General features: G+C 44.2%; 47 protein-coding genes (2 of these 47 only partly in view). 26 read left to right on the top strand and 21 right to left on the bottom strand.

Going from position 1 to position 57,671, the window contains the following annotated elements:
- The 7 genes from DK188_RS01880 to DK188_RS01915 all read left to right on the top strand — a co-directional run.
- Positions 1 to 185 carry the 3' end of a hypothetical protein gene (locus DK188_RS01880; RefSeq protein ID WP_111669082.1) on the top strand. 382 nt of this gene lie to the left of the window's left edge, so only the last 185 of its 567 coding nucleotides appear in the window; its start codon lies off the left edge, out of view; the stop codon is at positions 183 to 185.
- Between the two features lie 250 nt (positions 186 to 435).
- Positions 436 to 1,377 (top strand): lytic transglycosylase domain-containing protein, encoded by a 942-nt coding sequence (locus tag DK188_RS01890; protein ID WP_111669084.1) that lies wholly within the window; start codon positions 436 to 438, stop codon positions 1,375 to 1,377.
- 37 nt (positions 1,378 to 1,414) lie between these two features.
- The gene (locus DK188_RS01895; RefSeq protein WP_232825636.1) at positions 1,415 to 2,689 is read left to right on the top strand and encodes a M24 family metallopeptidase; all 1,275 of its coding nucleotides are present in this window, start codon (positions 1,415 to 1,417) and stop codon (positions 2,687 to 2,689) included.
- A 110-nt stretch (positions 2,690 to 2,799) separates the two neighbouring features.
- Positions 2,800 to 5,631 carry an excinuclease ABC subunit UvrA gene (gene uvrA / locus DK188_RS01900; RefSeq protein WP_111669086.1) on the top strand — a complete coding sequence of 944 codons (2,832 nt, stop codon included), beginning with the start codon at positions 2,800 to 2,802 and terminating at the stop codon, positions 5,629 to 5,631.
- An 83-nt stretch (positions 5,632 to 5,714) separates the two neighbouring features.
- Complete coding sequence (locus DK188_RS01905) at positions 5,715 to 6,767, top strand: sensor histidine kinase (RefSeq protein ID WP_111669087.1); 1,053 nt, start codon at positions 5,715 to 5,717, stop codon at positions 6,765 to 6,767.
- A 14-nt stretch (positions 6,768 to 6,781) separates the two neighbouring features.
- Positions 6,782 to 7,516 (top strand): LytR/AlgR family response regulator transcription factor, encoded by a 735-nt coding sequence (locus DK188_RS01910; protein ID WP_111669088.1) that lies wholly within the window; start codon positions 6,782 to 6,784, stop codon positions 7,514 to 7,516.
- 123 nt (positions 7,517 to 7,639) lie between these two features.
- Positions 7,640 to 8,395, top strand: a complete 756-nt coding sequence (locus DK188_RS01915; RefSeq protein WP_111669089.1) for a LytR/AlgR family response regulator transcription factor — start codon at positions 7,640 to 7,642, stop codon at positions 8,393 to 8,395.
- A 319-nt stretch (positions 8,396 to 8,714) separates the two neighbouring features.
- Here DK188_RS01915 and DK188_RS01920 read toward each other — a convergent pair whose 3' ends face one another.
- The 15 genes from DK188_RS01920 to DK188_RS01990 form a co-directional block, all read right to left on the bottom strand.
- Positions 8,715 to 8,945 (bottom strand): hypothetical protein, encoded by a 231-nt coding sequence (locus tag DK188_RS01920; RefSeq protein ID WP_157963143.1) that lies wholly within the window; start codon positions 8,943 to 8,945, stop codon positions 8,715 to 8,717.
- 256 nt (positions 8,946 to 9,201) lie between these two features.
- Complete coding sequence (locus tag DK188_RS01925; protein WP_111669091.1) at positions 9,202 to 10,551, bottom strand: PhoH family protein; 1,350 nt, start codon at positions 10,549 to 10,551, stop codon at positions 9,202 to 9,204.
- A gap of 257 nt (positions 10,552 to 10,808) precedes the next feature.
- Entirely contained in the window at positions 10,809 to 12,533 is a 1,725-nt protein-coding gene (locus DK188_RS01930) for a HAMP domain-containing sensor histidine kinase (RefSeq protein ID WP_111669092.1), read from the bottom strand.
- Complete coding sequence (locus DK188_RS01935) at positions 12,534 to 13,658, bottom strand: universal stress protein (RefSeq protein WP_111669093.1); 1,125 nt, start codon at positions 13,656 to 13,658, stop codon at positions 12,534 to 12,536.
- A 56-nt stretch (positions 13,659 to 13,714) separates the two neighbouring features.
- Positions 13,715 to 14,800 (bottom strand): porin, encoded by a 1,086-nt coding sequence (locus DK188_RS01940; RefSeq protein ID WP_111669094.1) that lies wholly within the window; start codon positions 14,798 to 14,800, stop codon positions 13,715 to 13,717.
- Positions 14,801 to 14,880: 80 nt separating this feature from the next.
- Positions 14,881 to 15,447, bottom strand: a complete 567-nt coding sequence (locus DK188_RS01945) for a K(+)-transporting ATPase subunit C (protein ID WP_111669095.1) — start codon at positions 15,445 to 15,447, stop codon at positions 14,881 to 14,883.
- Between the two features lie 76 nt (positions 15,448 to 15,523).
- Positions 15,524 to 17,536, bottom strand: a complete 2,013-nt coding sequence (gene kdpB / locus DK188_RS01950; RefSeq protein ID WP_111669096.1) for a potassium-transporting ATPase subunit KdpB — start codon at positions 17,534 to 17,536, stop codon at positions 15,524 to 15,526.
- A 19-nt stretch (positions 17,537 to 17,555) separates the two neighbouring features.
- A complete protein-coding gene (gene kdpA / locus DK188_RS01955) occupies positions 17,556 to 19,256 on the bottom strand; it encodes a potassium-transporting ATPase subunit KdpA (RefSeq protein WP_111669097.1) in 1,701 nt (566 codons plus the stop codon).
- A 135-nt stretch (positions 19,257 to 19,391) separates the two neighbouring features.
- Positions 19,392 to 19,469, bottom strand: a complete 78-nt coding sequence (gene kdpF, locus DK188_RS01960) for a K(+)-transporting ATPase subunit F (protein WP_111669374.1) — start codon at positions 19,467 to 19,469, stop codon at positions 19,392 to 19,394.
- 3 nt (positions 19,470 to 19,472) lie between these two features.
- Complete coding sequence (locus tag DK188_RS01965) at positions 19,473 to 19,802, bottom strand: DUF7674 family protein (protein ID WP_111669098.1); 330 nt, start codon at positions 19,800 to 19,802, stop codon at positions 19,473 to 19,475.
- A 271-nt stretch (positions 19,803 to 20,073) separates the two neighbouring features.
- Positions 20,074 to 21,405: a sigma-54-dependent transcriptional regulator gene (locus tag DK188_RS01970; RefSeq protein ID WP_111669099.1), complete on the bottom strand. Its 1,332-nt coding sequence runs from the start codon at positions 21,403 to 21,405 to the stop codon at positions 20,074 to 20,076.
- Between the two features lie 34 nt (positions 21,406 to 21,439).
- A complete protein-coding gene (locus DK188_RS01975) occupies positions 21,440 to 24,376 on the bottom strand; it encodes a DEAD/DEAH box helicase (protein WP_111669100.1) in 2,937 nt (978 codons plus the stop codon).
- Between the two features lie 205 nt (positions 24,377 to 24,581).
- Positions 24,582 to 25,202, bottom strand: coding sequence for a lipoprotein signal peptidase (locus DK188_RS01980; protein WP_111669101.1), 621 nt, complete (start codon positions 25,200 to 25,202; stop codon positions 24,582 to 24,584).
- Between the two features lie 11 nt (positions 25,203 to 25,213).
- Entirely contained in the window at positions 25,214 to 28,585 is a 3,372-nt protein-coding gene (gene ileS, locus DK188_RS01985; RefSeq protein WP_111669102.1) for an isoleucine--tRNA ligase, read from the bottom strand.
- A gap of 626 nt (positions 28,586 to 29,211) precedes the next feature.
- Positions 29,212 to 29,622, bottom strand: a complete 411-nt coding sequence (locus tag DK188_RS01990; protein ID WP_111669103.1) for a hypothetical protein — start codon at positions 29,620 to 29,622, stop codon at positions 29,212 to 29,214.
- A gap of 258 nt (positions 29,623 to 29,880) precedes the next feature.
- Between DK188_RS01990 and DK188_RS01995 the strand changes: the two genes are divergently transcribed.
- Positions 29,881 to 31,002, top strand: coding sequence for a DUF4221 family protein (locus DK188_RS01995; protein ID WP_111669104.1), 1,122 nt, complete (start codon positions 29,881 to 29,883; stop codon positions 31,000 to 31,002).
- A 130-nt stretch (positions 31,003 to 31,132) separates the two neighbouring features.
- Positions 31,133 to 31,486: a hypothetical protein gene (locus DK188_RS02000; protein WP_111669105.1), complete on the top strand. Its 354-nt coding sequence runs from the start codon at positions 31,133 to 31,135 to the stop codon at positions 31,484 to 31,486.
- Positions 31,487 to 31,878: 392 nt separating this feature from the next.
- On the opposite strand, the gene DK188_RS02005 is transcribed toward DK188_RS02000, so the two are convergent.
- Positions 31,879 to 32,292 carry a helix-turn-helix domain-containing protein gene (locus DK188_RS02005; protein WP_111669375.1) on the bottom strand — a complete coding sequence of 138 codons (414 nt, stop codon included), beginning with the start codon at positions 32,290 to 32,292 and terminating at the stop codon, positions 31,879 to 31,881.
- 449 nt (positions 32,293 to 32,741) lie between these two features.
- On the opposite strand from DK188_RS02005, the gene DK188_RS21420 reads away from it, so the two are divergent.
- From DK188_RS21420 to DK188_RS02020, 3 genes are all read left to right on the top strand, one after another.
- The gene (locus tag DK188_RS21420) at positions 32,742 to 32,999 is read left to right on the top strand and encodes a hypothetical protein (protein WP_157963144.1); all 258 of its coding nucleotides are present in this window, start codon (positions 32,742 to 32,744) and stop codon (positions 32,997 to 32,999) included.
- 7 nt (positions 33,000 to 33,006) lie between these two features.
- Positions 33,007 to 33,252, top strand: coding sequence for a hypothetical protein (locus DK188_RS02015; protein ID WP_111669107.1), 246 nt, complete (start codon positions 33,007 to 33,009; stop codon positions 33,250 to 33,252).
- A 203-nt stretch (positions 33,253 to 33,455) separates the two neighbouring features.
- Complete coding sequence (locus DK188_RS02020) at positions 33,456 to 34,100, top strand: hypothetical protein (protein ID WP_111669108.1); 645 nt, start codon at positions 33,456 to 33,458, stop codon at positions 34,098 to 34,100.
- A gap of 1,098 nt (positions 34,101 to 35,198) precedes the next feature.
- Here DK188_RS02020 and DK188_RS02025 read toward each other — a convergent pair.
- Complete coding sequence (locus DK188_RS02025) at positions 35,199 to 36,248, bottom strand: hypothetical protein (protein WP_111669109.1); 1,050 nt, start codon at positions 36,246 to 36,248, stop codon at positions 35,199 to 35,201.
- 387 nt (positions 36,249 to 36,635) lie between these two features.
- Complete coding sequence (locus DK188_RS02030; RefSeq protein ID WP_111669110.1) at positions 36,636 to 38,342, bottom strand: sulfatase-like hydrolase/transferase; 1,707 nt, start codon at positions 38,340 to 38,342, stop codon at positions 36,636 to 36,638.
- A 333-nt stretch (positions 38,343 to 38,675) separates the two neighbouring features.
- Here DK188_RS02030 and DK188_RS02035 point away from each other — a divergent pair, with 333 nt between their 5' ends.
- The 3 genes from DK188_RS02035 (at position 38,676) to DK188_RS02045 (ending at position 42,052) form a co-directional block, all read left to right on the top strand.
- Entirely contained in the window at positions 38,676 to 39,239 is a 564-nt protein-coding gene (locus DK188_RS02035; protein ID WP_111669111.1) for a TetR/AcrR family transcriptional regulator, read from the top strand.
- Positions 39,240 to 39,399: 160 nt separating this feature from the next.
- Positions 39,400 to 41,148, top strand: a complete 1,749-nt coding sequence (locus tag DK188_RS02040; protein WP_111669376.1) for a TrkH family potassium uptake protein — start codon at positions 39,400 to 39,402, stop codon at positions 41,146 to 41,148.
- Between the two features lie 214 nt (positions 41,149 to 41,362).
- The gene (locus DK188_RS02045; protein ID WP_111669112.1) at positions 41,363 to 42,052 is read left to right on the top strand and encodes a potassium channel family protein; all 690 of its coding nucleotides are present in this window, start codon (positions 41,363 to 41,365) and stop codon (positions 42,050 to 42,052) included.
- Positions 42,053 to 42,234: 182 nt separating this feature from the next.
- Here the strand turns inward: DK188_RS02045 and DK188_RS02050 are convergent, their stop codons facing one another.
- Positions 42,235 to 44,328 (bottom strand): IPT/TIG domain-containing protein, encoded by a 2,094-nt coding sequence (locus DK188_RS02050; protein ID WP_111669113.1) that lies wholly within the window; start codon positions 44,326 to 44,328, stop codon positions 42,235 to 42,237.
- 240 nt (positions 44,329 to 44,568) lie between these two features.
- On the opposite strand from DK188_RS02050, the gene DK188_RS02055 reads away from it, so the two are divergent.
- The 9 genes from DK188_RS02055 (at position 44,569) to DK188_RS02090 (ending at position 53,975) form a co-directional block, all read left to right on the top strand.
- On the top strand, positions 44,569 to 44,838 hold the full coding sequence (locus DK188_RS02055) for a hypothetical protein (RefSeq protein WP_111669114.1): 270 nt from the start codon (positions 44,569 to 44,571) through the stop codon (positions 44,836 to 44,838).
- A 465-nt stretch (positions 44,839 to 45,303) separates the two neighbouring features.
- Positions 45,304 to 45,480, top strand: a complete 177-nt coding sequence (locus tag DK188_RS21610) for a hypothetical protein (RefSeq protein WP_198672952.1) — start codon at positions 45,304 to 45,306, stop codon at positions 45,478 to 45,480.
- Between the two features lie 10 nt (positions 45,481 to 45,490).
- Positions 45,491 to 46,126, top strand: a complete 636-nt coding sequence (locus DK188_RS02060; RefSeq protein ID WP_111669377.1) for a pseudouridine synthase — start codon at positions 45,491 to 45,493, stop codon at positions 46,124 to 46,126.
- Between the two features lie 116 nt (positions 46,127 to 46,242).
- On the top strand, positions 46,243 to 47,214 hold the full coding sequence (locus tag DK188_RS02065; protein WP_111669115.1) for an AAA family ATPase: 972 nt from the start codon (positions 46,243 to 46,245) through the stop codon (positions 47,212 to 47,214).
- Between the two features lie 185 nt (positions 47,215 to 47,399).
- On the top strand, positions 47,400 to 48,929 hold the full coding sequence (locus DK188_RS02070; protein ID WP_111669116.1) for an autotransporter outer membrane beta-barrel domain-containing protein: 1,530 nt from the start codon (positions 47,400 to 47,402) through the stop codon (positions 48,927 to 48,929).
- Positions 48,930 to 49,033: 104 nt separating this feature from the next.
- Positions 49,034 to 51,913, top strand: a complete 2,880-nt coding sequence (locus DK188_RS02075; RefSeq protein ID WP_111669117.1) for a TonB-dependent receptor — start codon at positions 49,034 to 49,036, stop codon at positions 51,911 to 51,913.
- Between the two features lie 98 nt (positions 51,914 to 52,011).
- The gene (locus DK188_RS02080; RefSeq protein WP_111669378.1) at positions 52,012 to 52,575 is read left to right on the top strand and encodes a hypothetical protein; all 564 of its coding nucleotides are present in this window, start codon (positions 52,012 to 52,014) and stop codon (positions 52,573 to 52,575) included.
- 34 nt (positions 52,576 to 52,609) lie between these two features.
- On the top strand, positions 52,610 to 53,503 hold the full coding sequence (locus tag DK188_RS02085) for a cation diffusion facilitator family transporter (RefSeq protein WP_111669118.1): 894 nt from the start codon (positions 52,610 to 52,612) through the stop codon (positions 53,501 to 53,503).
- Positions 53,504 to 53,537: 34 nt separating this feature from the next.
- Entirely contained in the window at positions 53,538 to 53,975 is a 438-nt protein-coding gene (locus tag DK188_RS02090) for a DinB family protein (protein WP_111669119.1), read from the top strand.
- 3 nt (positions 53,976 to 53,978) lie between these two features.
- Here DK188_RS02090 and DK188_RS02095 read toward each other — a convergent pair whose 3' ends face one another.
- Both DK188_RS02095 and wecB read right to left on the bottom strand, forming a co-directional pair.
- A complete protein-coding gene (locus DK188_RS02095; protein WP_111669120.1) occupies positions 53,979 to 54,467 on the bottom strand; it encodes a cupin domain-containing protein in 489 nt (162 codons plus the stop codon).
- Positions 54,464 to 55,558, bottom strand: coding sequence for a non-hydrolyzing UDP-N-acetylglucosamine 2-epimerase (gene wecB, locus DK188_RS02100; RefSeq protein WP_111669121.1), 1,095 nt, complete (start codon positions 55,556 to 55,558; stop codon positions 54,464 to 54,466). The genes DK188_RS02095 and wecB overlap by 4 nt, the downstream gene beginning before the upstream one ends.
- A gap of 133 nt (positions 55,559 to 55,691) precedes the next feature.
- Between wecB and DK188_RS02105 the strand changes: the two genes are divergently transcribed.
- Positions 55,692 to 56,357, top strand: coding sequence for a hypothetical protein (locus tag DK188_RS02105; protein ID WP_111669122.1), 666 nt, complete (start codon positions 55,692 to 55,694; stop codon positions 56,355 to 56,357).
- A 3-nt stretch (positions 56,358 to 56,360) separates the two neighbouring features.
- Positions 56,361 to 57,671, top strand: partial view of a capsule assembly Wzi family protein gene (locus DK188_RS02110; RefSeq protein WP_232825637.1) — the 5' portion only. Its footprint extends 393 nt past the window's final position; 1,311 of the gene's 1,704 nt are visible here — the first part of the coding sequence; its start codon is at positions 56,361 to 56,363; its stop codon lies beyond the right edge, outside the window.

Raw genomic sequence — 57,671 nt, forward strand, 5'->3', positions numbered from 1 at the left:
TAGCAGAGACCGGGAAATCTGCCCCACCAATAGCCCCGGGGAAATCTGCCATTGTAGAATTTCAGAAAAGTGATTTTTGTGCCCAAGTTCAAAAAGCTGTTTCCAGCACTTATGCCACTCAGACATTAAGTTATGTACAGGCAAAAGTCAGTCTGGTTGAAGAAATCAACTTTGGGTTGAAGTAAGTTGGCTTCTTCTTAATTTCGATCCCTCAATTTTCTTCAGATCCTGTTGCAGAGCGATCTTGAGCCTATTTTTTTGCTGGGAAAGTAGCAAGAACTCAAGCTTTGTTTTTTGTCTAAAACAAAATTCAGGGTGGTTGAATTCGGAAAGAAATTTGCTTGACCGAGTGAGCAGAAAATTGATCTTCGAGCTAATTTTTGACCGTTTACAAAACACCTTAGGAATCCATGTGAACTGGTTTTATCTTGAACCATGAGTAGAATTCACCTCTTTTTGATTTATTTTCTCTTGATAGTCTCCATTGCTTTGGGAGCTTGGGCTATCTTGAAAACTCCAAATTCGCCTTCTGGGCAGGTAGTTCAGATGGACGAAAGATCCTATCCAGTTCAGGCATTTACCGTGACTCGGGATTCGATCCGACTTTTTGACCTTCCTAAGAATCTGGACTTTGCAGGTGAGAAAGTTCCACTGGAAAGAGGGGATATTTATGAGCGGCTGGAGCGTGAGATCTATGTCAATGCGTATTGGGAATCCAACATGATTTTGCTGTTGAAGCGCTCAGCCAAATACCTCCCTGCCATCGAGGCCATGCTAAAGGAAAATGGGATTCCGGATGATTTCAAATACTTGGCAATCGCTGAAAGTGCCCTGATGAATGTGGGTTCTCCTGCAGGCGCGAGAGGATTCTGGCAAATCCTGGAAAGCACGGGAAAAGAATATGGGCTAGAAATATCCAAAGACGTCGATGAGCGGTATCATTTTGAAAAATCCACACTAGCCGCCACCAAATACCTTAAAAAAGCGCATGCCAAGTTTGGCGATTGGACAGCGGTCGCAGCAAGCTACAACATGGGTCAGGCCGGATTTAGCCGTCGGCAGGAGGAGCAACTTCATGACAACTATTACGAACTCTACCTTAATGATGAGACGAGTCGCTATCTGTTTCGGATTCTTGCGTTCAAAGTGATTTTCGAAAATCCGGGAGCGTTTGGTTACCATTTTAAGGAAAGTGACTTTTACAAAAACCCCACTTTCCGCACAGTCCGAGTAGATGAAGATATCAAAGATCTACCAAGCTGGGCTAAAGCTCAGGGAAGTTCCTATAAAGATCTCAAGCTGTACAACCCTTGGCTGAGAGACCGGAATCTCAAGGTGAAAAGAGGAAAAATCTACGAAATAATCCTACCTGAATAAGGAAATAATTAAGAGAAAACCACCAACAAAAATCAAAATGAAACGAAGGAATTTTATGCAAATGGCAGCTTTGGGAGCAGGAACATCCCTTTTTGCAGGCAGCTCCACTTTTGCAGCTGCTAAATCATCTACGCTGGAGGCTCAGCTTGAGGGATTGACATCGCGTGTCGCTGATGTGGTTCCGATTACCTTAGAAGAGCGCAAAGCAAGAATCGCAAAAGCACAACGTTTGATGGATAAAAATGGCTTTGCAGCCATCGTCCTGGATTCTGGCACCTCCATGAATTACTTTACAGGTATGACTTGGGGACAGAGTGAGCGGCCAATGGTTGCGATCATACCCTCCAAAGGCGAAGTCAGCTACATCTGTCCAAAATTTGAGGAATCAAGGCTGGAGGAGCGGATTATTTTGGGTTCCAAAATCTATGCTTGGGAGGAGGACGAAAGTCCCTATAAGCAAATGAAACAGGCCATAGTAGACTCTGGAGCCACTTCAGGCAAGATTGGAATGGAAGAACGCGTGCGTTTTTTCATCGCAGATGGTCTACGGCAGGTTGCCAGTGGTTTTGACGTTGTCAGTGCTGATCCGATAGTCATTCCCTGCCGCATCATTAAATCCCCTGCAGAGATTGCATTGATGCAACGTGCCACAAAATTGACCATCGAGGCGATGACTTTGGGTTTTGCAGCCCTAAAAGAAGGGGTCAGTCCATCAGCTTTTTCCTCCACAGTAGCTCAAGCCCATCAGAAAATGGGCGGAAGACATGCTTTTGCCCTAGCTAACTTTGCCGAAGCTTCTGCTTACCCACATGGAACTTCCAAGCCACAAGTTTTGAAAAAAGGTGACGTCGTTTTGGTTGATTGCGGATGTACTGTAGAAGGGTACAATTCGGATATCAGCCGTACCATAGTCTTTGGTGCAGAGCCTACTGCCCGACAGATTGAAATCTGGAATCTGGAAAAAGAAGCTCAAGCAGCAGGATACCGCGCGGCCAAAATCGGTGCAACACTCGGAGAAGTAGATGCCGCTGCGCGAAAAGTAATCACAGATGCAGGATTTGGACCCGATTACAAGTTGCCAGGCTTGCCGCACCGCACAGGTCATGGCATCGGGATGGATGGCCACGAATGGGGAAATGCAGTCCGGGGCAATACGCAAATCCTGGAACCGGGAATGTGCTTCAGCATTGAGCCAAATATTTCGATAGTGGGAGAATTTGGTGTACGTCATGAAGATTGTGTGTACATGACCGAATCAGGGCCAGTTTGGTTTTCGGAGCCGAGCCCATCGATTTCTCAGCCTTTTGCCTAAGTAAATTGGCGAGAACCAAGTTCACCTGTTTCAGGTTACAATCTTTGGGCTTGCCCTCGGGCTTCCCCTCAAAAAATTGTACCTTCGCCGATTAATAATTCCGCATTTTCATGAGTCAATCCCCTGCTTCACAGGAAGAATATATAGAAATTTTTGGAGCCCGAGAGCATAATCTCAAAAACCTCGATGTGAAAATCCCCCGAAACAAACTCGTCGTGGTGACTGGTTTGAGCGGAAGTGGAAAAAGCTCCTTGGCTTTTGATACCATCTATGCAGAGGGACAGCGCCGCTACATGGAGAGCTTTTCGGCGTATGCCCGATCTTTTCTGGGGGGAATGGAGCGACCCGACGTGGACAAAATCAACGGACTTTCTCCGGTGATTGCCATTGAGCAGAAGACTACCTCCAAAAACCCTCGATCGACCGTCGGCACGGTGACTGAAATTTATGATTTCATGCGATTGCTATATGCCCGAGCAGGTGAAGCGTACTCCTATCTGACCGGGAAGCGAATGATCCGGCAGACGGAAGACCAGATTATCGATCAATTGTTCTCCAATTTTTCAGGTAAAAAACTCTACATCCTCGCACCGGTAGTCAAAGGTCGAAAAGGACATTACCGTGAGCTTTTTGAGCAAATCCGCAAGATGGGTTTCTCTAAAGTCCGGGTGGATGGTGTGGTGATGGACATTGTCCCAAAAATGCAAGTGGATCGATACAAGATCCATGATATCGAAATTGTCATTGATCGGATTGTAGCAGATGAATCGGATCGATTTCGAATTACCCAATCACTTAAGTCTGGCCTTCAGCATGGCAAAGGTGTCATCATGGTACGTGAAGAAAATGGAGAGGTACACCATTTCTCCAAGTACCTGATGGATCCGGAGACGGGACTTTCGTACGATGAGCCAGCTCCAAACTCCTTCTCATTCAACTCACCCTACGGCGCCTGTCCTACCTGTAATGGCTTGGGCATCATAGAAGAAATCACGCGGGAGAGCATTATTCCAGATCCCGGCCTAAGCATTACCCGAGGAGGAATTGCCCCCTTGGGAGAATATCGGGACATCTGGATTTTTAAGAAAATCGAAGCAATCCTTAAGCACTACAAGTGCAGCATGAGCACCCCTATCAAAGATCTTCCTGATCATGTGGTGGAAGTCTTACTTTTTGGAGACAAAGTGGAAGTAGCAGTGGACTCGGTCAAATACCCAGGAACTAAATGGAATACCACCTTTGAAGGAATAGTCAACTTTCTTCAGAAATATCAGGAGGGAAGTTCGGACAAGATTCAGGATTGGGTTTCCGAGTTTACCGTCACCAAAACTTGCCCCGAATGTGAAGGCTATCGTTTGAAAAAAGAGGCTTTGCATTTCAAAATAGATGAAAAACACATCGGTGAATTGGCAATGCTGGATATCCAGAGCCTTGCGGAGTGGTTTGAGGGTTTGGAAAGTCGAATCACAGAAAAGCAGAATATCATCGGTGCTGAGGTATTGAAGGAAATCCGCAAGCGGATTGGGTTCTTGCTCGATATTGGGTTGAGTTATTTGTCCCTAAATCGCCCCCTGCGAACGCTATCCGGAGGTGAGGCTCAGCGAATCAGACTGGCCACTCAGATTGGTACGCAGCTCGTCGGTGTGCTTTATATTTTGGATGAGCCAAGCATTGGGCTGCATCAGCGTGACAATGAGAAATTGATCAAAGCACTTCAAAGTCTGCGTGATTTGGGCAATTCGGTACTTGTGGTAGAGCATGATAAGGACATGATGCTCGCGTCAGACTTTGTACTCGACATGGGTCCGGGAGCTGGTCGCCATGGCGGACATGTTGTAGCTGCAGGCCATCCTACAGCGATCTTCAACAATGGTTCGGTCACTTCTCGCTATCTCAGTGGGAAGCTTGGCTTGCCCATTCCTAAAGAGCGAAGAAAAGGAAAAGGGTCGAGTTTAATTCTGACAGGTGCCAGTGGAAATAACCTGAAAAATGTCACTTTGGAATTGCCCTTGGGAACTTTGATTTTGATCACAGGAGTATCCGGAAGTGGGAAGAGTACCTTAATCCATGAGACACTTTATCCGATTTTGAACCGGGAATTTTACAATTCAAAAAAGGAACCGATGCCCTTCAAAAGTATCGAAGGCCTCAAAGAACTGGACAAAGTGATCGAAGTGGATCAGTCCCCAATCGGACGGACTCCAAGATCAAATCCTGCAACCTATACCGGTGTTTTCTCTGATATCCGGACCCTTTTCACCGATCTTCCCGAATCAAAAATCAGAGGGTACAAGCCCGGGCGATTCTCCTTCAATGTTAAAGGAGGCAGATGCGAGGATTGTGAAGGTGCGGGTATGAAGCTGATAGAGATGGATTTCCTTCCAGATGTACATATCCCCTGCGAAACCTGCAAAGGGAAGCGCTACAATCGGGAGACTCTAGAAGTAAGATTTAAAGGAAAATCCATTTCGGACGTTTTGGATATGACCGTGGAGCAGGCGGTAGATTTTTTTGAGTTTCAACCGAAGATTCTCCGAAAAATTAAAACCCTCAGTGAGGTGGGTTTGGGCTATATCACTCTGGGACAGCATGCTACGACACTTTCAGGAGGAGAAGCACAGCGGGTCAAATTGGCAACTGAACTCTCAAAAAAGGATACTGGAAAGACATTTTATATCCTGGATGAACCTACTACGGGGTTGCACTTTCAGGACATCGATCTTTTGATGGGCGTGTTGCAAAAGCTCGTGGATAAAGGGAATACAGTCCTGATCATCGAGCATAACCTTGATGTGATCAAAGTAGCAGATCGAGTGATAGATCTGGGTCCTGAAGGAGGGAATAAAGGTGGAACAATCGTAGTCCAAGGAACTCCGGAAGAAGTAGCGGCACATGCCAAAAGTCACACTGGCAGATTCTTGAAGGCTGAATTAAAACGCTGAATTTGACACGAAAATCAAGCGTCTCGTCCATCTATCAAATTAAAGATCTCCATTCCTCCTCCATGGCTAACTTTAAGCCAAAGATGAACAGAGTCAGGCTTTATTGGACGTTGCAGCTTTTGGGCTGGGGAGGCTTTGCCTTTGTCAATATCTTTTTTGCCTCACTTTCCGAAGGCATCACACCCAAACAAAGCTGGGCCTTTGTCGCGTGGGCGTTGTATTATTTACTTTCCACTCACGGCTTCAGACATATCGTCAAGACCTACGGCTGGTTTAAGATGGGCATCTTGAGGCTCTTGCTTCAGACCATTTTAGCCCTGATTGGCCTTTCGATTTTGAACTTCATTGCCCAAATCCTGATCAACCTGGCTTTTGGCACCTTGAATCCCGCGCAGGATTTTAGGGCGGTGATCGTGGCAGTCACGCTGTTTGTCAACTTCCTGTATTACTCATTCTGGTTTTTGCTGTATTTTCTTTTTCATTTCTTAGACAATTACAACAGTGGTCTCAGATATGAAGCCAAGATCAATGAAATCAGACTAAATCACCTGAAAAGTCAGCTCAATCCGCATTTTATCTTCAATGCACTGAATTCTGTGAGGGCGCTGGTCGATGAAGATCCCGAAAAAGCAAAGTCAGCCATCACCCGGATTTCGAATATGCTGCGCTTTACTTTGATGATGGACAAAAAGCAGGTGATCGATTTTGCAGATGAATTGGCAACAGTCAAGGATTACCTGGAATTGGAAACGATTCGCTTTGAGGAACGTTTGGAAGTAGTGTATCAGGTAGAGGATGAGGCTTACAGCTACAAAATTCCCCCGATGATGCTCCAGACTATCGTCGAAAACGGAATCAAACACGGGATCTCCAATCTAGTCAAAGGAGGCCTGATCGAAATCAAATGCCGGGAAGGATTGCAGGAGGAACTTTACATTCAGGTGAAAAATAGCGGCTACCTCAATCCCAATTCCTTTAATTCTAAAAAAGATACGGGAGGACACGGATTAGAAAATACCAGACAACGCCTGAAGCTGCTATACGGAGACCAGGCAAGTTTCCGGATATTTAATTCCGGAAACCAGTTTGTGATCACTGAAATTAAAATACCAAAACAAAGAGTTACTTTAGAATAACAAACTCAATAACTATGAGAGCCATTGTAATCGATGACGAGCGCCTAGCCCGTAAAGAACTGATTAATTTACTGAACCAACTTGAAACGGTAGAAGTCGTCGGCGAAGCCGTAAATGTAGACGATGCCAAGGAAAAGATAGAGCAGCTTCAGCCAGATGTGATTTTTTTGGATATCCAGATGCCGGAAAAAACGGGCTTTGATCTCCTGGAGGAATTGGACCATGTACCTCATGTCATCTTCACTACGGCCTATGATGAGTATGCATTGAAGGCTTTTCAGGTCAATGCGCTCGATTATTTGTTGAAACCAATAGAACCCAAGCGTCTCGAAGATGCCATCAATAAGTTGCTCGGCAAAATCGAAGGAGCTTCCAAACGTGATGAAGAAGGGGCGTATGTCAATCAGAAAAAATTGACCTTGGAAGATCAGGTTTTTGTCAAAGATGGAGACAGGTGCTGGTTTGTCAGATTGTCAAACGTTCGCCTTTTTGAATCGGATGGAAATTACATCAAGGTGTATTTTGACAACTTTAAACCGATGATTCATAAGTCACTGAATGCCTTGGATGAACGATTGGATGAGAAGTCATTTTTTCGCGCCAGCAGGAAACACATCATTAACCTCGGCTGGGTGGAGGCGATAGAGCCTTGGTTTAATGGAGGCTTGGTCGTGACGCTCAAGGGTGGTGATCGAATCGAAGTAAGCCGACGTCAAGCTGCCCGCTTTAAGGAAATGATGAGTTTATAATATTTCATAAGCAAAAAAAAGCATTTGATTTTCGAAAGAAAATTTTGACCTTAGGGTAACTATTCGTTTATTATAGCGAGGACTTCATTTTTAATCCCTTAAAGCGTATCAATTGCTCAGAATATGAAAGAAGAACGAATTCTGATTGTCGAAGATGACTTAAGTATTGCTGAAAATATTCAGGAAATTCTTGAGCTCTTAGGCTATGTGAATATAGACATAGCCAATTCGGCAAATCAGTGTATCAAAGTCATCAAAAAATATCGGCCTGATCTCATTTTCATGGATATCAAGTTGAAAGGTGATAAAGATGGAATTGAGCTGGGTGAGATCGTAAAGCAAATGGTGGATGCACCGCTTGTATTTGTGACTTCCTATAGTGATCCGACGATCATCGAGCGAGCGAAGCGAATATCCCCTGCTGGATTTATCGTAAAGCCCTTCAACACCAACGATATCCATGCCATCGTGGAGATTGTGCTGTACAATAAGCGGACTAAACCTGCACCTGAGGCTGCTGTTGTAAAGACTGGTACAGAAAGTCCTTTCCTAGTGAATGACGCGGTTTTTATCAAAGCGGACAATGCCTTCGAACGAGTGCAGTACGATGACATTTTCTACATCGAGGCCAATGGGAATATGGTGACGATTTTTACGAAAAATCGGGATTACAACATCCGGAAGTCCATGAAGGAAATCGAAGACATTCTTCCTTCTCATTTGTTTCTTCGAGTCCAAAAGTCCTACATCGTGCATTTGGGACAGATCGAAAGCTTCAATACCAAAGAAATTACCCTTCTTCAGGGAGGAATCATTCAGGTGGGAAGGCAGTATTACAACAGCTTCCTGGCCAAATTGAATACGATTACTGAAAGTTAAGTAAAGGGAGATAGGCTGTAGCGAAATACAGTTGAAAGTCCTACTGCGTAGGACGAAATAGAAGTTTGACCGATTTAAAAGGCCTATTGGTAGGCGGTATCGAATTGATTGAAGAAACGAAATCGTGAGAAAACCCTTGACTTTCAAATTCGAAAAAAATCAGTGTAGATCTCCGAATTTTTCTGCTAAAAACTTGCCTGGCGGCAGTCAGGTCAGCGGGGAATCTTAAAGTTATAAGAAATAAAAAAGAGGCGGACAGGATCCGCCTCTTTAGATTAACCAAACAATCAACCAAATTAACCCTTACGGATAATTGTCTTTAACAAATCTCAGAACTCTGAGATTTTTCTGTTTTGTAGATGTTTACCTGAAGTGCTTCAGGACCTGATGTAGTATCGAATCCGATCTGTGGAGTTGGTTTAGCAGTTTCAAATCGGGCAGTTTGCTGTGCGATATTGGTTTCAGCTTTCGCTTTGAGGACGATGGTGATTGCCATTGCAAGTCCCAAGGCCGCACAGACGTTTTTTTGAGAAAAGATTGCAGTAGTCATGGCAGTAATAATATGTTGGTTTGTGTTCGTATATTCCATAATGCCAAAAGGCGACCAAACTCGAAAAAGGGCTTAAAATAGCATCAGATGCACTATTTCTAAAAATAACTGTACGGTTTCGTACAGCATACTGTCAGTGGCGGACAAAATGCTGAAAAATGAAAAGTTACAGTCCTTATCAGTTTTTTATAAGAAAAATCAAAAAAGGCTTCCCGCAGGGAAGCCTCAAAACTTGCTGATAATAAACTATTTAAAATTACAACAACTCATTCGCCAGATTGGCCAGCTCGGATCGTTCGCCTTTCTCCAGCTTGATATGTGCATAGAGCGGATGGTCTTTGACTCGATCGATAAGATAGGACAAACCATTAGATTGCGAATCCAAGTAAGGCGTATCGATCTGGAAGACGTCACCGGTGAAGATGATTTTGGTGTTTTCGCCCGCACGGGAAATGATCGTCTTGATCTCATGCGGAGTCAGGTTTTGCGCCTCATCCACGATAAAGAAGATGTTTGAAAGCGAACGTCCTCGGATATAAGCCAAAGGCTGGATCACCAATTTCTCCTGATTGACCAATTCGGTGATTTTCTGGAATTCTTTGTCCGTCTCCTTGTATTGGTTTTGGATAAACTTCAGGTTATCCCAGAGCGGTTCCATGTAGGGATTTAGCTTGGACTTGATATCTCCAGGGAGGTAACCGATGTCCTTATTGGAAAGAGGAACGATCGGTCTTGCAAGGAAGATCTGCTTGTACTCTCTTCGTTGCTCCAATGCTCCAGCCAAAGCTAAGAGCGTCTTTCCCGTTCCTGCTACCCCTTGAATCGAAACCAGCTTGATGTCAGGATTCATGATCGCATGGAGGGCAAAGGTCTGCTCAGCATTTTTGGGCTTGATATTATAAGCCAATCGCTTGTCCACACGCTCCAGCACATTTTCCTCAGAATTGTAAAAAGCCAAAACCGAGTTTTTGTCGCTCTTGAGGATATAGTAGGCGTTTGACTTCCGCTTTCGTGTGCCAAGTATCGTTTTTGCTTCGACAAATCCCTGTTCATACAACTTGTTGATGGCTTCGGGATCCACGTTGTCCATCACATACTTTCCGGTGTTTTCGAGTTCGGTGATGTTTTTGATCTTCCCGGTCTCGTAGTCTTCCGCTTGGATATTGAGCGATTTCGCTTTCAGCCGAAGGTTGATGTCTTTGGAAACGAGGATGACTTTTCGTGTTTTTTCTTTCTCCTGAAGATGGAGTGCGACATTGAGAATCTTGTGGTCGTTTTTGTCTTCTCCAAAAATCACATTAGCATTTTTCTCATTCTCAGGATGATACATCATCACTTTGAAGTCGCCCTTGGTCTTCCCATTTAGTGGAGTCCATTCATCGATCCGTTGATCTTGAGATAGCTTGTCCAGCAATCGGATAAATTCCCGGGCTTCAAAGTTCTTGGTATCATTCCCTTTTTTGAACTGATCGAGTTCCTCCAGCACGGTGATCGGGATCACTACATTGTGCTCAGCAAAATTCATGATGGAGTTGTGTGCGTATAGGATCACGGAAGTGTCCAGCACAAAGATTTTCCGATCTTTATCGGACTTGGCTCTAGGCATGCGCAGGTAAATTGTAGTGGTACTGTGTATAATTAAATTAGAAAAATATCCTCATCAATAGCTAAGAACTTGCAATAAAAAATGATTAAGAATTCTCAAGTATGGGTAGGGGGTTGAAAATCAAAATGATAAAAAAGGATTCAAAGGTTAGAAAGCTTTACAGTTTTGAGGTTCATTAACTCAACTTGGCAACTTTAAGACTTTACTATTTTTCAACTCAAAATTTTTATTCAAAAAAGCCCAATCTCATCCCTGAGTTATGAAACTTTATTCAGGCTAACGGTGAATGTGCTTCCTGCTCCAAACTCGCTTTCCACCACTATTTTTCCACCCTGAGCCTCTATAAACTCCTTGCTTATCGCCAATCCAAGGCCAGTTCCTTCTTTTTTCGTCCCAGGTACTCGGAAATACCTGTCGAAAATTTTCTCCTTGTATTGTGGGGCAATTCCCTGCCCGGTATCCTTCACAGAGATCGTAACCAAATTTTTGATCTCTTGGATACTGACCAAAATTGTTGAATTGTCATAGGAATATCGGATCGCATTGGAAATCAAGTTGGTGATGACCCATGCTGTTTTTTCGTTGTCCGCGTGAATTTCAGACACTGATTCAGGACAGCTGATCTCCACCTTTATTTGCTTCTGCTCGGCCTGAACCTTTGTTGCATTGATAGCATAGTGCACGATTTCTCTAGGATCAGTCCGAAGTAGAGAAAGCTGGATATTTCCACTTTCGACCTGGGTCATATTAAGGAGTTCGCCGGTGATTTTCAATAATCGGCCTGCATCATCTTTGATGCTGTCGACCAGGTTTTTTTGCTCGTCATTCAATGCTCCGATTTGCTCATTTTCTAATAGTTGAAGACTCATTTTGATAGACGAAATCGGAGTCTTGAATTCATGAGAAACATTGGCAATGAAGTTGGTTTTGGCAGAATCTAACTCCTTGTATTCAGTGACATTCCGGAGCAGAATCACGTGTCCGATTACTTTGGAGACCGATTCTCCGGTAGGCGTAATGGAAATGTGTTGGATGTCTTTTTCGAAGTAGCTTTCTTTTCCTTTGGAAAAAATCTTTATCGGTTTGACTGTACTTGGGTTTTCATCAATTGAATCGATGTCTTTGATCAATGACCTTAGCAGATCATTTTTTAATGCCAGATCCTTTGATTTCACACCGATCAATTCCGATTCCTGAAGTCCCAAAATTTGGCTTGCTTCTTCATTTGCAAAAATGATCCGCATTTCTTCATCCAATCCGATCACCGGATCATGCATTTTGTCGATCAGGGTTTCCACCCGTTTTTTCTCGATCATGAGTTTTGCCAAATTACTGCTGTCGTATTCTTCCAGCTTTTGGGCCATGGCATTAAATGATCTGGCCAACTCTCCAAACTCACTGTTGCTTTGGAAGTGAACGCGCTCCGAGTAGTTTTTTTCGGCTACCTGGCGGATACTTTCTGAAAGTTCTTTGATTGGATTGGCAATGTTAGCCGGTAGGTTAACTAGTAGGATGAAGGCAATAATAAAGCAACCAGTCCCGGTAATTGCAATCCAATAAACCGCGCGCTCGGCTGTTTTTTCGGCAAGCTCACTTTTACGTTGGATGGCCTGCATGTTCATGTTCATCACCTCGTAAATTACCTTTCGGATTTCGGAGCGAAGAGCGGTGTCTGAAGGATTGGTTTTGAGATGCTCAAAATAGTCTCTTAAGTCTTGGGTTACTTCCAGTTCGTTGATTTCGGTGATGTTCTGCTCTTGTTTTTTCAGATTCTCCTCGATTCGGTCCAGTGCATTTTCCGAATTAGTTTCCAAAGCAGTGAGGATGTTTCTGGAGTATTCCAAAGTCCGATAGTTAGCTACCAGGACATTTTCAGTATCTGATTTCAGCTCGAACAGATTCTTCACGCTAACCACACTAAGCAATATAATCAGGGTGAATAGCAGACCTACACCAAGGGTTAATCTGGTTTTAATTTTCATTTAGGAAAGGATTACTAGATCGATATTACTGGAGGAAAGTTTCTTTAAAAGCTCATTAAAGACATTGGTGGCCAAAAGAATCTGAAGGAGATTCAGGTGCGGTTTTCCCACACAGATGGTGGTTATTTTCCGTTCTTCGGCTTGTTCAATAATCGCTTTGGAAACCGAGTTACCTTGGATTTTGATAATCTCAGCACCCAATTCCGTGGCTAATTTGAAATTATTTATCAAATGACGCTGTTTGTCCAGCGGGATTTTGTCGGCACTTTCTCTTGGAGTCTGGACATAGAGTACATACCATTTGCTATGGTAGTAGTTTGCCAGTCTCGCGGTTTTTCGGATGACAGTTTTAGACGTTTTTTCATTGCTGCTGATGCATGCCAGAAACCGCTCATGCTTCAGAATATTGGTTTTGGTGACTTCTGTCTCGACTTTTCGCTCAACCTGCGAAGCCACTTCCTTCAGGGCCAGCTCCCGAAGCTGAAGGATGCTTTCGCTTTTGAAAAAATTCTTCAGTGCTGTCTCGATCTTCTCTTTTTGGTAGATTTTGCCTCCCTTCAGTCTGGCGATTAGTTCATCCGCCGTCAAGTCAATGTTGACCACTTCGTCTGCCTGCGCCAGTAATTTATCAGGAATCCGCTCACGAACTTCAATCCCCGTGATTTCCTTGATTTCGTCATTCAAGCTTTCGATATGTTGGATATTGACGGCAGAGACCACATTGATCCCGGCCTCAATAATGTCAATCACATCCTGCCAGCGTTTTTCGTTTTTGCTTCCTTCGATGTTTGAATGCGCTAGTTCATCAACTATGACTACTTCCGGTCGCAGATTGATAATGGCTTGCAGGTCCATTTCTTCCAGTTCTTTTCCTTTGTAGAAAAGCCTGCGAAGCGGAATGATCGGAAGACCATCGATCAAAGCATGAGTTTCTTCCCGATTATGTGTCTCGATAAACCCGATTTTGACATCTATCCCGTTCTTCAGCAGCGTATGCGCTTCTTGCAGCATGCGGTAGGTCTTGCCTACACCGGCACTCATACCGATGTAGATTTTCAGTTTTCCCCGTCTGGATTTCTTGATCAGATTGAGAAATTCCTCTGCTGACTTTCGGGTTTCTTCCATTCTAGTGTGAAAGTCTTTGGTAGGTTAAAAGGGAATATGTTTTCATTCACTTGCTATTAAAAGCCAATGCTTAAAGCGGTGCCAAAGTAACCGTTGTTTTGCGTAGGAACCTGATTGCTATCTTGGAAAATAGCGTCATTTTGACTGTTGAAGGTTCTCGCTTCCAGTCTCCAAAGGACATTTTCAGTGATTTGAAGGTCCATATTGAGCGAATATCCAAAAGTCTGAAAGCCATTTGGCGTATCGGTGGAAATGATGACTTCCCCTTTGTCGGAGTAATATTCTGCCCTTGCGGCAAAGGCCAATTTGTCAGTTGCTGCGATTCTGGCGATCACCACAGGAGAGTACCACACATGGTATTCCCTGCTGCCTTTTGCCGTTTGCTGAGCTCCGATGTCAAATCCTGTGATCAATCCAAAACGCTCACTGAGTTGAAACTGCCCATAGAAGTTGTGAAAATACCGCATCTGCCTGTCGCTGTCAGGGGTGTCGCTTCCGATGAAGGAACTGCTGTTTAGCGTGACTTTATCAGTTGGAGTAAAGGTGACTTGGTGTCCAAAGGCCGGAGTTTGGTTTCCCTCCACACGCTGAATCCGCTGCCAGCCGTTGAGAAGCAGTCCGCTGACAAACCATTTTTCATTGTCGCTGGTGTAGGAGATTTTGGCTCCTGAGAGAAAATAGGGGGAATTTTCAGCCAAAATACTACGGGTCATATTCCAGCAATTGGCTCCGATGGCGCTTTCAAAACCAATGTGGGAAGCGAAAATACCCGCATCTACCCATAGATTTTTTGTTTTTGAAATTTTCACCCCTGCATTTGCCTCAAATATATTTTTCAGTACACCCGGTTCTGCGGCCAGGTTTGCGTTGGTATAAGTCCCTGTCATCAAGGCTAATTTTCCCCGAACTTTTCCATCATCATAAGCGGCTTGGATGAATCCGAGATTCAGGTTCACTTCATTGTGTCGGTTGAAGGAGTAGAGGAAATCGGGTCGGTTGTGGTCAGGTGGATTTCCAAAATCATAACCATAGTAGGTTTCTAGGTAACCGCTGATCTTGAGCGGGTTTTCAGAACTGTTTTCCTGTGCATTTGCCATGTGAACAATAAATGCCAGTGATAAAAGTGCGAATAACTTTTTCATGTGTACTCAATTTAAGAAAAAAGGCACCTAGAGTGATTTAGTCCCTTCAAAATCAAGTGCCTTAAGGTTATTTAAGTTGATTAGTTCCTGATTGATTTTTCAACCTCGAGATTTAGCTTGAGCACATTGATTCGTTCTGTGCCAAATAGACCAAGCAATGGTTTTTCGGTGTGTTTTTCCACAAGCCGATTCAGTTCATCGGCTGAAATGCCTGCTGCATTTGCGATTCGGTTTACCTGAATCTTAGCAGCCTGCACTGATATATGGGGATCCAATCCGCTTCCACTGGCAGTTACCAAATCGGATGGGATCTCGGATCGGTCCACCTCAGGGTTCTTTTCCAGGAAGTAAGTGATCCTTTCTTCAACTTCAGACAAGTGATCGGGATTGGTTGGGCCGTAATTGCTGCCTCCCGAACCTGCGGCATCGTAATCCACCGCGGAAGGTCTGGACCAGAAGTATTCGTCATTGGTAAAAGACTGACCAACATTGATGTGATGGATTTTGCCATTTTCAGAAACGGTAATTCCTTTTCCCTGACCGGGAGCTAGTTGGGCTACTGCCCAAACCGCCATTGTATAAAAGCCGCAAAAGAAGACCAAACACACGAGGGTCAATCTGATCGCTGGAATGATGTTATTTTTCATTTTTTGAATAGTAAATAGTTGAATTAAAATCTTCTACGAACACTGCCTCATTTTGAGGAAAAGCCTATTTGGCTAATCAGAAAAAAAGCGATACTGCCATATCAATCAATTTGATGCCTATGAAAGGGACTATGACACCGCCTAGACCATAGATAAACAGGTTTCTGCGAAGCAAAGCACTGGCACCAATCGGCTTGTAAGCAACACCTTTCAAGGCCAAAGGAATGAGAAGCGGAATGATGATCGCATTGAAAATCACTGCTGAAAGGATCGCACTCTCCGGACTGGAGAGATTCATGATGTTCAGTCCCTGAAGCGAGGGAATCGCCACAATAAACAAGGCTGGAATGATGGCAAAGTATTTCGCCACATCATTGGCAATACTGAAAGTCGTCAGTGTACCCCGAGTCATCAGCAGTTGCTTTCCGATCTCTACCACCTCGATCAGCTTGGTCGGATCGTTATCCAAATCCACCATATTTCCGGCTTCTTTGGCTGCTTGGGTACCGCTGTTCATGGCCACTCCCACATCTGCCTGTGCAAGTGCCGGAGCGTCATTGGTTCCGTCTCCCATCATCGCTACCAGTCGCCCTTCAGCCTGCTCCTTTTTGATGTAATTCATCTTGTCCTCAGGCTTGGCTTCGGCGATGAAGTCATCTACTCCGGCCTTTTCGGCAATGAATTTTGCTGTCAAGGGATTATCACCTGTCACCATTACAGTCTTGATTCCCATTTTTCGCAGACGTTCAAATCGCTCCTGAATTCCCGGCTTGATGATGTCCTGAAGCTCGATCACACCGATGACCTGCTCATTTTCAGCTACTACCAGTGGAGTTCCTCCATTGCTGGAGATGGATGTTACTTTCTCGGCGATTTCTTCCGGAAATATATTTCCGGCCTTCAGACACATGTCTTTGATGGCATCGGCAGCTCCTTTACGGATGCGAGTTCCGTTGTAGTCGATTCCTGAACTTCTGGTTTCTGCGGTAAACTTGATGTAGCGAGCATCTTTTACCTGGAAACTCGCTAGATCGATTCCAGCTAATTCGATGATGGATTTTCCTTCTGGCGTCTGATCCGCCATAGAACTCAGGACAACTGATTTGGTCAGCTGCTTTTCATCCACGCCATTTGCTGGATAGAAGTGGGTGGCTTTCCGGTTTCCGATAGTGATCGTGCCTGTTTTGTCCAGAAGCAAGACATCGATATCACCTGCCGTTTCTACGGCTTTACCTGATTTGGTAATCACATTGGCTCGAAGTGCTCTGTCCATTCCCGCAATACCAATTGCGGAAAGTAATCCACCAATAGTCGTAGGAATCAGGCAGACAAAAAGTGAGATAAATGCTGCAATAGTAATCGGCGTATTGGCATAATCTGCGAAAGGTTTTAGCGTGACCGTCACGATGATGAAGACCAGTGTAAAACCCGCCAAAAGAATGGTCAGGGCTATTTCATTCGGAGTCTTTTGCCTACTGGCACCTTCCACAAGCGCAATCATTTTGTCCAAGAAGCTTTCGCCCTGTTCGGTGGTCACTTCGACCATTATTTTGTCTGAAAGTACTTTTGTACCACCTGTGACGGAACTTTTATCACCTCCAGCTTCTCGGATGACCGGAGCGGATTCACCGGTAATAGCACTTTCATCAATTGTAGCCAAACCCTCGACAATCTCTCCATCAGCAGGAATGATATCTCCTGCTTCGCAAATGAAAAGATCTCCTTTCTTCAATTCCGAAGAAGAGACGGTCGCACCGCTTTTCAGTTTGGCGGGAGTTTCTTCCCGCGTTTTCCGTAAGCTGTCTGCCTGGGCTTTTCCTCTGGCTTCAGCTATCGCTTCCGCAAAATTCGCGAAAAGCAAAGTCAAGAAAAGCAAAAGGAAAACTGTGAAATTGTACCCAAAGGAGCCTTCTGAAGTACTGATTAGCGAGTAAATGGTGACAAATAACATCACCAAGGTTCCAATTTCTACGGTGAACATCACCGGGTTTCGGAACATTATTTTCGGATTGAGCTTCACAAAAGACTCCTTCAGTGCTGTTTGCACTAAGTCTTTTTGAAATAGGCTCTTGTTATTGCTAGTATTCATTATTAGTAGATTTTAGGAATTAATACAGGGAAAAGTATTCCGCCAATGGACCAAGTGTAAGTGCAGGGAAAAAAGCCAATGCCGCCACAACTCCAATCACTGCAAAGACCAGAATGCCGAAAGTGGAAGTGTCAGTTTTGAGAGTTCCGGCACTCTCGGGAATGTATTTTTTCGATGCTAAAATTCCTGCGATAGCCACCGGCCCGATAATGGGCAGGTACCTGCTCAGCAGCATGACCAATCCCGTTGCGACATTCCAAAACGGTGTGTTGTCACCCAATCCTTCAAACCCACTTCCGTTGTTGGCGGCTGCGGAGCTGAATTCGTAAAGGAATTCACTGAAGCCATGAAATCCCGGATTATTGAGCCAACTTGCATAGGCTTCGGGATTTCCCGAATAGAGGTAACTGGCCAAAGCAGTTCCTCCCAGAATCATCAGCGGGTGAAGCAAAGCGATGATCATGGCGATCTTCACTTCTCGGGCTTCTACCTTTTTTCCCAGAAATTCGGGTGTTCGTCCGACCATCAATCCCCCGATGAACACCGCCAAAATGATAAACACATAGAAGTTGATAAAGCCGACACCGACTCCTCCATAGAAGCTGTTTATCATCATTCCAAGCATTGCAAACATCCCTGTCAGTGGAGTCATGCTGTCGTGCATAGCGTTCACCGAACCGTTACTTGTGCTGGTCGTATTGATGGCCCAATAAGCTGAGGCTGCCGAGCCAAATCGAACTTCCTTGCCTTCCATGCTGCCCATTTCCTGAGAAATCCCCATTTCCGCGATAGCGGGATTTCCATTCATTTCAAAATAGATGGATGGGATCACCAAGCAGAGAAATCCTGCAGTCATTACTCCATAAATCATCAGGGCTAGCTTTTCCCGCTGCAACACATAACCCATCGCAAATACCAAGGCGATTGGAATCAAAAAAATGAAAACCGTTTCCAGAATATTGGTTAAATAGTTAGGGTTTTCCATCGGATTGGTTGAGTTGGGACCGTAGTATCCTCCGCCATTGGTACCGAGCTGCTTGATGGAAATAAATGCGGCGGCAGGTCCCCGACTGATGCTTTGTTCTGCTCCCTCCAAGGTCGTGATGGTGTCTTTTCCCTCAAAAGTCATCGGTGTGCCGTTGAACACCAATATCAAAGCACCAATAAAAGCGATAGGCAAAAGCACCCGGGTGCAGGTGCGGACGAAATAGCTGTAGAAGTTTCCGAGCTTTTCAGTTGATCTGGCTTTCATGGCATTGAAGACCACGGCACAGATGGCAATCCCTGTTGCTGCACTGATGAATTGCCAGAGCATCAGGATCAATTGCCCTGCATAGGAAAGGCCCGTTTCGCCTGAATAATGCTGCAAGTTGGTATTGGAGACGAAGCTGACCGAGGTATTGAAGGCCAAATCCCAACTCATCGATGGGTTGCCGTCTGGATTCAAGGGCAGCCAACTCATATTGGTCAGCACAAAAAGGGAAATCACAAACCAAAATGCATTGATGGTCAAAAGGGTCATCAAATGCTGTTTCCAGTTCATTTCAAAATCGGGATCAATCCCGCTAAGCTTGAAAAAAAGCCTGTCCAGCGGGTTGAAAAGTTTATCGAGCCATGTGCTTTCGTAGTTGAAAACCTTGCCGATATACCGACCGAGGGGGATTGCCAAGGCAAGCACCGTCGCATACATAAGAAATACGCCAAGTAGTTCTGAGTTCATTTTATTGATTAGTTAAATGATAAAAAAAGCCAGCCTAAAAACCTGAAAATGAAGTAGAAAACCATAAATATTAAAACTATACCGAGGATTGATTTAATGTCATTTCGAAGCTTTAGTTGATTCATTTTTTCAGGTTTAGAATTTTTCAGGTTTGAGGAGCACGTAGGCCAAGTAGCCGAAGACTCCAAGAGCGATGATGAATAATGCAGTCATAGGTTAGTTTTCAAGGATGGTTTTGATGTAAGCAGTTTTGAGTTTTTCGGGGAAAGCCTTCATGTGATTTTTCAGGCTAGAAGGCGCTTCGTCCAAAGCCAAGACACCAAGAAATTCGTTTTCGATGGCGTTTCGGTCATGTAGATTTCCACTGGAATAGAGCAGACTGATGATTTTCACGATTTGGTCTGCCTTTTCTCTTTTCCCCTGAGCAAATTGCTCGCGGCAGAATTGAGCTAAGTCTCGCAGCAGCTCATATTCTGATGATTTCGGGTTTTTGGGCAAATGTTCCGGCAACCACTCTTTGAGCGTTTTTGTGATTTTGTTCTCCATGGCTTAAATCGTTTCAAAGGCATATATTGCTTTAAAAAGGATAGCGTAAACAGCCAGTCCGGTGAGATACATGATAAGGGTCATAGCATAATTGTTTGATGCGAAGCCTTATGCCAAAAGCCGTTCCGAAGCTGTTTAAAAAGTATTAATCAGTTGAAAATCAATAGTATAGGAAAAAATTGGCCATGATTAAAATAAAAAACCCTTTCAAAATGAAAGGGTAGATCCTAGCGTTTTGAAAGGGTTGAATAAGTATCGATTGCTGGTTTTTTTATTCCAAGTTGTACTCGTTCATCTTGCGGTAAAGAGTCGTCAGCGCGATTCCGAGCAGTTCGGCAGTTTTGGTTTTGTTGCCATTCGTGTAGTTCAGCACTTTTTGGATATGCAATTTCTCCACGCTTGCCAGTTCAAATGCAGAAAGTGTTTTTCCTTTTGATCCCGCTATACCCTGCATTTCCATGGGTAGATGAGCTACAGATAATTCATTATCGCAGAGAATCAGACTTCGCTCAATCACATTTTTGAGTTCGCGGATATTCCCGTTCCACTTGTGCTGTTTGAGCGCTTCGATGTACTCCTTTGCGACAGCCGTGATCTTCTTATTGGTTCTGATTGTTTGCAAAAAATGATGTACCAAGGGTTCGATATCCGCTATTCTTTCCCGCAAGGGAGGAAGTAAAATCTGAAAGACAGAGATCCTGTAAAAAAGATCTTCCCTGAAATTTCCCAACTCGATTTCTTTTTGCAAATCTCGATTGGTGGCGGCGATGATGCGGACATTGACTTTGGTGGGTTTGGTCTCGCCAATGCGGATGAATTCGCCAGTTTCCAATACACGTAGCAGCTTAGCTTGGAGATCCAAGGCCATTTCTCCGATTTCGTCCAGGAAAATCGTTCCGTTGTTTGCCTCATCAAAGAGTCCTTTTTGGTCTTTGGTTGCGCCAGTAAACGAACCTGCTTTGTGGCCAAACATTTCACTTTCCAAAAGCTCTTTACCAAAAGCCGAGCAGTTTATCGCGACGAAGTTTTGTTTATTTCGCAGACTTGCCTGATGAATTGCCTGCGCAAAAACCTCTTTTCCTGTCCCCGTTTCTCCTGTCAGTAAAACCGTGGTATCGGTACCTGCGACCTTTCTCGCCAAGTCAATGGCCTGAAGAATTGGCTTCGATTTTCCGATGATTTTGTCAAAAGAGTATCGGCTTCCAAGCTGCTTTTCGAGTTGGATTACTCTCCGGGCAAGGTCGCCTTTTTCCAGAGCACGATAGAGCAAAGGAATGATTTTGTTGTTGTCATCCCCTTTGGTGATGTAGTCAAAAGCTCCGTTTTTTATGGCTTGTACACCGTCCGGAATATTGCCGTAGGCCGTCAACAAAATGATTTCCGGGATAGGATAGGTCTCCTTGATTTTCTTCACAAGATCTACTCCATTTCCATCAGGAAGCTTCACGTCACAAAGGATAACGTCAACTTCTGTCTGCTCCAGTTTTTTCATAGCAGATTTGCAATCAGACGCCTGCACCACTTCAAAACCCTCTAAGCTGATGATCCTAGCTAAGAGAGTTCTTAATTTTTCCTCGTCATCTATGATTAAGACTTTTCGCAAGACGGTGTTTTTCTAGTGAATTTTTTCTCTTTCCTTAATCCAACAAAGCCCGAATATCCTCATTGTCCAAGCTCTTCATAAAGCTTTCCTCATTGCTGATCAGCTCACCGGCAAGGGCAAGCTTCCGGTCCTGTAGTGCCATGATTTTTTCCTCGACAGAGCCTCGGGTGATGAATTTGTAGATGATGACTTTGTTTTCTTGGCCGATTCGGTGGGCACGGTCAATTGCCTGAGCTTCCACAGCTGGATTCCACCATGGATCGAGAAGGAACACATATTCTGCTTTGGTCAGGTTGAGACCGACGCCACCTGCCTTGAGTGAGATCAGAAAGACCTTGATTTCCGGATTTTCCTGAAACTTCTCCACCTGAGCCTGACGGTCTTTGGTAGCGCCATCCAAATAAGCATAAGGTATGCCCTGCTCATCCAGATAAGCTCTCACGATGCTGAGATGCCGGACAAACTGACTAAAGACAAGTACCTTGTGATTCTCCGAAATCGTCTCCTGCAGCATGTAAGTAATGTCCTCCAACTTGCCGGATTCGCCTGTGTAATCTTCCCGTACCAATTTTGGGTGGTTGGCGATCTGTCTCAGCTGCGTAAGGCCGCGAAGCAAGGTAAATTGCTGGGCTCCTCTTCCAGCACCAGCGAGTTCACCGATGATTTTTTCCCGATAATAGCTTTTTACCTCTTCGTAGACTTTCTCCTGAGCCGCAGTCATGTCTGAATACTTCACGTTTGTGAGCTTTTCTGGAAGATCTTTGGCTACCTGTGACTTCAATCTACGGAGGATAAATGGCTTAATCATTGCATTCAGCCTCACTGCTTTGTCCTTATCGTTTTGTTTTTCGATCGGAAGTAAATATTGCTTTTTGAATAGCGCCTGATTGCCGAGAAGTCCCGGATTCACGAAATTCATCTGGGACCAAAGGTCCATCGTGCCGTTTTCGACTGGGGTCCCTGTTAAGATGAGTCTACGTTTGCTTTTCAGCTTATTTACCGCAACAGCGATATTGGAGGTCGGGTTTTTAATCGCTTGAGATTCATCCAGAATCACGTAGTTGAAGTAGAAGTCCTTCAGGATGTCGATATCCAATCGCACTATGCCATAGGAAGTCAAAACAATATCATAGCCCCGGAATTTCCAAGGGTCTTTGAGTCGTGAAGTTCCGGAATAGACGAGAATTTTCAGCTCGGGAGTGAACTTTCTAGCCTCCAGTTCCCAGTTGTAGATCAGTGAAGTGGGCATCACAAGTAGCGAAGCAAAACCGGGATTTTCTTCCCGCTCATGCGCCAAAAGCGCCAAGGTCTGCACCGTTTTTCCCAGACCCATATCATCCGCAAGACATCCTCCAAACTGGTAATCGTTCAGGAAGCGTAGCCAATTGTAGCCCGCATGCTGGTAAGGACGAAGTGTGCCGTCGAAACTCTCCGGCAGATCGTAGTCGTCAATCGCATCAAAATTCCGCAAACGCTCCAGCTTCAGGCTGAGATTGAGTCGGATCAGTTCACCGTTTTGCAACTCCCGCGCAAAGGCCAAGTGATGCTTGCGCAAGACCAGCTCCTCGGAAGAGCGCTCTTCGATAAAGTTGAACAGCTCGGAATAGTTGACAAACCAGGAAGCTGGAATCACCGCGACTTCTCCGTTTGGAAGCTCAAATTCGGTTTTGCCCTGAATGATTAGCTTTCGGATTTTGGCAAAAGGAACCAGATATATTCCGAATTTGATCAAGGCTTTGACATCAAACCAATCGATGTTTTCATTGACCTCGATCGTGATCTGAGCTCTTCCGATGTGGTACGTTTTTCCGCTTAGGCTACCTCTTTGGACGATTTTGATTTTGTTTTCTTCCAGATAGTCCTCATTTGTACCCAGCCATTCGAAGGCTTTTGTCTTGGGCAAAGCAAACTTCCCGTGGACGAATACCATTTCCTTTTTCTTCAGGATGGTCTCAAATTTCTTCTCCACCTGTGGTGTCCGTACGGTTTTCCAAAACGTAAATTCCCCGTCCTTTTCTTCAAACCGACAGGAGTTGCCATTATTTTCTCCGTCTTTGGACAAGATTCCAAAGTCATAGTCCCCGTATTTGAAGCGAAGTTCAAATACGATGCTCTCCTCATTCAAATGCTCCAATTCCTCGCCAAAAAGGTTTTCCTTGGAGCCTCCTGGCAATTCGCTGAAAGCCAACAAAGCCTGAGGCGTTCCCTGCTCAGTATTGATCTGGAAACCTGTTCCGATCACTTCAAACTGCGTGATCAAGTTGGTGACAAACTTCCGATAATACTCCAGCTCAAACCGCCGCTCGATCATGATCCGGCTCTTGGTCAGGAAGGGCTGAAGCTTTTTGCCGTCAATTCCTTTTTCAAAGTGGAAGAGCTGCTGGTCCACAATCAGCCAAGCTGGATCTTTGCAGATCAGATACCCTCCTTTGTGTTGCCACTCGAGGCGTTTACCGCGGAATTTGACAATTGGATAGTATTGGGTGTTGAATTCCCCTTTGTCAAAGTGAAAAATCACTGTGGCGCGTTCTGCATTTACCGTGATTTCCTTCCAAGTCGGGTTATTGTCCGAACCCATTTCAAACAGGCGCTTTCCGATCAAAAGGGGAAGGATTTTGGAGCGTTTGATCTCCAGATTTTTTGCCAAAAGCTCCTGAATGCTGGGGTCGGCCGTTTTTGGATCGTAGATTTTTGCCAAAAAGTCCTTTGGCTTGATGTTCCCCTTTTTCATGTAGGGCTTGATCACCACCTCAGGTTGCATGGAGTCCATTAATTTGATCAGTTCATAATCAGCCTTGTCCAAGCCAGAATCAAATTCACTAGCATTGGCTGAACTGATATTTTGATTGGCTAATGAAAGCCTTCCTTTATCATCCAATTGGACTACAAAAGACTCAAAAAGAAATCCTAAAAATTCATGACTGAATATAGAATATACTATTTGGAAGGGCTGATCTGAATTAACTATCATGTTTAGATATATATCTTATATAGCAAAAGAATAGAAGTTCTATTACTAGATAAGATATGTTGAAGGTTAGCTGGTGGACATGCAAAATGGAAATTACTGAAAAAGGGGTTTCATTTTGAAAAAAGGCAAAAAAATTTGAAGGATAACCAAAAAAAAGCTCGAAAATTTAAATTTTCGAGCTTTGAATTCGATTTTTTATGAAAAATCAGGAAAGAGATTCCGGTTCTTCTGATGGAGACTCTTCTTTTTTATCTGGGAAGAATCGGTTTTGGTAAATCAAAATAATTGCAACTCCAATAAAAATAGAAGCATCTGCAATGTTGAATATTGGCCAAAGCGCTGTGTAACTTCCGCCCCACAGTGGGATCCATTCTGGTATGTATCCCTCCCATATATCAAAGTAAAACATATCTACTACCTGTCCATGAAACCAAGGCGTTGGAGCATTATATGGTGCATTGTTTAACCAAACTCCATAAAATACAGAATCCACCAAATTGCCAATAGCACCTCCCAATATCATAGCGATACAAACTATGTATACCGGATGATTTTTCTTTTCTATGATGTAATAGAGGTAATATCCGATAGCCACCATTGCCACCAATCGGAAGGATGTCAGAATCATCTTGCCATACTCCGACCCTAATTCCATCCCAAAAGCCATCCCTGGATTGGTAGTGTAATGCAACTTAAACCAGTCTCCGAAAACAGGGATCTGTCCCGGAGTACCAAAATCCATCTGAAAATGAACCAGCATCTTCACGATTTGGTCAATGGCGATCACCAGTAATGCGATCCCAAAGTATTTTACGTATTTGTTCATGTAATACAGGCTTAGGCCTTTTCTACTTTTACAGCTAACTCAAAATCATCCATGTCCAGCAATGTACCGTCAGCTATAGGGCCAAGTCCCAAAGTTACCGCCTGTGTTTCGGACCGGATGTACTCACCAAATGCCGCTACTGCTGCCTTTGCCAAGTCATGCTCTTCGGACACCATGATCTTGATTTTATCCTGAACTTCCAATCCCATATCCTTACGGAGATTTTGGATGCGATTAACCAAATCTCGGGCGACACCTTCTTGCTTCAGTTCGTCTGTAAGGGTCACATCCAGTGCCACCGTCACGCCTTGATCCGAAGCGACAGACCAGCCCGGGATATCTTGGGAAGTGATCAATACTTCTTCCAAAGTAAGCTCAATTTGTTCTCCTTCGACTGAAACGTTGATTTTTCCTTCCCGCTCAATCTGTGCAATCTCTTCCTGTCCCCAAGAATTGATGGCTGCCACGACAAAGCGCATCTTTGGCCCTAGTTTCTTACCCAAAAGTGGCAAGTTAGGTTTTACATTTTTCACCAAAATGCCCGAAGCATCATCCAAATATTCGATCGCCTTGATATTGACTTCTGATTTGATCAATTCCTGCACATGCTCGATTTGAGCTTGAGTTTTCTTGGACAATACCGGAATCAGGATTCGCTGAAGTGGCTGGCGAACTTTCATTTTCTCCTTTTTGCGCAGCGAGTGCACCAGTGAGGAAATCGTCTGCGCCAGATCCATGCTTTCTTCCAGATCGACATTGATCAGGGTTTGATCCACCGAAACCCAATCGGTCAAGTGAACCGATTCCAAACCATTTTCGCTCGTCTCGTGGAGGTTTTTGTACATCCAGTCCGCGTAGAACGGAGCAAAAGAGGACATCAGCTGGGCTAAGCTGAGCAAGTTTTCATACAAAGTCTCATAGGCAGCCTGCTTGTCGACATTCATTTCCCCTCTCCAGAATCGCTTTCTCGCCAGTCTCACGTACCAGTTGGATAGCTGATCTACGGTGAAGTTCATGATCGCGCGAGTCGCCTTGGTGGAGTCATAGTTGTCCATTGCGTCTTCCACCTCTTTGATGAGGGATTGCAGCTTGGAGATGATCCACTGATCGAGTTCTGCACGCTCAGTGACCGGCACAGTCTTGGATTTGTCGTATACAAAAGCATCCAAGTTGGCATAGAGCGCAAAGAAATTGTACGTATTCTGTAGCGTGCCAAAGAATCGACGCTGCACCTCCGCAACACCGTCCAGGTTAAACTTTAGGTTATCCCAAGGATTGGCATTGCTGATCAGGTACCAGCGCAACGCATCCGGTCCGTACTCCTTTAGTGTTTTGAATGGATCCACGGCATTGCCCAATCGCTTGGACATCTTGTTGCCGTTTTTGTCCAGCACAAGGCCGTTGGCAATCACATTTTTGAACGCTACACTATCAAACAGCATCACCGCAATCGCATGAAGGGTAAAGAACCAACCCCGAGTCTGATCCACGCCTTCGGCGATGTAATCTGCAGGATAGTTGGCGTTGAAGATATCCTCATTTTCGAATGGATAGTGCCATTGTGCATACGGCATCGCTCCCGAGTCAAACCACACGTCGATCAGGTCCGGTTCGCGGAACATCTTTTCGCCCTTGTCAGACATCAGGATCACATCATCCACAAAAGGTCTGTGGAGGTCAAGTTCCTTGCCTTCATAAGGCGATTTGGCCATAAAGCCAGCTGCCACCGACTTTTCGATTTCAGCATTCAGTTCAGCGATCGAGCCGATGCATTTCTCTTCCGTCCCGTCACTTGTTCTCCAGATAGGAAGCGGCGTGCCCCAGAACCTGGATCGGCTGAGGTTCCAGTCCACTAGGTTTTCCAGCCAGTTTCCAAAACGACCCGTTCCGGTCGCTTCCGGCTTCCAATTGATGGTCTTGTTGAGCTCGACCATCCGCTCCTTGTAGGCTGTGGTTTTGATAAACCAGCTTTCCAGCGGATAGTAGAGGATTGGCATATCCGTTCTCCAGCAGTGCGGATACGTGTGTTCGTATTTTTCGACCTTGAAGGCCTTGTTTTCATTTTTTAGAATGATCGAGATGATCACGTCCGTGTTTTTGTAGTCAGCGGCACTTTCATCATCCTTCGGGTAATTTTTCACAAAGAAATCGTCCGCACCATAGACCTTATGGGCAGTGATTCCGTGTTCCTTCATTTTCGCAGCGAGGTATTTTCCCACCACAGGCAGGAATTTACCCTGTCTGTCCACGACTGGAATCTCGTTTCCAAGTTCGTCCTTCACGAATACACCCGGCACATTATTCTGCACCAAAGTCCGGAAGTCATCCGCACCAAAAGCCTTGGCCAAGTGCACGATTCCTGTACCGTCTTCGGTGGTCACATAATCACCCGCTACCACAGTAAAGGCAGGACTTGGCAAGGCCAATTCCGCGATTGGAAACAATTGCTCATACTCCCAACCCAGCATCGCTTTGCCTTTGAACTCCTCGATTACCTCGTAGGGGATCAGTTTGTCTCCCGGCTTGTAGTCTTCCAGCTTAAGTTCAGCAGCTTTTGGATTGAGGTAAGAAGCCATTCTGGCTTTCGCCAAGATCACCGTTGCTGGGGCATAGGTATAGGGATTGAAAGTTTTCACTTTCACATAGTCCAGGTTTTCTCCGATTGCCAAAGCCGAGTTGGAAGGAAGCGTCCAAGGCGTAGTCGTCCAGGCCAGGATAAAGGTATTTTCCTCTCCTTTCAGTTTAAACTGCGCTGTGATCGAGGTGTCTTTCACGTCTTTGTAGGTGCCCGGCTGGTTCAGTTCATGCGAACTCAGACCCGTTCCTGCAGCAGGGGAGAAAGGCTGAATCGTGTATCCTTTGTACAGCAAGCCTTTATCATACAGCTTGCGCAGTAGCGCCCAAAGACTCTCGATGTAATTCGAATCAAACGTGATGTATGGATCGTCCAAATCGACCCAATAGCCGATCTTCTCCGTCAGCTCATCCCATTCGTCTTTGAATCGCATGACCGTCTCCCGGCACTTTTTATTGTACTCCTCGACGGAGATTTTCTTGCCGATGTCTTCCTTGGTGATGCCGAGTTCCTTCTCCACTTGGAGCTCCACTGGCAGGCCATGAGTATCCCAGCCACCCTTCCGCTTCACCTGAAAACCTCGCAGCGTCTTGTATCGGCAGAAAATATCCTTTAGTGCACGCGCCATCACGTGGTGAATCCCCGGCGTACCATTTGCCGAAGGCGGCCCCTCAAAAAATGTGAAAGTCTCCGCTCCCTCTCGGTTGGCGATCGACTTTTCAAAGATCTGATTCTCTTTCCAATACTGAAGGACATCCTCCCCGATCTGCGGGTAGTTGACCTGCTTAAATTCCTGGTACGTTTTCAATTTTTGTGGTCTGATAAACTTGAAGAAAAGGAGCTTTTGGGCGTGCCCCGCCTTGAAAAAAGGCGGGTCGGGCTATCCGCTGTATCCCGATACCTTGATTACCATCAAGGTATCGGGATGCCGCTTCTATCCCTCACGCGGGGCATCCCGCTCAAAACAAGGCACAAAGATAGAAGAATTGGGCTTTTGGGGGAAAGAAAATGCGAATACCCGGGGAAATCGCCTTTAAATTTGTTTCACCCCTTCGGGGTTAAAAAAAGCATATGTCCGACCTATTCTAAAATAATTTCAGCCCTTCAGGCTTTTAAATCCCGAAGGGATGACAAGATTATAGTGTAATACAAATTTATTTTTTAATAAAGGCTGTCTCAAAAGCTCTGTTTGTGTCAGCCTGAGTACCTGAGAGACGAGAGTCTCGAAGTCGAAGGCCATTTGCAGCAAATAAAGCTGCATTTCGACTTCGCTCAATGTGACAAGCAGCAGATATGAGACAGCCTCGGGACTATTTTTCTATTTAGAAAGTTAACCGCAATTTCCCTTTACGAATACCTCTTGGATTTACGCTTTTGCTGATAAATTCTAATTCACCGGACTCTCACCGCTGAATTTTGGCAAGCTTCTGCCGATCATTTTTCGAAAGTTAAAATGTCTTCTGAGTTGGTTTGGTCTTTTCTGAAAATTATCCTGTTCGAAATAATCGCCTCTTGGAACCAGTTCGCACTGAGCTGCTCAAAGGTAGGATTGGAGGCAAATGACAGTTCAAATTCAACTCTGCCTGAATTGATCCCTGTGCTCCAATTCCCCTGAGCCAGAAGTTGGGTACCTCTAAAAGCTTCCACTTGACCAGATTCGAGGAACACAAAACTGACTCCTTCAAAATCGCTGCTTTGGTCAGTTCCGTCAACGATGAAAAAACTGATTTCCCAGATTGATGAAGTTAGGTTTTGAATGAGGTTGGTATCCGATCGAGTCGGTTCTTCTGCCGTACAGGAGAACAAAAATAAAGCGATCCAAAAATGATAAAGTCTTCTAGTCATTTGCTCTTTTTCTCTAAAAACGAAGGCAAATTGGTAGAGTTTAGACGAAAATTAATAATTAAGGGAAATTTTTAATTTATCGGACCTACTTTATCGGCAACCTATAGTATACTGCAACTTCATTAGCTGGATTTTAAACTAATCTTGCTGATATAAGCGAAAAGAGCAACAATTAGGCAGTGACCCTTTTGGTCTAAATAGATAGAGTCTCTTTTTCAAGGAAATACAATCTTGATAGGTTTAAATTTTATATCAAATATGAAAAAACTAGTTGCCATACTTTTTGTCCTCATTCTGATCGGTTGTACTTCAGAAAAGGAAACCAAAGCTGAGCTTGAATTTGTATTGACTGACACCTATCGGACGTTTCCTTTTCCAGATGATTTTGGTCGTTCGGATCTTTATTTTCAATCGCTATCTGACCAATACTTTTTCCTTTTCGATTACGGAAGCTTGCAACTCCTGACTTACTCAATTCCCAACGGGAAGCTTTTGAATTCGGTCAAATTTGAAAGAGAGGGGCCAGAGGGGGTTGGAAGTAATGTAGCAGGCATTTTTGTCCAAAGCCCTGACGAGATTTATTTGACCACGGCGGTCAATACCCTGTATAAGTTTGATGGGGAAGGTAATCTGGTTCAAAAATCTGAAATCAATCTGGATGATCTGGAGGAAAAGGGCATCAGTCTTTTCTCGAATATCTTCATCCCAGGCAAGGATGGGTTTTACTTTGCTGCATTACCCATGCAGTTTGACTGGACTAGCCTTACTCCTGAGCAACTCACTCAAACCCCAAACCTGATGCGTTACGATACGCTGAGCAGGACGTTTACGCCCATTAGTTATTTCCCACAGGAATTTGTGGGTGACAACCTCAACAAATCCATCTTTCCATTGCTGACTTTGGGGCCTGATGGGATGCCGATCGTCAACATGAACTTCCGAGATATCTACAGAATCGACGGTGGAAAAGTGATCGCCTCTTTTGCAGGGCACAGTGGATTCCCGAATGATCCACCGACTTCCAATTCCCCCAAGTTGTTTGAGGATATGGACGAACTCATGAAAATGATTAATCATGTGGACATCTACTCGGATTTATTCTACCTCGAAAGTCAGGACCTGATGGTTCGGGCGGCCAAGTTTGAGGATATTCCCGAGAATGTTTTGGACACGGAAGCATTTATGCCTTCGAGATGGGGATTGGTATTTTTGGATTCCGATTATAATAAAGTTGGGGAACTTGAATTGGAAGCTGACAGATTTTACGGCAAGTACATTTTCGGTGACAAGGATGGTATTTGGGTATCTACAGATCATCAGGACCATCCGGATTTTTCTGAGGATTTTCTCAGGTTTCAGTTGATTGAGGTGAGGAAGTAAACCTTCCATGTTGAATTGCTTTTTGAATTTATCTGTTCAGTATATTCGAAAGCCTTATTTTTCTTGGATGGAAATTAATTTTTAAGAGAAAGCAGTTGCAAAACCAAAAGAGAAAGGGAACATTTGGCTCATGAAATCAGGCATCAAGTGGCTCAATCGCGCCGCCCTACTGGCAAGCTTTCTTGGTATATTGGCTTTCGTGGCTGATTTTGGGTTTTACCAAAGTAAGTTTTACCAAGAGGTTTTTGACGGGTTTTACTTTATTGTTTTGGGCTTTGGAGTCATATCCACTTTTGCCAGGTATGTCAGCAAGGGGATCATTCCCAAGCGGAAGGTTTTTATTTTTGACCTCCTGTCGATTGGATTTACATTTTGGATTTTCTACCTCTATCTCTTTGTGGGCGTACCGTTTGAGACGGATTTAATTTTGGAAAACCCCCACCTCGGCGTAGTCTATTGCCTTTCTATTTTGAGGTTCGCTTGACGCTACCCGTAGATTGCATCTACGCTTTTCTATTTTTCGGAATTTGCAATTCCATTTCCCACAAGTTCAACCCTTTTAGGGTTGTCGTCCTCCTTATCGTTTACATTTTTCCCTAGGTTTCACCTAGGGCTATTGAGAAGTTCGACGGCTTCACCGTCGTTATTTCGGATTATCCAAATCGCCAAAATATCTAAATCTCAAATCCTGTCATTTTAATTTTTTCAATTTCAGACCCCTGATAAGGGGTCAAACTTCTCAATAGCCGCGGGTGAAACCCGTGGAAAATTGAATGACGAAACGATCCCCACGACCCCGAAGGGTGTCGAACTATCCGAAAAACAAAAAGCCCTTCTGAATAACAGAAAGGCTTCTAGATTGTAGGATTAAGATCCTTATTTATTCAACAACTTTTCCAACCTCCCCATCATTTCATCCTTTTCCTTCAACATCCGCTCGTAAAGGGCGATTTTTTCATCATACAACTGGACGATTTTATCTAGTGGATTAAACGAGCATTGATAATTCATTGCTGACGCAATTGCATTATCCTTGAAGTCTTGAAATGTATTCGAAATAATATTTATCGCCTGCTCTTCATCAAAATTCTGAAAAGCTTCCACGGGAATGCGTAGAATCTCACCAACCTGACGAAGCAGTTCTTCTTCAACTTCTTCCTTTTGCTCGAGAAGGCTAATCTTCTTTTGAGACCAATCGGCTCCCAGTTCGTGAGCCAAGGCCTCCTGCTTGATACCCATCATTTCGCGGAATCGCTTGATATTTCTGCCGTGGTGAATTTTCTCGTTCATAGTCTGTAAGTACAGTGGAAAAATAAGTATTTCTTCCGAAAGGGAATAAACTAAATTATCCCATTGGAGAGTATCATCCAAGCTTTGGGAAACTATGACTGACATTTTTTGTCGGAATAGATTTAATCTGGAAAGAAAGATCCGAAGGATCGGCATTTTCCATGACCCCTGGTGACTGCAAGGAGCCGGGGGAAAGAGGAGCGAAGCTATCCCGAGCCCCGGATGGGGTGATTTGATCAATTGAATGATTATCACCCTTTCAGGGCTCGTGTTTGGTTAGTGCATGCTTGCCACGGGCTCCCGCCCGCGGTTATGAAAAGTTTGACTCCTTCGGAGTCTTCTCTCACGCTAGGATATTTTATTCCAATATTCCCTCTAATTCATCCTTTTCAGGAATAGTCTATCCCTTTGATATCGTGGAAATTGCCTTGGACCAATTCGAAAAAGCTATGAAACCTATTGTTATTCAACTAGGCAATCTTTGCGACTCTCCTGTCAATATCAGCAGAGATATCCATCTCCACCTGCCTGAATCCGATTCCCAATTGATGGAATTTTTGCTCCAATCTCTGGAAATCAACAGAAAACTGATTTCCGGATTTTGCTCTCAATGGCAAAATGAAGAGGATTTATATGCTGAAATTCAAAACCTAATCGAGCAACAGAAAATACTGGAGCTCCAAGTTGCCCAAAATCTTAATTCATAAATCCACCATGAATCTAACCTTAGAAATTGACTATGCGAAGGATGAACTTTTTGATGCTGTTTCAGTCTCCAATCAGAATATTTACCTCTGGGAACTCCTTCAAGGCTGGATGATTTTCCTCGCTGAGCGGGAAAAATCTTCGGCAGAAGTGAGTGAACGGTTATTCTTTTTCGAATTACTAACACAGCATTTGAGGTTATCCCAGAAGGATTTTGAAAGGATTCCCTCCGACCAGAAATCCAGGCTACAATAACCAAACTGACAGGATTGCTATTAAAAATTCACCCTAAATTCCGGGTTAATCCGGGGTTAACTGCTCCTTTTTTGCACCAAGCGTGAAATAACCCCTGCTGCAAAATCCGGCAAAAAGCGCATATTCCGCACATTTGGTTGCAGAGATTCCAGCCTTTCCTATCCTTTGTTCCTACTATTTGTATAACCTAAACCCATACAACAATGGCAAAACTAGCAGGACCAGGGGGAATCAATCCCAATGGAAAAGCTGGTGGATTTGTATTCTACCAGCTTAATGGACAGACTATTATGAGACGTCTTCCCGATTCTCATCGGAATAGGACCCATCCCACGCCTCTTCAGCTCCTTTTCAGAAGGCGATTCAAGGAAATCAATGAATTTCTCGCGCCTTTTAAGCGGGTATTGAACTTTGGGTTTCAAAATCAATGTACCCAAAGCAGAAAAGGGACACATTGTGCCTATCAAGAGTTGGTTCAAAAAGGATATACCTTTGGACAGGAGCCTCCCATTGATCCCGCGTATTTGAAAATATCCTCAGGAACCTTACTCGGTCCCGAGGAGGTGGGGATCAGTCGGGACGACCTGACTATACAGCTTACTTGGAGAGATCAGGCGAATCAGGGCAGTTCCTTTAAAAGAGCAATGGTGATGGTTTTCCTCCTTCATCCCGAGACGGGGAATCATTATTGGTTTACCCAAGCAGGATACTCTACTGATCTTAGCCTGAGTGTTCGGATAAAAGGTATTGACCGGGACCGTAGTTGGTGCGCTTACCTGTGCTTTTACCGGAAGACCAGAGGAAACCGCTTCGTCTTTTCAGATTCTGTCTTTGCAGGAAGGGTATAAGAATTCCATTGACTGGTAGCTCTTGAGCTTATGATTTAGTCCGGAATCTTACATTCAGCCCGAGGACTTCTCCTCGGGTGGTTTTTTTTAAACAATCAAACCTACTGTTTTTTACCCCCCACCTCAACGTATTCTATTGCCTTTCAGTCTTGCGGTCCCATGGACGCTACCCGTAGATTGCATCTACACACTTCTATTTTTTGGAATTTCCAATTCATTTCCCATAAACTATCTAACCAATTGGGCTAAAGCCCGGGTAGCTCTCGGCTATTTTTTATCCCCCGTCCCGAATTATCGGGACAGGAGGCAATTAATGAACTGGAATTCAAATCCATGAATTGGAAGGATGCTTCAGCCCATTCCTAAAAGAAATTCTCAATCCATCGGGGCTTTAGCCAAATCATTCATGCTAAATCAAGACATATCTCCATCTCGGCGTAATCTATTGTCTTTCAGGGTTGTGGTTCTGTGGACGCTGGATGTAGAGTTACACTTAATTATCATTTAGAATTATTGGCCGTGTCCATTCCCATCCCGTAGGGATGATATCTGGGTAGAGAAAATTGTATACCCATATATATTCGACCCCGATAGGGGTCGTATTGATCTATCTAGCAATGTTTTCTACCGATATCCGACCCGTACCGGGTCATTTTTGCTAGTTTGAATTCCTTCGGAATTTGTAATTCCATTACCCAAATTCTTATCGAAGAATTGGGCTAAAGCCCGGAAAGCTCTCGGCTATTTTTTTCCCCCGTCCCGAATTATCGGGACAGGAGGCAATTAATGAACTGGAATTCAAATCCATGAATTGGAAGGGGGCTTCAGCCCATTCCTAACGAATCGCTAAATTCTATGGGGCTTTAGCCAAAATTTTTCCTCCAAGGGGGTACTTCCGAAATGGGGTAGGGTATTTCCGAAGGGCGTAATGCATAAATAAATAGACGAAAGTCATTTCCAACAACAAAAATTGGTGAAAGGCTCCATATCGCTCAGCGCACAGGAGATACAGGCTTCAAAAACACCCACAAAAAAGGCCAACACGCTGGTTGGCCTTTTGAAATTTGCTCCTGAGAATGACCTCCTGGGAGAAATGGCTTAGTCTTTAGTCATTTGGATAAAATTGGTTATACCTACATCGGTCAGATCTTTCATGGATCCTGAAGCTGCATTGACATACAAATCCCGATTGCATTCGGCAAAATGCGAAGCTACCGTACGTTGATCTCCCGATGTCATTACTAACTGAGTGTATCCTGTCTTTGAAAACATTTCCGTCTGGGCCTGAGTGGTTTCTTTGATTTTCTTGTCTTTGAAAACCCCTTCGAAGGATACCGCTTTCTTGGGTTCTACTTTGGCATGAAAAAGGGGGTTGTTTCCGATATCCAAACCTGACATAAAGCTCACCTGGGTAAGCAAGTTAGGTCCTCCGCCGAGGGACGCTTTATTCTCTGTTGGATCGACAAGTGGTTCAATCCGGTAATCGATCACGGCCTTGACTGAAGTAGATTTCGTCCAGGTATCTGCATTCGCATCTAAGTTTACAAAAGGAAACACAAAATTGACATCAGCGATAAATACATCATTGAGCTCTTTAGACATTTTGGGGGTATTGTCAAGTATTCCTCCCCCTGACTTTTCGCGACCTCCCTTGCTAATCCCCTTGACTAGATACTCAAAATTCTGAGGAGTGACCATGACATATCCTGCTGCTTGCGCATCGGAACTTGCTCCTCCTTTTACTTTGACCCATTCTGCAAAGTATTCGTAGGACGCGGCTTCCTCAGCACTCATGATTTCGAAACCTTGGCTTGTCAATTGTTTCGTAAATTCCGAATAGGCTTGATCTATCATTTGTTGAAAATCCTCCACATCTACTCCCGAAATCTGAACTCCAAGACTCGTAGAGGTTCCCGAAGTGAAGGTAGTTCGGTCTGCCCGTTCATTTTTTGAGCCTGAAGTCTTGGCTGAGGCCTCCTCAAATACCTCAAACAAAGCCTTGAAGCTTCGGATAAATACTTTTTTGGGTGCTTTGCTACCTTGATTTTTCTTGTTGAAACTAGTGGTTTTGATGTCCTTTTCGGACAAAACGTTAGCCGGTCCCAGCGCCGCGAACAGGAGCACAAAGACCAAGAGAATTGATTTCATGATATTTTTTTGGTTAGCCGGGATAAAGTTGAGGCTGATTGGAAAGCCAAGGAATACCAGAATCCCCCTATTTTATATCCGTGCCAGTACGTAGAGCAAGGTAAAAGTGTATTCTGAATTGTGCCTTACATCTGGTTTATGCATTGGAATTCGGAGCCGGAAATCAAAATTCAAAAAAATCGGGCACTTCAGGAATCGAGAAGTAGCGCTCCTGAAATGAAATCGATAAGTGATGTGAAACGACCCATTTTCAACTACAAAATGGAGTGAAGGATTAGGCTAAAGCCCGGATCACTGCTGCCTAATTTTTAGCCTCCAACCGATTTGGAGGCATTTGAAAGTAAATCCATGAACTGCAAGGCCGATTTATGCCAACCCAGTCTTAGCTCAATGACTTGTGGGATTGGAATAGTTTGCCCGATAGAGCGAATCATAGTGCCCGTTGTGGTCGTGAATTCCGTTGGTTTTGGCGTATTCCATCCAGGCTTGGATGAGTTCATTTTTGATTTCGGGAAATTCTTCAGAAAGATCCTGTGATTCGCTTGGATCTTTTTCTACATCATACAATTCCCATTCGCCAGAACCCAAAGGTGCCGGAAGTCGGAGGATTTTCCAATTGTCACGAATGTATGCTCTCATTTCAAATAGCTCCCATCCATATCCTTTGCCTGGAGGTAAGGAAGAAGCGGTTCCATTCAAGAGCGGGAGGATTGATCTACCAATTAGTGGATGAATGCTTTGTCCTTTGAACTGGCTGGGGTATGCTGATCCAGTAATCTCCAGGATCGTGGGAAGTATATCCGTCACATGGACCATGGATTTGTTCCACTGTCCGGCCTGTGTCATTTTGCCTGGCATTTTGATAATCATGGGAAGCCTGATCCCACCTTCGGAGGTAAAGCTTTTGAAATAACGAAACGGCGAAGAGGATGCCTGCGCCCATCCGGCTCCTGTTTCGATGTAGGAGCCTTTTTTGCCTCTGTTTTCTAATCGATTATCGAAACTGGAAAGGTATGTTCCATCTCCATTTCCGGGGTAGTCTCGAGCATGGGCACCGTTGGCACCATTATCGGATAAAAAGATGATGAGGGTGTTGTCATACATACCTTGATCTTTGAGATAGGTGATGATCCTCCCCATGCTCATATCCAAGTAATCCACCGAAGCGGCATAGACCTCCATATCCCGTGCATAGGCTGCTTTCTGATCGGGTGTCAGGCTTTCCCATCTAGGAACAAAAGGATTAGTAGGACTTGCCGTCAGATTCGTTGGAATGATCCCAAGAGATTGCAAATTTTCCATTCGCTCTGTCCAAAGCGAATCCCATCCCATGTCAAATTTTCCCTTGTATTTGGCTATATATTCATCCGGCGCATGGAGCGGATCATGTACAGCTGTGTAGGAGAGATAGGCAAAAAAAGGCTTTTGATCTCCTTCACCCCTGGTAATGAAACTCATAAGTGAGTCCGTGTAAGCTTGGCTGGAATAAAATTCGGGTGAGGGCTCAACCTGCACCCCATTTCGGGTATAATCCATATGCTGCAAAGGGGACAGCGCCTTCCGGTCATTCCAATGACTTCCGCCTCCAGTTCCCAATATAAAGGTCTGTTCAAAACCTCGATCAAAGGGATCCATTCCCTGACCCTCTCCGAGATGCCATTTCCCCGTCATATAGGTATGGTATCCATTTTCACGGAGGATTTCAGGAATAGTCACGACCTCCTTATTGAGATGGCCTTGATATCCCGATAGATTAAGTGCCTGCAAGGCAGGATAGTCCATTTCACTCATGATCCCGACTCCTGCGGTGTGATTATCATTGCCTGTCAGGAGGGAGGCACGGGAAGGGGAGCAAGTGGGCTGTACATAAAAGCGGGAAAATGAAATGCCTTCCTGAGCGAGCTTTGTCAGAACTGGAGTCTCAATATTTCCTCCAAAAGGTGCAATGTCACTATATCCTAAGTCGTCTGCCACTATTATTAGAATATTGGGTTTTGAGACTGCCAACACTTCCTGTTGGTTTTGTCTGCATCCTGAGCTGATTGAAAAAATTGCTAGGCCGGCACTGATAAGGTAGGTGAATCTATTTTTCATATATTTTCTTCCAAAGCAGAAAGGTAAAATTTATTGTAAACGATTGGCAACACAAACTCCAGATGAACAATAAATTAGACTGGCTAGTCTAGTTTGCAAAAAAATCCATTGAATTATTTGACTTAAAAGATGAAATGTTTTATTGAAGATTTACCTTTTTCTTAAGTGTCTAAAATCAAGAGCATTTAATGGTGATAGTATATTTGTTGAAGTCAGTCTTGGTGATTCGGTGGAGTTGGTTTTTTTAATTCCATAAAATCAGGAATTCAAGCTGGATCCAGATTATAATTGGAGGGATTTTAAGTATATTTTGTAGAAAAAAGCGTATTACTCATGAATGATTTTAACTATCAAAATCCAAAAAAGTCAAAACAAAAATGGATAGATGTAGGGTATGAATTATTTTGTGAAGAAGGTCATGAAGGGATCCAGATCGAGCGTCTATCACGTATCACAGGATTAAATAAATCAGGATTTTATCACTATTTCAGGGATTTTGAGCGTTATTTTGAAGTGCTTATGCAGGAGCATATTCGGAAAGCAAACACTATGGCAATGGTTCTTCCGACTTTAGAATCCTATGATCCTGATTTTTTGAATGTCATAGTGTCCAACAAATCTCTCTTTTGTTTTCATATTCAATTGATTCAAAACAGGAGAATTAAGCTTTTCTTAAATACTCACATTCTCGTCAATGGAATAATCGATAAGATTGCAAGAGAACTATTCGGGAAAGAATTGGGGCTGGGGGAAGAGGCCTCTGCAAAATATCATGACATGGTCCGGGATCTGTTTTTTACCAGAGCAGATCTTAAGAATCTTAATTATGAATTTTTACATTCACTTTTTTTAGAAGTGAAGGACACGGCGAAGTTGATTAATCAAGGAATAAAGTGAATTTGATTAGTTGCCCTAGCCGAATGTAATTGCAAAGGATGTTCGGAATTCGATTTATAATCGGGAAAAGACTATTTACCCATTGGCTTCCGATTTCAACTTTAGCAATAATTTTCCCTTTTCTTTTGCAAAACCAAAAGAGAAAGGGAACATTTGGCTCATGAATTCAGGCATCAAGTGGCTCAATCGCGCCGCCCTACTGGCAAGCTTTCTTGGTATTTTGGCTTTCGTGGCTGATTTTGGGTTTTACCAAAGTAAGTTTTACCAAGAGGTTTTTGACGGGTTTTACTTTATTGTCTTGGGCTTTGGAGTCATTTCCACTTTTGCCAGGTATGTCAGCAAGCGGATCATTCCTAAGCGGAAGGTTTTTATTTTTGACCTCCTGTCGATTGGATTTACATTTTGGATTTTCTACCTCTATCTCTTTGTGGGCGTACCCTTTGAGACGGATTTAATTTTGGAAAACCCCATTTGGGTACAATTGGCTGTCATCCTTACCTTTATCCGTGAAGCCTCTGAAGTCAGAATAAATTACAAACGGGCGATTCTCAATCCTGCCCAACTGTTTGTAATCAGTTTCTTTCTCATCATCGTGATCGGTGCTTTGCTCTTGATGACTCCCCGTGCGACTCATGAGGGCTTGTCCTTTGTAGATGCATTGTTTACGTCCACCAGTGCAGTCTGTGTCACGGGCTTGATCGTGGTAGATACCGGGAGTTATTTTACGGATTTTGGGCAGGTGATTATTTTACTGCTGATTCAAATCGGAGGTTTGGGGATTTTGACCTTTGCAAGCTATTTCAGCTATTTTTTCAAGGGAGGATCGACCTATGAAAATCAACTGGCGCTGGGTGATCTGACTAACTCAAAAAAACTTGGGGAAGTGTTTGGCACCTTGAAGGCCATTCTCTTGATTACTTTTGGGATTGAGGCTGTATCGGCAGTGTTGATCTACACGAGTTTGGATGCAGATTTATTTGAAAGCCATGCCAGAAAGGTGTTTTTCTCCGTTTTTCATGCCATTTCGGCCTTTTGCAATGCTGGCTTCTCCACCCTGCCAAATAGCTTGTACGAAAGTGGCTTTCGATTCAACTATCTGTTTCAGTTGATCATTATTCTGACCTTTGTGATGGGAGGGCTGGGATTTCCGATCGTGGATAATATCATCAGTTTTCTCAAGTACAAGCTCAGATCTCTGCTGTCGTTTGGACGGTACAAGGTCAACCATCGCCCCTGGGTACTCAATATCAACAGTAGGATTACTTTGGTGTCTACGCTTTCGATCACGCTGGTGGCTTTTATTGCTTTCTATAGCTTAGAATACAACAATACTTTGGCAGAGCACCGGGGATTTGGAAAGGTAATCACCGGTCTATTCGGCGCTACTACTCCGAGGACAGCCGGATTCAACTCGATCGATACGAGTGCGATGCTCTTTCCTACAACCATGATTGTATTTCTGCTGATGTGGATCGGGGCCTCACCTGCATCAACGGGTGGTGGGATCAAGACCAGTACATTTGCGATTGCAACACTGAATATTATCAGTCTGGCTAGAGGGAAAAGTAAAATTGAGGTATTCAGACGTGAAGTGGCGGATATCTCTGTACGGAGAGCCTTTGCTACCATTTCGCTTTCCTTGGTAGTGATTGGATTTGCTATTTTGCTGATCTCTGTTTTTGATCAGGACAAGAGTCTGATTCAGATTGGATTTGAGAGTTTCTCGGCGTTCAGTACCGTGGGTTTGAGTTTGGGGATCACAGCAAACTTATCTGAAGCCAGCAAATTGGTATTGACCGTGGTCATGTTTGTAGGAAGAGTGAGTATGCTCTCGCTGATGATTGCGGTTTTTAGGAAGGTGAGGTATAAAAATTACCGCTATCCGGTGGAGGAAATAGTGATAAATTAATATCCATCCCAAAATGCACCGTGTGATAAGCCACTAAGCACGTAATACAAGCAGTGGCATGAATTGAAAGTCTGATAAATAAATAGGAATGAAATCGAGCCTGCCTGAGGCAGACAGGCATGACACAAAGCGACACACAGAGGGATGCCCCGATAGCTTTCGGGGAATACATGTGAAGATTCCATGTGGCCGCTAAAAAACAAATAATAAACACATGAAATACATCATCGTAGGACTGGGGAATTTTGGGGCTTCCTTAGCGCAAAAGCTGACTGCCTCAGGCAATGAAGTAATCGGCATTGATTCCCGAATGGAGAAGGTCGATCTCTACAAGGAAAAAATCTCACATACGATCTGTATGAATGCGACCGACGAGTTTACCGTTTCAGGCCTTCCATTGCGTGATACAGATGTGGTGATTGTGGCTATCGGGGAAGATCAGGGTGCGAATATCATGGCAACAGCTCTCTTTAAGAACAATCAGGTAAAACGCCTGATCAGCCGAGCGATTAACCCGCTGCATGAGCGGGTTTTGCAGGCGATAGGGGTAGATGAAATCGTCCATCCCGAAGAAGAGACCGCCGAACGATTGGCAAAGAAGCTATGCATCAAAAATGTGGTCGATTCTTTCGAGCTGAGTGAGGAGTTTAGCATCATTGAAGCCAATGTGCCGAGTGAATATGTTGGCAAAACTATTCGGGAGATTGGGTTCAGACAGCACTTCAATCTGCTGGTGCTTACCATCATCAAAAAAGAAGAGGTAAAAAGCGTCCTTGGCAAAAGCAGGACCGAAGAGCGGGTTCAGGGTGTGGCCACACCGGATTTGGTATTGAAAGAAAAAGACATTCTGGTGCTTTTTGGTGACAATGATGATCTTCAGAAGTTTTTGAACAAGCGGTTTTAATCGCTGAGGAGAAGCTGTAGCCACTTGATTTTTTGAAAGAAATAGCCTCAAGGCAATCTTGAATTTACTTCCCTCGCATAGTTTATAGGAATTTGAAAAATAAATAGTGCGGATTGAATGATCCGCTATCGATAAAAAAAAGGACGGTCAAGCCGTCCTTTTCTCGTGGTTTTTAGCTTTTGCTACATTTTGACCTTATAAATTCCCCCTATCTGACCTGCGATAAAGTTTCCTTGTCCATCCGTAGGTGTCTGTAGGAGAATATAGGTATCTCCATTTTTGTCTACGACCATCACATTCCCGCGCAGCGTATCATCAATTTCATAGGCAAGAACGGGGGTGGTATTTCCGTTTCGCAAATAGGTTTGCTTGATAATGAATTCGCCTTTTTTTACAAAATTTCCTGTTTCACCTGCTTGGACACCAATGGTATACTCTGAATCCAAGCTGGCAAACATCCCGATGAAATCTCCATTGCGGTATTCCATTCCGACAATTTCTGCACCTGCACCATCAGCGGGCCGCAACGATTGAACAGTAGCTGACCAGTCAATCGCCCCAGTCACCTCAGCGCCATTTATTTGGCTGTAATGAAGTTCTTGGACTTTTTGATCGCGGATAAGGCGAAGCTTATTTCCGCCCATGGGGATCAATTCTGAGGCTCGTTTACTTTGGAAGTTGAGCAATGTTTTGGCATCTCCCATGTTCAGGTCAAAGCTGAGTAAATCATATCCACCTTGTGATCGGGTGAGAAAGATGCGTTCATCCGACACATACATTCCGGCAAATATTCCCCCAGCATTGATTTTGGTATTTCCAATCATGGCCGAAGTCTTAGAGGCAAGGTCAATTTTGAAAATATTGGTCGGAGCGAAAATCGCTGCCAGTGGGCTTTTGACTCCATACAAGTTGCCTTTTCCATCGGGATAAAGTGCCTGAGGGATGGTGCTTACAGCAGCCGTACCGAGCTCGGGGGTGTAGACCTTGTCATTGGCATCTACAATCAGTTGAGTAGATCGGGTATTCAAATCAATCTCTACGATCCCCTTGCTTCCGACTGCATATAGCTTATGATTTGGGCGATCGATCTCAAAAGTCCAAAAAGGCCCATATTCCGTGCTATTCATCAGGACTTCCTCAAAAGTCAAATTGCCAGATACTACTTGAAATACCTCATTGATCGGAGGGCCTACATTGACGGGTTCAGCGGTGATGGTGAGTTCGGGTCCTTCCACTGCCGGTTTTCCTTTACGAGCCACGGTGATTTTTCCTGTCTCGGTCCCTTCTGGGATTTTAATGGTGATTTTTGTCAAACTAGAGGAAAGGATTTGCATGGCTTTTTCCCCGACCTTCACTTCCAGTAGCGATGCATCCGCATCGAAATGCTTACCGTTGATCACGACTTCCTCTGCTACTTTAGCGGCCGCTTTATCTACAGATTCGATGATCGGCGCATAATAAAAGAATCCACTTTCAGCATTGGCGCCTAAGACCGTGAGGTAGAATTTTCCATGGTTTCCATTCTCGGGAACAGTCACCTTAAGTTCAGTGGCTGATGCGCTGGTAGGATTTCCCAAGACTAAATCACCCAACCGCAATGCGTTTTCACTTTTCAGTGCGCTGAAACCTGTTCCTTTGATCGTTACTTCTGTACCTGCAGGTCCATAATCCGGACTAATGGAAGTGATGGCAAGATTGGAAGTCGGTGAATTGATTTGGGAACGAGGTCTTTGGTTTGCCTTGAACTCTTTGATCGTCACTGTTCCTTTGGAAGTGAAGGTATTTCCCTGTGCATCTTTAAATGTGATTTCCCAGTCAAGCGTCAGGTTGTTACCATCTATTTTGATGACATACTTGCCGGATACTGCGAAGAATGTGTTGGGTGACTTTGAATATTTGACAAAGGATGGCGGTGTAGCGGTGATTTTTTGATTCTCTCCTGAGGGGTCTTTTCTAAGGCCAAAGGAACCAGAACCCATGACCGATGGAAATTCTTGAGTGAGCGTGACCGTGCCCTCTACTACCTCATCGATGAAAAATGTCAAGCGTTCACTGTTTGGTAGTTGCCCTGTGATCTCCAGAGCGCCGGTGGATTCGCCTTGATCAGAAAAATAGATTGATTGGATGGCAGAGGCCTCAAGTTTGAGTGCTTGACCTGCAAGCTCACCTTCCAATTTTGTAGAAAAGGTATCGATTGGTGTGGGGTTTTCCGGGTCATCTTTACATCCGGAAATAATAAGCAGCAAAGCTAAAAGCGTGTAAAATAAAGATTTCATATGTTTATAATTTATTTTTCAATTGCCATCTGGAATGCCCTTTGATAATCATCCCCTGCGTGAGAAGCCATTCTCATGGGCATTTCATGTGGTTATAATTTGAACTGTCACATAGCCTCTCCCGATCTTTCATCGGGATCCTGGCCATTTTACCATGGTTTGATTGATACTGAATTTGACTTTGAAATTTTAATCCGGTAGAATTCGAGGAGCTGCTGAAAACCAGTCTACGGGTTCCTTTTGAGCCGAATTCTCAGGTCCAATGAAGAATGGAGTACCTTTTGCGATTGGACTCCAGTTCGGCTAGTAAAAGGGAGTAATTCTGGTTGGACAGATCCGCATGTGCAAGTTGCCAACATGCCTGATTTCTTGAAATCCATGCTTTTTGGTATTTCATATCCGTGTTTTACGGTATTTCTATTTCTGAAAGGATTCAGCGGAATGACCAAAAAGTATGTCTTGGATGTTTGGCTTTCTTGCGAAATAAATCTTTTGGACCTGGAAGTATAAAGTTGCTATGATAGCGGGAAGAAATTCATTGAAGATTTAGCAAAACATTCTCTTTCTAGACTCAATATTAAATTTTGTCCGAATCGGAAAAGCTTAACACAGATTTTTTGGATATGTCTTTAATGTTACCGCATTTTTACGCCCATGTTAACAGATTTTGGGTTTTTGAAGCTCACCCTAGTTGTGATTCTTGCCACTTTTGGGCTCGTAGAGCTCATCCGATGGTTTATTTACAAGAAGAAGAAAGAATAGACCTGCCAGCCCCGTCGTTTTAAAGCCTTACTTCCCTTCCACTAGGAACTAGACAAAGAGCCAGAAGTCCAAGGAAAATGCTGAAAAAATCCAATTCGCTGATTTTCATTTGGTCTCATTTTTGTCCAATAAAATTCGGCGATTTAGCGGAACCATTTTTCCGATAAATGTTATTTTACCACTCAAACTCACTCAACCAAAAACACCACTTTTATGACCGAACAACAAAAACAAGCGCTCGAAGCAGCCATCGCTGCCCTGAAGGGCAAACTTACTGGAGACATGTTTGCCGATATGGAAACACGTGATGAAATCCACAATCTGGAAATGCAGCTCAAAGGTGTCAAGCCGATGGATTCCCATTTTGACTGTGTAGGCTGCGGAAGCTAAATTGGACAGGTTGGCCAGATACTTTATCATTTACAAGCCCTTTGGGGTTTTGACACAATTCACCGGAGAGGAGCCTACATTGGCTTCTCTTGGTGTTTTTCCACCTGAGGTCTATCCGGTCGGGCGATTGGATAAGGACAGTGAAGGCCTGCTGCTTATCACGGATGATAAGATGCTCAACCATCATCTGCTCAATCCACGATTTGGACATCAGCGGACCTATTGGGCTCAGGTAGAAGGAATTCCGACTCCAGAGGCACTTGCCAAACTCCGATCCGGCGTATCGATCCAGGTGGATGGCAGAGAATACAAAACCAAGCCAGCCCTGGCAAAAATCCTGGATCCTGCACCAGAGTTGCCGGAGCGGAATCCTCCCATTCGCTATCGGGCATCGATTCCGGATACGTGGATTGAACTGACACTCATAGAGGGAAAAAACAGGCAAGTCCGAAAGATGACTGCTGCAGTGGGGTTTCCGACTTTGCGATTGGTTCGATTTTCTATGGAAAAGATCACGATCAAAGGAATGAAATCGGGCGAAATCATCGAATTGGATGAACAGACGGTATACCATCAACTTGGCTTGACGGGTTTTGCGAAAACAAAAAGTCCTGTTCAAAAGAACAGGAGGCCGGGTCGTTCTTAAAATATCCTAAATACCGTCTATTTTTTGGGCAATACCGCTGCTAAGATTTAAGATTGCGGTTGGTTCAAATTCCCCTAATTTAGGCGTACCGTTCAGGTATCTAAAACTTGTATTTCATGCATCAGGAAAAAATCGCTGAGGTCATTCAGGAAGTAAAAAAAGTCGTGGTCGGTCAGGATAAAATGGTAAACCGCCTGTTGATCGGTCTCTTTACCAACGGGCATATCCTCTTAGAAGGTGTACCAGGCCTAGCAAAGACGCTGACTGTAAACACACTGGCAAAAGTTCTTCATTTGGATTTTAACCGAATTCAGTTTACGCCCGATCTTCTTCCTTCCGACTTGATCGGGACGATGATTTACAATCAGCAGAATGCAAGTTTTGAGGTGAAAAAAGGACCCATTTTTGCCAACGTAATCCTGGCAGATGAGGTGAACCGTTCACCGGCCAAGGTTCAGTCAGCCTTACTTGAAGCCATGCAGGAGAAGCAGGTGACCATCGGGGAGACGACCTTCCTACTTGACCGTCCATTTTTAGTATTGGCTACCCAAAACCCCGTAGATCAGGAGGGAACCTACCCACTGCCAGAAGCACAGGTAGACCGATTCATGATGAAAGTCCACATCGACTATCCGAGTAAGTCCGATGAAATGGAAGTCATGCGTCGCATGTCCAACATGCAATACAGTTCTGAAGTTAGACCCATTCTTTCGAAACAGGATATTTTCGATATCCGGAATGCGATCAATGCGGTAAACATCGCGGAGCCTTTGGAGAATTACATCATCGAGTTGGTTTTTGCTACTCGATTCCCGCTGCAGTATGGGCTGAAGGATGAAGCCAAGTACATCATGTTTGGTGTCTCGCCTAGAGCCAGCATCAATTTGAACCTTGCAGCCAAAGCAGTAGCATTCATGGACGGCAGGGACTATGTACTGCCTGAAGACATCAAAGAAATCGCCGAAGACGTGCTGAATCACCGAATTTTGCTCAATTATGAGGCAGAGGCAGACAATGTAAATACCCGCTCGCTCGTAAAAACACTCCTAGAAAAAGTGCCGATTAACAAATCGGTAACATTGAAATAATACAAATACTGAGTTTAAATGGCTTTCCGAGGGGAAAGCCTTTTTTTTTGTTTCACCTGTTAATCCAGTATTAAATTCTGTTCGCTTTTTTAAAAAAACCATAATTCGATTCATTCTTTTGGGTAGCAAAATTGGGTTCACCTTTGCAGCATCTAATTGCAAAACCATAATTCAATTTATACCAAATGAAAAAGTTCAATTATTTAGTAATGTTGTTTTCGGCTGTGTTGATCACATTCAGCAGCTGTGAAGACGATCCGGATCCAGTTGACAATGGTGTGACCATCTCAGGTATCCCTGCTACTGCTACTATTGAAGCTGGCGGAACTCTTGGACCTGTGACTGCCACTGCTACTGCACTTGACGGTCTAGTCTCTCTTGCTATCACCAAAGATGGCGCTGCATTGGCGACAGTACCTTTGACAGGAACTACAGCTACCGCTCCATTCTCTTACACTGCTGTAGCAGCTGACGCAGGAAAAAACATCGTATTTGAATTTACAGTAACAGATACAGACGGAGATCAGGCAAAAGCTACTCACGTCTTGACAGTAGGTGCTGAAGCCACTACCATTCGAGTGACCAACAACATTACTGCTGACCAAACTTGGGAAACTGGCAAGACTTATATTCTCGGTGGAAGAATCACCGTGACTTCAGGTGCCACACTTACTATCCAAGAAGGTGTAGTAGTGAAAGGTGAAGCTGGAACTGGTGCAAATGCTACTGCATTGATTATCGCTAGAGGTGGTAAACTCAACGCAAACGGCACTGCTACTGCTCCAATTATTTTTACTTCGATTGCTGATGAGATCGCTCCAGGTCAAATTGCTTCTCCAAACCTAGATCCTGAAATTTCCGGTCTTTGGGGTGGAGTTCTGATATTGGGACGTGCTCCAGGATCTTTTGCAGGTGATGTGACTGAAATTCAGATCGAAGGTATCCCACCGTCAGACACGAATGGCCTTTATGGTGGAAATGTTCCTGACGACAACAGCGGTTCTATCAAATTTATCTCTATCCGTCACGGTGGTGCTAATATCGGTGAAGGAAACGAAATCAACGGCTTGACGCTTGGTGGTGTAGGTTCCGGTACTGTAATCGAAAACGTAGAAGTAATCGGTAACCAAGACGATGGTATCGAATGGTTCGGTGGAACTGTAGACGTTACCAACGCAATTGTTTGGAACTCTGGCGATGATGCCATGGACACTGACCAGGCTTGGGCTGGAACTTTGGATAACTTCATTGTAATTGCCGGTGGTGAAACTGACCACGCACTTGAAATCGACGGTCCTGAAGGATCTTTGAATGCTGCTCATACCCTAAGAAATGGATCTGTTAAAGGTAGTTCTGTTGCCGAATTGGGTGATTTCAGAGCTGGTGCAAGAGGTACCTTCGAAAACATTTACTTCTTCAACTTCCCTTCTCCAGCTACAGGAGGCAGAGGCGATTTATCTCTAAGTGGAGAAGTTGACTCTAACGGAAATCCTATTGGAAATAAATCATTGGATAACTTCAATAACGGTATCCTTGTATTCTCTAACCTAGAGGCTACACTTGTTGAAGGTGTGATGTTGACTGCGGTCTTCAGAAACGGAACAAGCGCTCATGCTACTGCAGTTGCTGCAGGTGCCAATACAGTAGGTGCTGATCTTACAGCCTTTGAAGGTTGGTCTTGGTCAGCTGTTGCAGGTGAACTTGCAGACTTCTAATACACAATAGCTTTTTAAAAAGGGAAAGGAATAAGCTTGCAAGGCAATTTCCTTTCCCTCTTTTCAATTAAAAATTTGCTGTACAAATTAATCAAACCCTGTTCATGAAAAGAACAATCTACTTCTTTATGGCATTATTCCTCCTGATTAATTCAGGATATGCTCAAGCTCAAAATGGAATCATCCGAGGGACCATTTTTGAGGAATCTACCGGAGAGCCCCTATTTGGAGTCTCTGTGTTGGTAAAAGAACTTTCTACAGGCGCCGTCACTGACTTTGATGGCAAATTTGAAATTCAGGTTGCTCCTGGCACTTACACCCTTCAATTCTCCTACATCTCCTACAGTACCGTGGAACTTACCTCAGTCGAAGTTTCGGCGGGTGGAGTAAATGTACTTAGCGACATCCTGATGAAAGAAGATGCCTCCGAGTTGGAAACTGTAACCGTACAGGCTGCTGCTATTCGAACTACCGAAAATGCACTAATGTCTGTAAAAAGAAATGCCCCAAATTTGATAGACGGGATTTCAGCAAGCACATTCAGACAAATCGGAGACGGTGATGCAGCATCTGCTGTGAAACGTGTGACGGGAGTATCTATCGAAGGCGGTAAATATGTTTACGTACGTGGATTGGGAGATAGATATACCAAAACAGTATTGAATGGAGTCGACATTCCAGGTTTGGATCCAGACAGGAATACCATCCAGATGGATATCTTCCCTACCAATGTGATCGATAACATTATCGTTTCTAAATCTTTTACTGCAGAGCTTCCTGCAGATTTTACAGGTGGAGTAGTAGACATCGAAACCAAAGATTTTCCTGAAGAAAAAACCATCAAGCTTGGAATTTCAGGCGCATTCAATCCATCCATGCACTTCAATTCCAATTATGTCACCTATGACGGCGGGCAAACAGACTGGTTAGGTTTTGATGATGGGACAAGAGCTAATCCTACTGGTGGAAGAACTGATATTCCACTTTATGGTCAAGTAGTAGGTAATCCTAACAGCCCGGCTGGTTTAGAATATCAGGATATTTTAGGATCCTTCAACAAAACTCTCGGTGGATACAGATCCAACAGTTTGATGGATTTGGGTCTGAGCTTTTCCCTGGGAAATCAAATCGCAAGAACTAAGGCAACTTGGGGATACAACCTGGCCGTAACCTATAAGAATGAGACCGAATTTTATCAGGATGCAGAATTCAACCTATTTGCAAAGCCAAGAGAAGCTAATCAAACAGAGCTTGAACCTCTTGAAAGACAAAGCGGTGACTATGGAGTAAACAATGTCATGCTGGGTGGTATGGCAGGAATTGCTTTGAAAACTGGCTCTTCTAAATACCGAATCAACTTTTTGAGACTTCAAAATGGAGAGTCTAAAGCCGGTGAATTTGATTTTGTAAACACCAACTTAGGTGCAAACTTTGAAGCAAAACAATACAACCTAGAATACAGCGAGCGATCGTTGACCAGCTTACTTTTGGGTGGTACACATTTCCTGAACGGCAACGATTGGGAAATCAATTGGAAAATTGCTCCTACAGTCTCCACCATGGATGATCCGGATGTAAGGTTTACTAGATTCAGATTGCCAAACAACACCATCTCTACAGAAGTAGGTCTGCCTACCCGAATCTGGAGAGAATTGGAAGAAACAAACCTGGTGGGTAAGCTTGATTTTGCCAAGAACATTAATCTTTTCCAGGAAGATGGAAAAATTAGGTTTGGTGGAAATTATGTACAGAAAGAGCGTGATTTCAACATCCAATCCTTCCAGTTTGCAACAGGTAGTGCGGATGTCACCAACGGCGATCCAAACCAAATCTTGAATCCTGAAAATCTCTTTTCAGCGACTAACAGAAATGGTGTCAGATACAATCCTGATTTTATTCCAATCAACCCGAATGAATTTCAGTCCAATCTGACCAATATCGCCGGATACGCTTCCGCTGAAGTCAATCCTACTGCAAGCTTAAAAGCAATTGTAGGTTTGAGAATGGAAAAGTATACGCAGTTTTATACCGGTACTAACCAAGGTGCAACCATCGTATTTGACAATGAAAAAGTGTTGGATGATCTGGACTTTTTCCCAACGCTAAACTTGGTGTTGAAACTTAAGGAAACTCAGAATCTGAGACTTTCTGCTACAAGAACTATCGCCAGACCGTCTTTCAAAGAATTGTCCTACGCTGAAATTTTGGATCCAATCACTGGTAGAACCTTCATCGGAGGTCTATTTCCTGAGACCACCAACGGTGGAACAGAGACCCTTTGGGATGGCAATCTGACTTCTACTCGAATCAATAACTTCGATATTCGATGGGAGACTTTCCAAGAAAGAGCGCAGACCTTCTCAGTGAGTGCATTCTACAAGTCCTTTGACAAGCCTATCGAAATCGTACAGTTCCTATCTGATCCGGGAGCATTCCAGCCACGAAATGTAGGGAACGGAACCGTATTGGGAGTGGAAGTTGAATTCAGAAAAGCGCTGACCTTCATCTCTCCATCGCTTCAGAACTTCATGTGGAACACGAATGTGACAGTAACAGAATCCAGTATCAAAATGTCCGAGTCTGAATTTAGATCCAGAACTTTATCAGCCAGAGAAGGTGAAACGATCGATGACACTCGGGATATGGCTGGACAGGCTCCATACATTATCAATACAGGTATCTCCTACAACAATTTCACGAATGGATGGGAAGCTGGTATTTTCTACAATGTGCAGGGCCCAACTTTGAATTTTGTAGGTTTTGGAAATAGAACAGATACGTATACAGTTCCTTTCCATGCACTTAATTTTAATTTGAATAAAACTTTCGGAGCGGATGAGCGCATGCAGGCTAACTTTGGAGTAGAGAATATTTTGAACGATAAGCGTGAGGTAGTTTTCAGCTCATATGAAGCTCAGGATCAAATCTTCACCAGACTTGCTCCAGGAACAAAAATCAAATTTGGATTTACATTTGCCTTCTAATTCGTAAGGTTCAGCACCTTTGAAGCCACCTGATCAGTCAGGTGGCTTTTTTGATTTCAGGATGGTTTGGTTACTTTCAATCAAAATATTGCACCATCATGAAATATCTCATTGCCATTCTTCTCTTTAATCTCCAGATCCTGGCTTTTTCACAGGAAAGTTCCAAGTCTCAGCAATTTTGGAAACAGCTTGAAGCGCATTGCGGCAAAGCTTACGAAGGCAAACTGGTAACGCCGGAATCCGATCCTAGATTTGCAGGAAAGCTGGTGATGCACGTTAGGTCTTGTGAGGACGGCACCATGAAAATTCCTTTTTTTGTGGGCGACGATCGGTCCAGAACTTGGGTCTTAACCATGGATGAGGCAGGATTGATTCAGCTCAAGCACGATCACAGACATGAGGATGGATCAGAGGATCGAGTGACCCAATATGGCGGCAAAGCGAATAATACCGGATCTGAGAATACCCAGTTTTTCCCAGCGGATCAGTTCACTGCTGAGTTGCTGCCAGCGGCCGTTGGCAATGTCTGGTGGATCAATGTAGATGAAACCTCATTTACTTATAATCTGCGAAGACTCGGTTCAGATACGCATTTCTCAGTCAGATTTGATTTGACCAAGCCCATTGATATTCCTGACGCTCCTTGGGGTTGGGAGGATTGAATCCGGTTTTATAAAGCCTAAATTCTACCAAATTATGGCACATAATCATCCCCATCAGCACTCCAACAAGAACCTGAAGACCGCGTTTTTTCTAAATCTCGGATTTACTGTATTTGAACTGATCGGAGGGTATTATGTAAATAGCGTTGCCATCATCTCAGATGCGATCCATGATTTAGGCGATAGTCTTTCTCTCGGGACATCTTGGTATCTGGATCATAAATCCAAGCAATCTCCCACCCAAGTTTTTTCTTTTGGGTATCGAAGATTTTCTCTTTTGGGAGCTTTAATCAATGGTTTGATCCTTCTCCTTGGATCAATTTTCGTAATCAATGAGGCAATTGGCAGAATCATCAGCCCAGAATCCTCGAATGCGACAGGTATGCTGGTTTTTGCGATCCTTGGCGTGCTTGTCAATGGCTATGCAGCCTGGAAGATGAGCAAAGGGAAGACCCTCAATGAGCGGGTAATTTCCTGGCATCTGCTGGAAGATGTCTTGGGCTGGGCGGCTATTTTGATTGTTTCCATTGTCTTGCAGGTCAAAGACGTCCCTTATCTTGATCCAGCCCTATCGCTGGTGATTACGCTATATATTCTATGGAATGTGGTGAAGAGATTGAAAGAAACATTCGTGATTTTTCTTCAAGGTGAGCCTAGAGATGTGGATCGTGGAGCTATTGAGCAAGAAATTTTAAAAATCCCGCATGTCAAATCTCTTCATCACACGCATCTTTGGTCACTGGATGGAGAGCATCATGTTTTTACCACACACCTTAAGCTTGAGCCCATAGCAGACTTGGACGAAATGCTTGAAGTAAAAAATCAGGTAAAAGAAATCATGAAGAAGTATCCCTTTGAGCATTACACCATCGAGACCGAGATCGATACCGAATCGTGTGGGCTTGAAGGAAAACACGAGCACAGGTAATTGTTGGTGCAAAAATCACTTTAATCATACGCTTATGCAGGATTTTATCGAGTTATGGAAAGAAGGAAGAACTCGGTTCACCAAGTTATTGGATGCTACCCAGGAAGCAGACTTGACCAAAAAAAATGGGAATAGTCCCAATTCGGTTGGATTTCTGATCAGGCACATCGCAGAAGTAGAACTGCTTTTTGCAAAAAATATCTTTGGTCTGGCGGAAGTGAAAATTGTAGCCAAAACCCTTATTGCCGGTAAAGATACAGGAGAGTGGACCAATTTGGCCGAACTTAAAGAAATGGCTGAATACGCTGCGGCGTTGCTGGAAAAAGCAATTTTAACTACCAAAGACTGGAGCGAAGTCATCGAGACTAAGGAGTTTGGCAAAAAGACTAAAGCAGAAGCCTTCGGTAGAATTGTAACCCATACCGCTTATCATTCCGGGCAGCTCGCTTTGGCTAGTAAATACGGAAAATGAAGTCTATGTGAGTTTTTGGATTATTGCTGCTGCTATTGGGTAGCGTGGCAGTAAGTCCTCTGCTTGGAAAAGTTCAAAGTCCCGAAAGTCAAATCCCGGAGCTACTACACAGGATACCAAGGCGTAACTCTCAGACTCAGTGATAGTACTGCCAAAAATGGTTTCCGCCTTGACCAAATGCTGTGGCAAGGTTCCATTTTCATCTACTGGCCCCAGTTTTAGAATTTCATGGCCATTTTCGCCCAATAAATGAATGGAAAGGGAGCTGCCTTCGTGCCAAAACCACAATTCATCACTCTTGATCCGGTGAAAATGGGAGACGTCTTCGGATCGAAGTAAAAAGAAGATGGATGTGATCAGGTTCCGTTTCCCGTTTTTGGTATCAAGTTCAGAATCGGAGCGATAGGTTTCGGCGTAGAATCCACCCTCTGGATGAGACTTCATCTGGAGCAAATGAACTAGTTCTGAAATCCGTCTCTCAGTGGGGCTCATGAATAGGTTTCGATCAGAATGTTGACGATTCGTTCCGCAGTCTTTCCATCCCAAAGTGGGATTCCTTGGTATTGTTTCCATTCCCCATTCATGATTTTATCCAGGTAGGGTTTGAGTTTTTTGGGATCAGTACCTACGAGTTCGTTGGTTCCCAAGTGGATGGTTTCGGCACGCTCAGTATTGTCTCTCAGCGTGATACAAGGAACATTCATGACGGAAGTTTCTTCTGTCACTCCTCCAGAGTCCGTGATGACTCCTTTTGCATTTTTCACCAAATAATTGAACTCAAGATAGCCTAGAGGCTCACACATGTGAAGGTTAGATGCGTCTATCCCAAGGTTTTGCAGGTTTTTTGCGGTTCTGGGATGGACAGGGAATAGGATGGGTAAGCCTCCGGTACCCGATAGGATCGCATCAATCATTGCCTTCAGTGACTGCTCCTGATCCACATTGGCTGGCCGGTGCATAGTCATTACGAAATAATTTCCGGGAGTTACCTTCTCAAAAATTTCTCCTTCCGGTTTTCTGAAGTTTGGTAGCTGTGCCATGAGCGTATCGATCATGGTATTTCCCACAAAGTGAATTTTTTCTTCTGCAACTCCTGCTTTTCGTAAGTTGGTATTGGCGATCTCAGAGGTGGTGAAAAAATGATCTGTGATCGAATCTGTGACCATTCGATTAATTTCTTCTGGCATGGTAAGGTCCCCCGAGCGGATTCCCCCTTCGACGTGGGCCACATCGATCTGGAGTTTTTTGGCAGCGATCGAGCAGGCCAATGTACTGGTCACATCACCTACTACGATGACAAGATCCGGACGATTTTCCATCAGTTCTTTTTCGAATGCCACCATGATAGCTGCGGTTTGCTCAGCCTGAGTTCCTCCGCCGCCTCCTAGATTGGCGTCCGGTTCGGGGATATTGAGCTGATCAAAAAAATCACCTGACATCTTTTTGTCATAGTGCTGGCCTGTATGAACTAATCTAAATCCTACTTCGACGCCCTGTTTTTGTGATTTTTGAAATGCATGAATGATGGGAGCGATTTTCATGAAATTTGGTCTGGCTCCCGCTACTAAAGTAAAAATGGGCATAAATGAATCAATTAAGTCCAGCAAAAATAGGAATTCATTTTGAGGGAACTGGCTCATTTCCCGATAATCCTTACCGCTTTTGGTAGGTTTTTTGTTTCTTTGTCCCTGTGTTTTTTAGAGAAAATCTGAATTAATGATAAAATTAGATAGCCGGGTCTTGTTGAGGGGATTGGTACTTTTTGGATTGCTTGGAATAGTTTCCTCCTGCCTCCCTACTGTGGAAAATGAGCAGGTCGTTTATTCAAACAACTTCTCGGATTTGGATCTCCAGGGGTTTGAAAATGCCCGTCTGTTCATTTTCCAAAACGATACGGTGTCGGGATTTTATCACAATGAGGAGGTGGCGTTGACGGTACAGGATCTTCCTTCCCACAATTTCCTCAAAGTCACCATCGAAATCCTGGTCCACGATAGTTGGGACGGCAATCCGGATGACGGACTGGGCGGGCCTGACTTCTGGTACATGGGCTATGACAACTCAGAGGTATTTCGGACGACGTTTTCCAATTCACCCTGTGAATCGACCTATTGCCTGCGTCAGTCGTATCCGAATGACTACTTTAGACAGAATGATCCCAAATCGGGAGCAACTCAAACGAATCTTCCGGGACTTTGTCTCTTTGGGGCTTTCCGAAATTACACGACCCGATACAGCGTGTCCAAGCTCATTTCTCATTCCAACCCCACTGTTAGGATCTATACCGGTGCAGAGTTGTTGGCCACCAACTCTCCAGATCCGGTCTGTGATGAGTCTTGGTCGATTGCCAAAATCGAAGTTGTAGCCATTCAGACTAATTAAGACATGGTAAAAACTAGAACTCTTCGTTGGCTCACTTTTCTTTTTCTCCTCTGCGCAGGGAGAATGACCGATACTTTCGCCCAGACGATCCCGGTGGGGACTCCTGTAATGGATGATTACCTGAGAAGGTTGCAGCTCCTTGGACAGGTGGATTCGGCATCATCCTGGATGATCCGCCCGCTCTATCCAGCGGAAGCTTTTGGCATCCAAAATGGCTTTGATCTCGACAGTTCGGTAGTTGATCTGGATATTTCGTTTTTCCATCGGCGATTTGGCAAAGAGGGAAAGGGAAAGTTTCTCACCATGCCAGGGACCTATCGGATACAGTTCAACTCCACGTATGCTTTTGGGGTAAACGACGGCGCAATGATTCCCAACAGGGGAATCCAGCAGGTATTCAGTCCGGGGATCTATGCCGAATATGGCAAATTCAGCCTTCAGCTCCAGCCCGAAATCCTCTTTGCACAAAACAAGGAATATATCGGATTCCCGATCGAGCATCAGGCCACGATTCTGTTCTACTATGAATTCATGAACCGAATCGATATGCCTGAGCGATTTGGGGACAAAGCGTTTAATCGGATTTATCCCGGGCAGTCCAGTTTTCGGTTCAACTTGAAAGACTATTCACTGGGCATTTCCACAGAGAACCTCTGGTGGGGTCCTGGCCGGAGAAATTCTCTTTTGATGGGAAACAACGCACCCGGTTTTTTGCACTTCACACTGAACACGCGCAGGCCGGTCCGGACCCAAATCGGATCTTTTGAGGGTCAGGTGGTTTCGGGATTTTTGAAGTCAACGGAATTTCTCCCACCCTGGCCAGACTACTCCATCCAACAAAACCCGGTATACATCGCTAAACGCGAAGATGGTAACCGGTACATGTCTGGTTTGGTACTGACTTACCAGCCCAAGTGGATTCCGGGTCTTTTTCTCGGCTATGGATCAGTCAATCACCTGTACCGGAGTGATGTCTCCGGACTGGGAGATATCCTGCCAGTCTTCAATGGGCGAAAAGGTCCTGCTAACGAGTACGACCCGATTCGGGATAAAAGGCAGCAGTTTAGCTCGGGATTTTTCCGCTGGTTGAGTCCTGCCGGTGGATTTGAATTCTACGGAGAATACGGTACTCGAGGCAACAGCCGAAAGCTGGAAGAATTCATTACCACGCCTGAGCAGGGACGGGCCTTCACTTTTGGATTTGCACACCTGATGAACCTGAGGAAGCCGGGAAGATTCCTGGAAATCAGTTCGGAAATGACGCTTTCGGGCCAGACCATCAGGGAGGAAATCCGTCAGCTGCGTACCTGGTAT

This window comes from Algoriphagus litoralis (assembly GCF_003259255.1).
Taxonomy (GTDB): domain Bacteria; phylum Bacteroidota; class Bacteroidia; order Cytophagales; family Cyclobacteriaceae; genus Algoriphagus; species Algoriphagus litoralis.

Coding starts and splice junctions, on each gene's coding strand:
- DK188_RS01890 (WP_111669084.1), top strand. CDS start 436: ATGAGTAGAATTCACCTCTTTTTGATTTATTTTCTCTTGATAGTCTCC.
- DK188_RS01895 (WP_232825636.1), top strand. CDS start 1,415: ATGAAACGAAGGAATTTTATGCAAATGGCAGCTTTGGGAGCAGGAACA.
- uvrA (WP_111669086.1), top strand. CDS start 2,800: ATGAGTCAATCCCCTGCTTCACAGGAAGAATATATAGAAATTTTTGGA.
- DK188_RS01905 (WP_111669087.1), top strand. CDS start 5,715: ATGAACAGAGTCAGGCTTTATTGGACGTTGCAGCTTTTGGGCTGGGGA.
- DK188_RS01910 (WP_111669088.1), top strand. CDS start 6,782: ATGAGAGCCATTGTAATCGATGACGAGCGCCTAGCCCGTAAAGAACTG.
- DK188_RS01915 (WP_111669089.1), top strand. CDS start 7,640: ATGAAAGAAGAACGAATTCTGATTGTCGAAGATGACTTAAGTATTGCT.
- DK188_RS01920 (WP_157963143.1), bottom strand. CDS start 8,945: ATGACTACTGCAATCTTTTCTCAAAAAAACGTCTGTGCGGCCTTGGGA.
- DK188_RS01925 (WP_111669091.1), bottom strand. CDS start 10,551: ATGCCTAGAGCCAAGTCCGATAAAGATCGGAAAATCTTTGTGCTGGAC.
- DK188_RS01930 (WP_111669092.1), bottom strand. CDS start 12,533: ATGAAAATTAAAACCAGATTAACCCTTGGTGTAGGTCTGCTATTCACC.
- DK188_RS01935 (WP_111669093.1), bottom strand. CDS start 13,658: ATGGAAGAAACCCGAAAGTCAGCAGAGGAATTTCTCAATCTGATCAAG.
- DK188_RS01940 (WP_111669094.1), bottom strand. CDS start 14,800: ATGAAAAAGTTATTCGCACTTTTATCACTGGCATTTATTGTTCACATG.
- DK188_RS01945 (WP_111669095.1), bottom strand. CDS start 15,447: ATGAAAAATAACATCATTCCAGCGATCAGATTGACCCTCGTGTGTTTG.
- kdpB (WP_111669096.1), bottom strand. CDS start 17,536: ATGAATACTAGCAATAACAAGAGCCTATTTCAAAAAGACTTAGTGCAA.
- kdpA (WP_111669097.1), bottom strand. CDS start 19,256: ATGAACTCAGAACTACTTGGCGTATTTCTTATGTATGCGACGGTGCTT.
- kdpF (WP_111669374.1), bottom strand. CDS start 19,469: ATGACTGCATTATTCATCATCGCTCTTGGAGTCTTCGGCTACTTGGCC.
- DK188_RS01965 (WP_111669098.1), bottom strand. CDS start 19,802: ATGGAGAACAAAATCACAAAAACGCTCAAAGAGTGGTTGCCGGAACAT.
- DK188_RS01975 (WP_111669100.1), bottom strand. CDS start 24,376: ATGATAGTTAATTCAGATCAGCCCTTCCAAATAGTATATTCTATATTC.
- DK188_RS01980 (WP_111669101.1), bottom strand. CDS start 25,202: ATGAACAAATACGTAAAATACTTTGGGATCGCATTACTGGTGATCGCC.
- DK188_RS01990 (WP_111669103.1), bottom strand. CDS start 29,622: ATGACTAGAAGACTTTATCATTTTTGGATCGCTTTATTTTTGTTCTCC.
- DK188_RS01995 (WP_111669104.1), top strand. CDS start 29,881: ATGAAAAAACTAGTTGCCATACTTTTTGTCCTCATTCTGATCGGTTGT.
- DK188_RS02000 (WP_111669105.1), top strand. CDS start 31,133: ATGAAATCAGGCATCAAGTGGCTCAATCGCGCCGCCCTACTGGCAAGC.
- DK188_RS02005 (WP_111669375.1), bottom strand. CDS start 32,292: ATGAACGAGAAAATTCACCACGGCAGAAATATCAAGCGATTCCGCGAA.
- DK188_RS21420 (WP_157963144.1), top strand. CDS start 32,742: ATGAAACCTATTGTTATTCAACTAGGCAATCTTTGCGACTCTCCTGTC.
- DK188_RS02015 (WP_111669107.1), top strand. CDS start 33,007: ATGAATCTAACCTTAGAAATTGACTATGCGAAGGATGAACTTTTTGAT.
- DK188_RS02020 (WP_111669108.1), top strand. CDS start 33,456: ATGGCAAAACTAGCAGGACCAGGGGGAATCAATCCCAATGGAAAAGCT.
- DK188_RS02025 (WP_111669109.1), bottom strand. CDS start 36,248: ATGAAATCAATTCTCTTGGTCTTTGTGCTCCTGTTCGCGGCGCTGGGA.
- DK188_RS02030 (WP_111669110.1), bottom strand. CDS start 38,342: ATGAAAAATAGATTCACCTACCTTATCAGTGCCGGCCTAGCAATTTTT.
- DK188_RS02035 (WP_111669111.1), top strand. CDS start 38,676: ATGAATGATTTTAACTATCAAAATCCAAAAAAGTCAAAACAAAAATGG.
- DK188_RS02040 (WP_111669376.1), top strand. CDS start 39,400: ATGAATTCAGGCATCAAGTGGCTCAATCGCGCCGCCCTACTGGCAAGC.
- DK188_RS02045 (WP_111669112.1), top strand. CDS start 41,363: ATGAAATACATCATCGTAGGACTGGGGAATTTTGGGGCTTCCTTAGCG.
- DK188_RS02050 (WP_111669113.1), bottom strand. CDS start 44,328: ATGAAATCTTTATTTTACACGCTTTTAGCTTTGCTGCTTATTATTTCC.
- DK188_RS21610 (WP_198672952.1), top strand. CDS start 45,304: ATGACCGAACAACAAAAACAAGCGCTCGAAGCAGCCATCGCTGCCCTG.
- DK188_RS02065 (WP_111669115.1), top strand. CDS start 46,243: ATGCATCAGGAAAAAATCGCTGAGGTCATTCAGGAAGTAAAAAAAGTC.
- DK188_RS02070 (WP_111669116.1), top strand. CDS start 47,400: ATGAAAAAGTTCAATTATTTAGTAATGTTGTTTTCGGCTGTGTTGATC.
- DK188_RS02075 (WP_111669117.1), top strand. CDS start 49,034: ATGAAAAGAACAATCTACTTCTTTATGGCATTATTCCTCCTGATTAAT.
- DK188_RS02080 (WP_111669378.1), top strand. CDS start 52,012: ATGAAATATCTCATTGCCATTCTTCTCTTTAATCTCCAGATCCTGGCT.
- DK188_RS02085 (WP_111669118.1), top strand. CDS start 52,610: ATGGCACATAATCATCCCCATCAGCACTCCAACAAGAACCTGAAGACC.
- DK188_RS02090 (WP_111669119.1), top strand. CDS start 53,538: ATGCAGGATTTTATCGAGTTATGGAAAGAAGGAAGAACTCGGTTCACC.
- DK188_RS02095 (WP_111669120.1), bottom strand. CDS start 54,467: ATGAGCCCCACTGAGAGACGGATTTCAGAACTAGTTCATTTGCTCCAG.
- wecB (WP_111669121.1), bottom strand. CDS start 55,558: ATGCCCATTTTTACTTTAGTAGCGGGAGCCAGACCAAATTTCATGAAA.
- DK188_RS02105 (WP_111669122.1), top strand. CDS start 55,692: ATGATAAAATTAGATAGCCGGGTCTTGTTGAGGGGATTGGTACTTTTT.